This window comes from Saccharothrix sp. ST-888, from assembly GCF_000955975.1.
Taxonomy (GTDB): domain Bacteria; phylum Actinomycetota; class Actinomycetes; order Streptomycetales; family Streptomycetaceae; genus Kitasatospora.
Genome location: NZ_JYJF01000020.1, coordinates 1 through 57086, shown reverse-complemented (window position 1 = coordinate 57086; position 57086 = coordinate 1). Strand labels below are relative to the sequence as shown.

Annotated in this window: 53 protein-coding genes (1 of these 53 running past the window's edge); 23 read left to right on the top strand and 30 right to left on the bottom strand. The window is 72.1% G+C overall.

The features are described 5' to 3' along the window. From UK12_RS10215 to UK12_RS10190, 6 genes are all read left to right on the top strand, one after another. A protein-coding gene (locus UK12_RS10215) for a glycoside hydrolase 5 family protein (protein WP_045302004.1) crosses the window boundary here: on the top strand, window positions 1-448 show its 3' end. It extends 827 nt beyond the left edge of the window; only the last 448 of its 1275 coding nucleotides appear in the window; its start codon lies beyond the left edge, outside the window; its stop codon occupies window positions 446-448. A gap of 160 nt (window positions 449-608) precedes the next feature. Next, window positions 609-3083: an endo-beta-N-acetylglucosaminidase gene (locus UK12_RS10210; protein WP_045302001.1), complete on the top strand. Its 2475-nt coding sequence runs from the start codon at window positions 609-611 to the stop codon at window positions 3081-3083. A gap of 123 nt (window positions 3084-3206) precedes the next feature. Next, window positions 3207-7418, top strand: coding sequence for an NEW3 domain-containing protein (locus UK12_RS10205; RefSeq protein ID WP_045301999.1), 4212 nt, complete (start codon window positions 3207-3209; stop codon window positions 7416-7418). After that, window positions 7415-8278 (top strand): DUF7158 domain-containing protein, encoded by an 864-nt coding sequence (locus UK12_RS10200; protein ID WP_197084720.1) that lies wholly within the window; start codon window positions 7415-7417, stop codon window positions 8276-8278. The genes UK12_RS10205 and UK12_RS10200 overlap by 4 nt, the downstream gene beginning before the upstream one ends. Window positions 8279-8340: 62 nt before the next feature. Then, entirely contained in the window at window positions 8341-8577 is a 237-nt protein-coding gene (locus UK12_RS10195) for a DUF6296 family protein (protein WP_045301996.1), read from the top strand. Between the two features lie 175 nt (window positions 8578-8752). Beyond that, window positions 8753-9367: a GNAT family N-acetyltransferase gene (locus UK12_RS10190; RefSeq protein ID WP_045301994.1), complete on the top strand. Its 615-nt coding sequence runs from the start codon at window positions 8753-8755 to the stop codon at window positions 9365-9367. Window positions 9368-9478: 111 nt separating this feature from the next. Here UK12_RS10190 and UK12_RS10185 read toward each other — a convergent pair whose 3' ends face one another. After that, complete coding sequence (locus UK12_RS10185) at window positions 9479-9988, bottom strand: F0F1 ATP synthase subunit B family protein (RefSeq protein ID WP_045301991.1); 510 nt, start codon at window positions 9986-9988, stop codon at window positions 9479-9481. Window positions 9989-10222: 234 nt separating this feature from the next. On the opposite strand from UK12_RS10185, the gene UK12_RS10180 reads away from it, so the two are divergent. Continuing rightward, window positions 10223-10765, top strand: a complete 543-nt coding sequence (locus tag UK12_RS10180) for a GNAT family N-acetyltransferase (RefSeq protein WP_197084719.1) — start codon at window positions 10223-10225, stop codon at window positions 10763-10765. A 60-nt stretch (window positions 10766-10825) separates the two neighbouring features. On the opposite strand, the gene efeU is transcribed toward UK12_RS10180, so the two are convergent. From efeU to efeO, 3 genes are read right to left on the bottom strand one after another with little or no spacing between them, the layout of a single operon-like run. Further along, the gene (efeU, locus tag UK12_RS10175) at window positions 10826-11683 is read right to left on the bottom strand and encodes an iron uptake transporter permease EfeU (protein ID WP_045301989.1); all 858 of its coding nucleotides are present in this window, start codon (window positions 11681-11683) and stop codon (window positions 10826-10828) included. A 34-nt stretch (window positions 11684-11717) separates the two neighbouring features. After that, a complete protein-coding gene (gene efeB / locus UK12_RS10170; protein WP_082119476.1) occupies window positions 11718-13049 on the bottom strand; it encodes an iron uptake transporter deferrochelatase/peroxidase subunit in 1332 nt (443 codons plus the stop codon). 52 nt (window positions 13050-13101) lie between these two features. Further along, window positions 13102-14241: an iron uptake system protein EfeO gene (gene efeO, locus UK12_RS10165; protein ID WP_045301988.1), complete on the bottom strand. Its 1140-nt coding sequence runs from the start codon at window positions 14239-14241 to the stop codon at window positions 13102-13104. A 240-nt stretch (window positions 14242-14481) separates the two neighbouring features. Here efeO and UK12_RS10160 point away from each other — a divergent pair, with 240 nt between their 5' ends. Next, complete coding sequence (locus tag UK12_RS10160) at window positions 14482-15474, top strand: NAD-dependent epimerase/dehydratase family protein (protein WP_052681779.1); 993 nt, start codon at window positions 14482-14484, stop codon at window positions 15472-15474. Between the two features lie 118 nt (window positions 15475-15592). Here UK12_RS10160 and UK12_RS10155 read toward each other — a convergent pair whose 3' ends face one another. Further along, a complete protein-coding gene (locus UK12_RS10155) occupies window positions 15593-15913 on the bottom strand; it encodes a hypothetical protein (protein ID WP_052681778.1) in 321 nt (106 codons plus the stop codon). Between UK12_RS10155 and UK12_RS10150 the strand changes: the two genes are divergently transcribed. From UK12_RS10150 to UK12_RS10135, 4 genes are all read left to right on the top strand, one after another. After that, window positions 15890-16165, top strand: a complete 276-nt coding sequence (locus UK12_RS10150; protein ID WP_331386645.1) for a winged helix-turn-helix transcriptional regulator — start codon at window positions 15890-15892, stop codon at window positions 16163-16165. The genes UK12_RS10155 and UK12_RS10150 overlap by 24 nt on opposite strands. 62 nt (window positions 16166-16227) lie before the next feature. Further along, window positions 16228-16722, top strand: coding sequence for a hypothetical protein (locus tag UK12_RS10145; protein WP_045301984.1), 495 nt, complete (start codon window positions 16228-16230; stop codon window positions 16720-16722). 81 nt (window positions 16723-16803) lie between these two features. Further along, the gene (locus tag UK12_RS10140; protein WP_045301982.1) at window positions 16804-17079 is read left to right on the top strand and encodes a hypothetical protein; all 276 of its coding nucleotides are present in this window, start codon (window positions 16804-16806) and stop codon (window positions 17077-17079) included. 420 nt (window positions 17080-17499) lie between these two features. Beyond that, entirely contained in the window at window positions 17500-18690 is a 1191-nt protein-coding gene (locus UK12_RS10135) for an alpha/beta hydrolase (protein WP_045301980.1), read from the top strand. A gap of 16 nt (window positions 18691-18706) precedes the next feature. Here UK12_RS10135 and UK12_RS43145 read toward each other — a convergent pair whose 3' ends face one another. Together UK12_RS43145 and UK12_RS10125 are read right to left on the bottom strand one after the other, a co-directional pair. Next, window positions 18707-19432 carry a PadR family transcriptional regulator gene (locus tag UK12_RS43145; RefSeq protein WP_045301978.1) on the bottom strand — a complete coding sequence of 242 codons (726 nt, stop codon included), beginning with the start codon at window positions 19430-19432 and terminating at the stop codon, window positions 18707-18709. A gap of 60 nt (window positions 19433-19492) precedes the next feature. Further along, the gene (locus UK12_RS10125) at window positions 19493-21514 is read right to left on the bottom strand and encodes an NADPH-dependent 2,4-dienoyl-CoA reductase (protein WP_045301976.1); all 2022 of its coding nucleotides are present in this window, start codon (window positions 21512-21514) and stop codon (window positions 19493-19495) included. A 208-nt stretch (window positions 21515-21722) separates the two neighbouring features. Between UK12_RS10125 and UK12_RS10120 the strand changes: the two genes are divergently transcribed. Next, the gene (locus UK12_RS10120) at window positions 21723-22886 is read left to right on the top strand and encodes a heparan-alpha-glucosaminide N-acetyltransferase domain-containing protein (protein WP_045301974.1); all 1164 of its coding nucleotides are present in this window, start codon (window positions 21723-21725) and stop codon (window positions 22884-22886) included. A 37-nt stretch (window positions 22887-22923) separates the two neighbouring features. Here UK12_RS10120 and UK12_RS10115 read toward each other — a convergent pair whose 3' ends face one another. The 16 genes from UK12_RS10115 to UK12_RS10040 all read right to left on the bottom strand — a co-directional run bounded on the left by UK12_RS10115 (window position 22924) and on the right by UK12_RS10040 (window position 38493). Beyond that, complete coding sequence (locus UK12_RS10115; RefSeq protein WP_045301972.1) at window positions 22924-23772, bottom strand: SDR family oxidoreductase; 849 nt, start codon at window positions 23770-23772, stop codon at window positions 22924-22926. A 180-nt stretch (window positions 23773-23952) separates the two neighbouring features. Beyond that, complete coding sequence (locus tag UK12_RS10110; RefSeq protein ID WP_045301970.1) at window positions 23953-24684, bottom strand: hypothetical protein; 732 nt, start codon at window positions 24682-24684, stop codon at window positions 23953-23955. A gap of 53 nt (window positions 24685-24737) precedes the next feature. Next, on the bottom strand, window positions 24738-25280 hold the full coding sequence (locus tag UK12_RS10105) for a nuclear transport factor 2 family protein (RefSeq protein ID WP_045302035.1): 543 nt from the start codon (window positions 25278-25280) through the stop codon (window positions 24738-24740). A gap of 22 nt (window positions 25281-25302) precedes the next feature. After that, window positions 25303-25917, bottom strand: a complete 615-nt coding sequence (locus UK12_RS10100) for a nuclear transport factor 2 family protein (protein WP_052681776.1) — start codon at window positions 25915-25917, stop codon at window positions 25303-25305. A gap of 18 nt (window positions 25918-25935) precedes the next feature. Continuing rightward, entirely contained in the window at window positions 25936-26448 is a 513-nt protein-coding gene (locus UK12_RS10095; RefSeq protein ID WP_045301968.1) for a hypothetical protein, read from the bottom strand. Further along, a complete protein-coding gene (locus UK12_RS10090) occupies window positions 26445-27728 on the bottom strand; it encodes an MlaD family protein (protein WP_045301966.1) in 1284 nt (427 codons plus the stop codon). The genes UK12_RS10095 and UK12_RS10090 overlap by 4 nt, the downstream gene beginning before the upstream one ends. Beyond that, window positions 27728-28930, bottom strand: coding sequence for an MCE family protein (locus UK12_RS10085; protein WP_045301965.1), 1203 nt, complete (start codon window positions 28928-28930; stop codon window positions 27728-27730). Before UK12_RS10085 ends, UK12_RS10090 begins: the two co-directional genes overlap by 1 nt. Beyond that, complete coding sequence (locus UK12_RS10080; RefSeq protein ID WP_052681775.1) at window positions 28927-29997, bottom strand: MCE family protein; 1071 nt, start codon at window positions 29995-29997, stop codon at window positions 28927-28929. The genes UK12_RS10085 and UK12_RS10080 overlap by 4 nt, the downstream gene beginning before the upstream one ends. Then, complete coding sequence (locus UK12_RS10075; protein WP_045301964.1) at window positions 29997-31025, bottom strand: MCE family protein; 1029 nt, start codon at window positions 31023-31025, stop codon at window positions 29997-29999. The genes UK12_RS10080 and UK12_RS10075 overlap by 1 nt, the downstream gene beginning before the upstream one ends. Beyond that, the gene (locus UK12_RS10070; protein WP_045301962.1) at window positions 31022-32053 is read right to left on the bottom strand and encodes an MCE family protein; all 1032 of its coding nucleotides are present in this window, start codon (window positions 32051-32053) and stop codon (window positions 31022-31024) included. Before UK12_RS10070 ends, UK12_RS10075 begins: the two co-directional genes overlap by 4 nt. Then, window positions 32050-33291 carry an MCE family protein gene (locus tag UK12_RS10065; RefSeq protein ID WP_045301960.1) on the bottom strand — a complete coding sequence of 414 codons (1242 nt, stop codon included), beginning with the start codon at window positions 33289-33291 and terminating at the stop codon, window positions 32050-32052. The genes UK12_RS10070 and UK12_RS10065 overlap by 4 nt, the downstream gene beginning before the upstream one ends. Beyond that, the gene (locus UK12_RS10060; RefSeq protein ID WP_045301958.1) at window positions 33288-34130 is read right to left on the bottom strand and encodes an MlaE family ABC transporter permease; all 843 of its coding nucleotides are present in this window, start codon (window positions 34128-34130) and stop codon (window positions 33288-33290) included. The genes UK12_RS10065 and UK12_RS10060 overlap by 4 nt, the downstream gene beginning before the upstream one ends. A gap of 4 nt (window positions 34131-34134) precedes the next feature. Then, window positions 34135-34917 (bottom strand): MlaE family ABC transporter permease, encoded by a 783-nt coding sequence (locus UK12_RS10055; protein ID WP_045301956.1) that lies wholly within the window; start codon window positions 34915-34917, stop codon window positions 34135-34137. After that, on the bottom strand, window positions 34914-35876 hold the full coding sequence (locus UK12_RS10050) for an ABC transporter ATP-binding protein (RefSeq protein ID WP_045301954.1): 963 nt from the start codon (window positions 35874-35876) through the stop codon (window positions 34914-34916). Before UK12_RS10050 ends, UK12_RS10055 begins: the two co-directional genes overlap by 4 nt. Before the next feature lie 13 nt (window positions 35877-35889). After that, complete coding sequence (locus tag UK12_RS10045; RefSeq protein WP_045301952.1) at window positions 35890-37485, bottom strand: DUF6801 domain-containing protein; 1596 nt, start codon at window positions 37483-37485, stop codon at window positions 35890-35892. Window positions 37486-37869: 384 nt separating this feature from the next. Then, a complete protein-coding gene (locus tag UK12_RS10040; protein WP_045301949.1) occupies window positions 37870-38493 on the bottom strand; it encodes a hypothetical protein in 624 nt (207 codons plus the stop codon). Window positions 38494-38985: 492 nt separating this feature from the next. On the opposite strand from UK12_RS10040, the gene UK12_RS10035 reads away from it, so the two are divergent. Further along, window positions 38986-40191: a helix-turn-helix domain-containing protein gene (locus UK12_RS10035; RefSeq protein WP_045301947.1), complete on the top strand. Its 1206-nt coding sequence runs from the start codon at window positions 38986-38988 to the stop codon at window positions 40189-40191. Between the two features lie 121 nt (window positions 40192-40312). Here UK12_RS10035 and UK12_RS10030 read toward each other — a convergent pair whose 3' ends face one another. Then, complete coding sequence (locus UK12_RS10030) at window positions 40313-41488, bottom strand: amidohydrolase (protein WP_269432005.1); 1176 nt, start codon at window positions 41486-41488, stop codon at window positions 40313-40315. Between the two features lie 58 nt (window positions 41489-41546). Here UK12_RS10030 and UK12_RS10025 point away from each other — a divergent pair, with 58 nt between their 5' ends. Further along, complete coding sequence (locus UK12_RS10025; protein ID WP_045301945.1) at window positions 41547-42473, top strand: 1-phosphofructokinase family hexose kinase; 927 nt, start codon at window positions 41547-41549, stop codon at window positions 42471-42473. 71 nt (window positions 42474-42544) lie between these two features. On the opposite strand, the gene UK12_RS10020 is transcribed toward UK12_RS10025, so the two are convergent. Together UK12_RS10020 and UK12_RS10015 are read right to left on the bottom strand one after the other, a co-directional pair. Next, entirely contained in the window at window positions 42545-43261 is a 717-nt protein-coding gene (locus tag UK12_RS10020; RefSeq protein WP_045301943.1) for a 4'-phosphopantetheinyl transferase family protein, read from the bottom strand. Between the two features lie 388 nt (window positions 43262-43649). Further along, window positions 43650-44054 carry a VOC family protein gene (locus UK12_RS10015; protein ID WP_045301941.1) on the bottom strand — a complete coding sequence of 135 codons (405 nt, stop codon included), beginning with the start codon at window positions 44052-44054 and terminating at the stop codon, window positions 43650-43652. Window positions 44055-44129: 75 nt separating this feature from the next. Between UK12_RS10015 and UK12_RS10010 the strand changes: the two genes are divergently transcribed. Next, entirely contained in the window at window positions 44130-44567 is a 438-nt protein-coding gene (locus UK12_RS10010; protein WP_231591128.1) for a MarR family winged helix-turn-helix transcriptional regulator, read from the top strand. An 85-nt stretch (window positions 44568-44652) separates the two neighbouring features. Here the strand turns inward: UK12_RS10010 and UK12_RS10005 are convergent, their stop codons facing one another. Then, window positions 44653-45219 carry a type 1 glutamine amidotransferase domain-containing protein gene (locus UK12_RS10005; protein ID WP_045301937.1) on the bottom strand — a complete coding sequence of 189 codons (567 nt, stop codon included), beginning with the start codon at window positions 45217-45219 and terminating at the stop codon, window positions 44653-44655. 314 nt (window positions 45220-45533) lie between these two features. Here UK12_RS10005 and UK12_RS10000 point away from each other — a divergent pair, with 314 nt between their 5' ends. Beyond that, window positions 45534-46160 carry a ferritin-like domain-containing protein gene (locus UK12_RS10000; RefSeq protein WP_063838230.1) on the top strand — a complete coding sequence of 209 codons (627 nt, stop codon included), beginning with the start codon at window positions 45534-45536 and terminating at the stop codon, window positions 46158-46160. A 121-nt stretch (window positions 46161-46281) separates the two neighbouring features. Here UK12_RS10000 and qcrB read toward each other — a convergent pair whose 3' ends face one another. Further along, the gene (gene qcrB / locus UK12_RS09995) at window positions 46282-47982 is read right to left on the bottom strand and encodes a cytochrome bc1 complex cytochrome b subunit (protein WP_045301934.1); all 1701 of its coding nucleotides are present in this window, start codon (window positions 47980-47982) and stop codon (window positions 46282-46284) included. Between the two features lie 679 nt (window positions 47983-48661). On the opposite strand from qcrB, the gene UK12_RS09990 reads away from it, so the two are divergent. The 5 genes from UK12_RS09990 to UK12_RS09970 all read left to right on the top strand — a co-directional run bounded on the left by UK12_RS09990 (window position 48662) and on the right by UK12_RS09970 (window position 54978). Beyond that, window positions 48662-49852: a carboxylate-amine ligase gene (locus tag UK12_RS09990; protein ID WP_082119474.1), complete on the top strand. Its 1191-nt coding sequence runs from the start codon at window positions 48662-48664 to the stop codon at window positions 49850-49852. Between the two features lie 486 nt (window positions 49853-50338). Continuing rightward, window positions 50339-51109: a polysaccharide deacetylase family protein gene (locus UK12_RS09985; RefSeq protein ID WP_197084718.1), complete on the top strand. Its 771-nt coding sequence runs from the start codon at window positions 50339-50341 to the stop codon at window positions 51107-51109. Between the two features lie 531 nt (window positions 51110-51640). Continuing rightward, complete coding sequence (locus tag UK12_RS09980; RefSeq protein ID WP_197084717.1) at window positions 51641-52669, top strand: AI-2E family transporter; 1029 nt, start codon at window positions 51641-51643, stop codon at window positions 52667-52669. 128 nt (window positions 52670-52797) lie between these two features. Next, window positions 52798-53313, top strand: a complete 516-nt coding sequence (locus UK12_RS09975; RefSeq protein WP_045301930.1) for a DinB family protein — start codon at window positions 52798-52800, stop codon at window positions 53311-53313. Between the two features lie 216 nt (window positions 53314-53529). After that, a complete protein-coding gene (locus UK12_RS09970) occupies window positions 53530-54978 on the top strand; it encodes an MFS transporter (protein WP_063838229.1) in 1449 nt (482 codons plus the stop codon). 23 nt (window positions 54979-55001) lie between these two features. Here the strand turns inward: UK12_RS09970 and UK12_RS09965 are convergent, their stop codons facing one another. Further along, window positions 55002-55667, bottom strand: a complete 666-nt coding sequence (locus tag UK12_RS09965) for an SDR family oxidoreductase (RefSeq protein ID WP_045301928.1) — start codon at window positions 55665-55667, stop codon at window positions 55002-55004. Between the two features lie 97 nt (window positions 55668-55764). After that, on the bottom strand, window positions 55765-56331 hold the full coding sequence (locus UK12_RS09960; RefSeq protein WP_045301926.1) for a DJ-1/PfpI family protein: 567 nt from the start codon (window positions 56329-56331) through the stop codon (window positions 55765-55767). 335 nt (window positions 56332-56666) lie between these two features. On the opposite strand from UK12_RS09960, the gene UK12_RS09955 reads away from it, so the two are divergent. Next, on the top strand, window positions 56667-57086 hold a 420-nt coding region (locus UK12_RS09955; RefSeq protein ID WP_045301924.1), incomplete at its 3' end, for a tyrosine-protein phosphatase.

The following is a 57086-nucleotide window of genomic DNA, read 5'->3' as shown; positions in this document are numbered from 1 at the left end:
CGTCCGCCGCACCCTCGACCAGCTCCTCCCCAATCCCGCGCTCTGGGGTGTCACCTGGTGGTGCTCGCACGACCTGGACCGCTCGCTCGCCGACTTCCCCGAGCGCGAGTACGACCTCGGCCTGTTCACCACCGACCACCGCCGCAAGCCGCTCGCCGCCGAGCTCGCCGCCGTCATCACCGAGCAGCGCGCCGACGAGCGCACCGCGCAGCACTCCGGCCGGCGGGGCACGGCCTCCGACCGCCCCGGCCTGCTCTGCCCGGTCGATCTGCGCGAGCGCCCCGACCGTCGCGCCGAGGTCGCCCCCGGCAGTGCCTTCCACACCGAGTGGGTACGGCTGCGCGCCTCGGGACCACTCGCCATCGTCCCCGCCGTCCGCGCCGCCGACCCCGAGTACCTGACCGCGCGCGGCGTCGCCAGGCTCATCGAGCCCGGCGGCCGGTCCTGACCGCCACCCCCGCCACGCAAGCCGCGCCCGCCACCCCCGCCACGGACCGCCGGCACCGGTACACCAACTGCACCCGCTGACCTGACCACCCGACGGAGCCACCGCAACCGCCGGCCCCACCGCACCCGACCACTCGCCCCGTGCTGGATCGGAGACCCTGATGGGATTCAGACAGCTGCCCCTCCTACTGTGTGCGGCCCTCGCCGCCGCCGTCCTCGGCACGGTCCCCGCGACAGCGGGCGCCCGAGCCGACCCCACCGCCGGAGCGAGGAACACGGCCGAGGCCGCCCCCGCGTCCACCGCCGACGGCAGCCAGCCGTACGCCTCGTACTGGTACCCCGACACCCTGCTCGGCTGGGACCCGGCGAGCGACCCCGATGCCAGGTTCAACCGCTCCCGGGTCCCCCTCCAGCCGCGTACCGCCGACCCGGTGCTGCGGGCCAACCCGAATGCCCGTACCGACCAGGCCCGGATCTCCTCGCTGGTCTCCTTCGGTCCGACCTCCGCCAACCCCTCGCAGGGTTCGGCCGACCCCGGCTACTACGCCTTCGGCTACTGGCAGTATGTGAACACCCTGGTGTTCTGGGGCGGTTCGGCGGGCGAAGGGCTGATCCTGGCGCCCAATGCGACGGTCATCGACGCCGCGCACCGCAACGGGGTCAAGGTCTACGGCACGGTGTTCTTCCCGCCCACCGCCTACGGCGGGCAGCTGCAGTGGGTACGCGACTTCGTGCAGAAGTCCGGTTCCCGCTACCCGGTGGCGGACAAGCTGGTGCAGGTCGCCAAGTACTACGGCTTCGACGGCTGGTTCATCAACCAGGAGACCGCCGGCGGCGACTCGGCCCTCGCCACCGAACTGCGCAGCACGATGACCTACGCGCGGGCGCAGGGGCCGGTCGAGTTCCAGTGGTACGACGCGATGACCGAGTCCGGTGACGTCGGCTGGCAGAACGCGTTGAACTCCGCCAACGACGCCTTCCTGCAACAGGGTTCGAGCCGGGTCGCCGACTCGATGTTCCTGAACTTCGACTGGACCGCCGCCGGGCTGGACTCCTCGCGCAGCGTGGCGCGGTCGCTCGGCCGCAGCGAGTACGAGCTGTACTCGGGTGTCGACACCGAGGCGGCCGGCTACCGGACCTCCGTCGCCTGGGACGCGCTCTTCCCGCCCGGCAAGCCGCAGGTCACCTCGCTCGGCCTGTACCGCCCCGAGTGGACCTGGAAGTCGGCCACCGACCGCGCCGACTTCTACGCCAAGGACTCCCGCTACTGGGTCGGCGCCAACGGCGACCCGTCCAACACCGGCACCTCGGACTCCTGGAAGGGCCTGTCGAACTACATCGGCGAGTCCTCCCCCGTCACCGCCAAGCCCTTCGTCACCTCCTTCGACACCGGCCAGGGCGACTTCTACGACTCCGCCGGGAAGCGGGTGAGCACCGGCGGCTGGAACAACCTCTCGCTCCAGGACGTCCTGCCCACCTACCGCTGGCTGGTAGCTTCGAGCGGCAACAGGCTCAGCCCGTCGATCGACTTCACCGATGCCTACGAGGGCGGTTCCTCACTGCGGCTGACCGGGCGCCTGGACGCGACCAACACCGTGCGGCTGTACGAGTCCCGGTTGCCGGTGAACACCGGCACCAGGCTGTCCGTGGTGTTCAGGACACCTTCCGCCGGGGCATCCCACCTCAGCGCGGCCGTCTCCTTCACCGACAACCCCACCGCCTTCACCACCATCGGCCTCGGTACGACCGGCGGCAGCGGCTGGGAACGCCGGACGCTGGACCTTTCGGCGTACGCGGGCCGGACCATCGCGCAGATCGGCCTCCAGGTCTCCGCACCGAGCCCGATCGCCTCCTACAATGTGAGGATCGGCCAGCTCGCGGTGTACGACGGACCGGTGGCCGCCACAGCCGCGCCCACCGGCCTCACGGTGCTCGGCGCCACCGACGTCTCGGCGAGCCGCAAGTCGCTGCGGCTGTCCTGGACCCCGCCGAAGAGCGGTGCCGTGCACCACTACGAGGTGTACCGGCGCAACCCGGACGGCAGCCGGACCTTCCTCGGCGGTACGCCCAACGACGCGTACTACGTCCCGCAGCTGGACCGGGTGGGGCAGGAGAGCGCGACCGCCATCGAGGTCGACGCGGTATCGACGACCTACGGGCGTTCCAAAGCCGCCACGGCCGAGGTGAGTTGGTCCGACACCCCGCCTGCCGCAACCAATCTGGCACTGAACCGTCCGGCCACCGCCTCCGGGCAGTGCGACGCCGACGAGGGGCCGGCGAAGGCCGTCAACGGCAGCGTCCTCGGCGGGACCGGCGACAAGTGGTGCACGCTGACCGGTACCAAGTGGCTGGAGGTGGACCTGGGTTCGGCACATCCGCTCACCCGGTTCGTGGTCAGGCACGCCGAGGCGGGCAAGGAGAACCCGGCCTGGAACACCCGTGACTTCACCATCCAGGTCCGCTCCTCCACCGCCGACCCGTGGACCACCGCCGTCACCGTCACCGGCAACACCGCAGGCACCACCACCCATCCGGTGGACGTCACGGCCAGGTACGTCCGCCTGAACATCACCAGACCCACCCAGAACTCCGATCCCGCCGCCCGGATCTACGAGTTCGAGGCCTGGGGCTCGTAGCAGCAGCACCAGGACCGACAGTCGGCAACCAACAGTCGGCAACCGAGAGCCAACCACCAGCAAGGCAGCAACCAGCAGGCAGCACCACCGCGAAACACCCTCCCACCAGGAAGGACCCACCCCGTGCCGGTCGCCATCACCGCCGTGGAGAACACCGACCTGTTCGTCGGCACCGAGGACGCCCCCCGCCAGGTGCTACGCGTCACCCTGGACGGCCCCGCGGACGGACCGGCCGTCCGGGTCACCGTCGCCGGCTCCGGTGTCAGCGGCGAGGCAACCGGCACGGGCGTGGTCGAAGTCCCGCTCACCATCGATGATCCGGTCGTCGGTGCCCGGCTGCCGGTCACGGTCGGGGCCCAGGGCGCCGAGACGGAGGCGAGCGTCGTCGTCGCCGAGCCCGGCTGGACGATGTACCTGGTCTCGCACTTCCACTACGACCCGGTCTGGTGGAACACCCAGGCCGCGTACACCTCGCCGTGGGAGCTGCTCTCCGGCGACGCCACCACCCGGCCGCTGTGGGAGCGCAACGGCTTCGCACTGGTCGACGCCCACCTGGATCTGGCGCTGCGCGACCCGGTGTACAAGTTCGTGCTCGCCGAAATCGACTACCTGAAGCCGTACTTCGACCAGCACCCGGAGCGCCGCGCCGATCTGCGGCGGCTGCTGGAGCGCGGCCAGGTCGAGCTGGTCGGCGGCACCTACAACGAGCCCAACACCAATCTGACCGGCGCCGAGACCACCATCCGCAACATCGTCTACGGCATCGGCTACCAGCGCGAGATCCTCGGCGGCGACCCGCAGACCGCCTGGCAGCTGGACGTCTTCGGCCACGACCCGCAGTTCCCCGGCTATCTGGACGCGGCCGGGCTGACCGGGAGCGCCTGGGCCCGCGGTCCGTTCCACCAGTGGGGGCCGATCCAGAAGAACTTCCGGGCGGCCAAGGACGACGCCACGGTGATGCAGTTCCCGAGCGAGTTCGAGTGGATCTCGCCCTCGGGACGCGGTGTGCTCACCCACTTCATGCCGCACCACTACTCCGCCGGCTGGTGGATGGACTCCTCCCCCGATCTGGCGACGGCCGAGCAGGCCGTCTACGAGCTGTACCGCAAGCTCAAGCCGGTCGGCGCGACCAGGAACCTGCTGCTTCCGGTCGGCACCGACTACACCCCGCCGAACAAGTGGGTCACCGAGATCCACCGCTCCTGGGCCGCCAAGTACGTCTGGCCGCGCTTCAGTTGCGGCACACCGCACGACTTCCTCACCGCGGTCCGCGCCGAACTCGCCGCCTCCGGACGGCGGCCCAGCCCGCAGACCCGCGACATGAACCCGGTCTACACCGGCAAGGACGTCTCCTACATCGACACCAAGCAGGCCCAGCGGGCCGGCGAGGTGGCCGCCGTGGACGCCGAGAAGCTCGCCACCCTCGCCGCGCTCCACGGCCTGGGCGGCTACCCCGATGCCGCACTCGACAAGGTCTGGCGCCAACTCGCCTACGGCGCACACCATGACGCGATCACCGGTTCCGAGTCCGACCAGGTGTACATCGACCTGCTCTCCGGCTGGCGCGAGGCACACGACCTGGCCGCCGCCGTCCGCGACACCGCGCTGGACGCGCTGATCGGCCGGATCGACACCACGGGCGAGGGCACCGCCCTGGTCGTCGCCAACAGCCTCTCCTTCGACCGATCGGCCCTGGTGGAGCTCCCGCTCCCGGAAGGCACCGACGGCGGCCGGGTGCTGGACGACACCGGCACCGAGGTGCCCTGTGCGGTGGACCGGGGCACGCTGCGCTTCCTGGCCACGGACGTCCCGGCGCTCGGCTGGCGGACCTGGCGCTTGGTGGACGGCGAGCCGAACGCCGCCTGGCACCCCGCCGAAGGCCGGGTCATCGCCAACGAGCGCTACCGGATCACCGCCGATCCGGCCCGGGGCGGCGGCCTGTCCAGCATCCACGACCTGCGCCACGAACGGGAGTTGATCCGGGACGGCCAGGTCGGCAACGAGCTGCGGGTCTACGAGGAGTACCCGCAGCACCCGGACTTCGGCGAGGGCCCCTGGCACCTGGTCCCGAAGGGCCCGGTGGTCGGCGCCTCCGCCGGAACCGCGACCGTCCGCCGGGAGAGCGGCCCACTCGGCGAACGCCTGGTGATCGCCGGCACGGTCGAGGGCATCAGGTACGAGCAGACGGTCACACTCTGGCACGGCATCGAGCGCCTCGACTGCCGGACCAGGGTGGTCGACTACGCCGGAGCGGACCGGTTGCTGCGGCTGCGCTTTCCGGTCGACCTGCCGGGCGCACTGCCGGTCAGCGAGGTGGCGAACGCCGTGGTCGGCCGCGGCTTCGCGCTGCCGGACGTCGATGCGGCCGAGTCGCCGTGGACCTTGGACAACCCGGCCAACACCTGGTTCGGGCTCGGCGCCACGGCCCGGGTCTGCCTCCACGACCTCACCGGAGCGGCGATCGGGGAACGGGCGCTCGGTGTCGCCGAGGTGGTGGTCCCGTCGCTGGAGGCCGCCGCCGAGGCGCGCGGACTTCTCGTCGCCCTGGCCCGGGTGGGCGTCACCGCGACCACCGCGAGCGCCGACTGGTCCCGCTACGGCTGGCTGGACGTCGACTCCAACCTCCCGGACTTCCGCATCGTGCTCGGCGGCCCCGAAGTCAACGACGCGGCCAGGGAGCTGCTGGAACGCGCGGGCGCCGAGTACTCCGCCGCACTCAGGACGCACGGCCGGGTGTGGGTGCCGGCCGACAAGCCGCTGCACGAGATGTGGCAGCCCGGCGCCGACCTGCGCGACCTGCGGGCACTGCCCGCCCTGGTGGTGACCGACCCCGCCGCACTCGCCGAGGACCTGGCAGACGCCCGGATCTCCGCCACCTGCCCCGGCCCGGCGGCCGAGGGCGAACTGCTCACCGACCACACGGTCGCCCTGCTCACCTTCGGCCTGCCCGGCTTCGCCGTGGACCCGAGCGGCGCCCTGCACCTGTCGCTGATGCGCAGTTGCACCGGCTGGCCGTCCGGGGTCTGGATCGATCCGCCGCAGCGCACCCTGCCCGACGGCGCCTCCTTCCAACTCCAGCACTGGACACACGAGTTCAGCTACTCGCTGGTGTCCGGCGACGGTGACTGGCGGGCGCTGACGCTGCCCGCCCAGGGCCAGGAGTTCAACCATCCGCTGTACACCCGGCTCGCCCCCGCACACCCCGGCCCGCTGCCGGCCGGTCTGGCCAACCTGCGGGTCCAGCCGGAGCGCGAGGTGCTGCTCGGCGCGCTCAAGCCCACCGGCAACCCGATCGCCCGGGGCTCGGCGGCCACCACCGACCCGGCCGCCGGGGTCACGCTGCGCCTGGTCGAGTCCACCGGCCTCGGCAGGACCGCACGGCTGGAGGGCGCCCTGCGGTTCACCGAACTGCGGACGGCCGATCTGCTGGAGCGGCCCGGCGAACCGCTCACGGACCACCCCGAGCTGCACGGCTCGGAGGTCGCGACCCTGGTCGGCGTACCGGAGCAGGCGAAGCAGCCGGTCGCCGGCGGGCCGGCGCTCGGGCCGGTCGCGGAGGTGGCGCAGCCCGTGCACGCCCGGTACTGGCTGCACAACCGGGGCCCGGCGCCGATGGGGTACCTGCCGGTCTCGGTCGGTGTGTCGCCGGGGCTGCTGCGCACCGACGGCAGCCCGGTGGAGGTCTCGGTGGTACTGGCCTCGCACCTGCGCGATGCGGCGGTCGAGGGCACGGTGAGCCTGCTGGCGCCGGACGGGTGGGAGGTGAGCAGCGGGCGGCGCCCGTACCGGCTGGAGGCCGGGGGTCATCTCCGCTTCCCGGTGACGCTCCGCCCGTCGGCGGGTACGGCACCCGGCCTGTACTTCGTGGCCGTGCGGGTGGAACACGCCGGGCAGTCCGTCGAGGACGTGGCCACGATCGCGGTCGGCGAGCTGCCCGCGCTGCTGCCGGTGCCCGGCGAGGTCCCCGAGGACTGGGCCGCGGCGCAGGGGACCAAGGCCGCGACCGGCCGGGACACCGGTCTGTCGGTGGACGTCACCTCGTCCTCGTTGCGGCTTTCGCCGGGCGGACGGGCCGAGTTGGGGGTGGTCCTGACCAACCGCACGCAGGGTGAGATCCGGGGCGAGCTGCAACTGGTCTCCCCCTGGGGGACGTGGGCGGCGGTCGCCGATCCGGTCCGTGGTTTCGTCCTGCCCGCCGGTGCCGAGCGGACGGTCGGGTTCGAGCTGGCCGTCCCGCGCGATGCCGAGACCGGGGCGTACTGGGCGCTGGCGAAGGTGATGTGGTTCGGCCGCTGCCAGTACGCGCCGACCGTCGAGTTGGTGATCGTCCCGTGAGCACCACGACGCCCGGACAGCACGGACAGCACGGACGGCGTGGGCGACACGGCCACCCGCACCCGCAGGGGCACGGGCAGACGCACGGTCATGGGCACGCGCACGGGCACTCGTGCGATCACCCCGCGCCCGGGATCCTCGGTCTGCTCGACGGCCGACCGCTGCCCAGGACCGAGCTCGACCGCCGCCTCGCCGCCCTGCGCGGCGGGCCCCGCTCATCGGCGCTGCCCGTCCCCGGGAGCACCGAGGACCGCCAGCTGACCCGCTGGGTCGCGCAGGTGGTGCTGACCGAGGAGCTCTGTGGCGCCGAGGCCGCCGCACGCGGGCTGGACACCGAGGGTCCCGGCCCGGGCGGCGGGCAGGCGCCGCCCGCCCGGCTCGACCAGCGCGCCGCCGTCGAGCTCGGCTCGATCGCCGCCGCCGCGTTCGAGGGCAGCGCCGCCGTGCGGGCGGTGTACCGGGCCGTGACCGCCGAGGTGGCCCTCTCCCCCGACGAGGTCGCCCGCTACCGAACCGCCGTCCAGGAGCGGCCGGCCGAGGGCGGCCCGCTCTGGCGGATCGCCACACCGGACGGCGAGTTCGACGCCCGGCCGCAGACGCTGCCGCTCGCCCTGGCGGCCGCGCTGCGCACCGCCGGGCCCGGCGTCGCGGTCACCGTCGACGGCTGGACGGCCACCCTGCTCACCGAACGCGACGATCCGCCCTCCCCGGCCGACCCGGCCCCGGAGCTGCTCGCGGCCGCCCGCCGGATCGCCTTCGTCCGCTGGCTCGACCACGCCCGCGCGCACCGTCTGCAGCTGGTGCCGGGCCTGGAACACCCCGGTGACCCGGCCCAGCCGGACAACCACCACCGGCACTGACCCGCTCCGCCGGGCCCCGCCGTCCGTACGATAGACGGTGGGGCCCGCTGAGGAGGCCGGTCATGGGTCGAGTACGACGGTACGCACTGACATTCCCCGGCGATCCGGGCAGCCACGGACCGCAGGACGTGGTCGTCGTCAAGGACACGGGCGTGGACGGTCCCGGCGGCCATCCCGTCTATGCGGACGACTCCGGCATCGTCAGAGCCGAGATCAGCGATCGCGGCGAGGTCCGGATGCTGGCGAGCGGTGGGCACCAGACACTCCGCACACCGATGCAGGCCGAGGCGCTTCCCTGAGCATTCCGCGGTGCCGTTCACCCGTTCGGGCGTATCCACCGGAGAGTGCCACGCCCTCGTCCGGACCGCTGCGAAGTCGGCGCCTCCCGAGCCCCGGCCGCAGGTGCCCGGGGCACTGCGTGCCGTCCGGCTAAACCCTTTGCGGCGGTGCGAGTGCCCTGCCCACAATCGACCCATGGACGATCATTCCGGAGCCGACTTCTCCGTCAAACCCACGCTCGTCGGCGAGAAGGTGATCCTGCGCCCGTTCCTGCTGGACGAGGACGCCGAGACCATCCGCACGTTCCTCCGGGACCCTGAGGTGGGCCGGCTGACCGGCAGTGACAGCGGACCGAGCGATCCCGAGCCCTGGGACGACAAGGCCGAGCAGTCGATGCGGGGTTGGTACGGCACCCGGAACGAGCAGCCGGACCGGCTCGACCTGGCCGTCGTCGACCGGGCGACCGGCGCCTGCGTGGGCGAGGCGGTACTGAACAGGTGGAACAGCGCCAACCGAAACTGCAACTTCCGTATCCTGCTGGCCCCTTCGGGACAGAACCGCGGGCTCGGCACCGAGGCACTGCGGCTGATCGTGGGCTACGGCTTCGAGCAACTCGGCCTGCACCGGATCTCGCTGGGGGTGTTCGCGTTCAACCCGCGCGCCCGCCGCAGCTACGAGAAGGCCGGCTTCGTGGCGGAGGGCGTCCTGCGTGACTCGCTGTCCTACGGCGGGGAGTGGGTGGACGAGGTGGTGATGTCGATCCTGGCCTCCGAGTGGCAGCGCCACCGCGGGCACCCGGAACTCATCTGACCACCCGGCACCCGACTGCCCGGCCGGGCCCGGACGGCAACCACCGGGCCCGGACGGCAGTCGACCGCCGGACCCGTCGGTCCGGCGGTCGACTGTGTCCTGCGGGCGCGGTCAGGACTTCGCGGTCGCCTTGGCGTCCAGCTCGGCGAAGAACGCGTCCGCGATGGCGCGCGTCCTCGGCAGCTCTGCCAGCGGTTCGCCGACGACCCGGCCGGCGAGCTCGGTGGCGACGGAGATGACGTCCTCGCGCAGTTCGGCCTCGGCGATGATCCGGTCGGCGGCCAGCTGCACCTTGGCCTCCGCCACGAGCTGGTCACGCTGCTGCTGGCCCTCGGCGCGGATCACCGCGATCAGCGCCGTGCCCTCCTCGGCGGCGGCCTGACGGAGCCGAGCCGCCTCGTGGCGGGCCGCCTGGAGCTCTGCCTGGTACTCCTCGTAGATGCGCTGCGCCTCGGCGCGGGCGGTCTCCGCGCGCTCCATGCCTCCGCCGATCGCGTCCTCGCGAGCTGCGAGGGTCTTCTCGATCCGCGGCAGTACGGCCTTGCCGAGAATCCCGAAGATCAGGAAGAACACGACCAGGCCGAGGACAAGTTCAGCTGCGTTCGGTTGCAATGGTCCCATGAGCGCATGATAGGCATGGCACCTTCCGCCCCCTCACTCAGGGTTGCCTGACCTTTCGTCAGGCACCGCTCCCCGGCGGGTCCGGCCGACCCGGCACTACTCCCGCCGGACCGGGTCCTGCCGGAGCGTAGGTCCCATCAGGCTTGAGCCGGGCGCGAGTTCCACCGGGAGCAGGGCTCCCGACGCCCCGAAAATCGGATGCTTCCGGGCCCGGTGGATCGGCACACTGATCCGGTGCCGCATCTCACCGAACCCGAGGCCCGGTTCCGGACTTCCTTCCTCGCCGCCATGGCGGAGTACCGCGCCCTGGGCCACGGCGGACCGGACGACGAGTCCACCGCCGGAGTGTGCCTGCGCGAGTACGGCGACAGCTGGCACGACCCCGCCGTCTTCGACGAGTTCGTCGCGCGCTTCCGCACCCCGTTCGGGCCCCGCAGCCTGCTCGGGTACGACGTGCCGTGCAGCACCTTCTGGTACGTGGACGGGGACACCTACCTCGCCCGGATCGCCGTCCGGCACCGGCTCACGTCCTACTGGCTCGAAGTCGGCGGTCACATCGGTTACGACGTCCGCCCCTCCGCCCGTCGCCGGGGCCACGCCACCGGCATGCTGCGCACGGCTCTCCCGCTCGCGGCGAAGCTCGGCATCGACCCCGCCCTGGTCACCTGCGACCGCACCAACACCCCGTCCCGCAAGGTCATCGAGGCCTGCGGCGGGCGACTGGAGGACGAACGCGACGGGGTGCTGCGCTACTGGGTTCCGACCTCGGCCGGCTGACGGCGAAGCGCCCTGCCCCGGCCGTGCAGCCGGGACAGGGCGCTCCTGGATCTGCGGAGGTCAGGCGGCCTTCGCCGCAGCCTCGGCCTCGGCCGCGACCGGCTTCGGTGCCGGGCCCGAACCTGAGGCGCGGCGCAGGAAGAGCAGCAGCGTCGGGACGAGGTACGCCGCCCAGACCACCACCTGAAGCACCGTCGGGTCGGGCTGGAAGTTGAACACGCCCTTGAGCAGGGTGCCGTACCAGCTGTCCTTGGGGATGGTGCTGCTGATGTCGAAGAGCTGGTCGTGCAGGCCGGGGATCCAGCCCGCCTCCTGCAGGTCGTGCACGCCGTAGGCGAGGACGCCGGCCGCGACCACGACCAGCATCGCGCCGGTCCAGGTGAAGAACTTGGCCAGGTTGATCCTCAGCGCGCCCCGGTAGAACAGCCAGCCGAGCACCACCGAGGTGGCCAGCCCGAACAGCGCGCCGAGCAGCGGGCGGACACCGTCGCTGGTCGCCTGCACGGCGGTCCAGATGAACAGCGCCGTCTCCAGGCCCTCCCGGCCGACCGCGAGGAAGGCGGTGACCACCAGCGCGAAGCCGCCCATGGCGAGCGCGGCGTCCAACTTGCCGTGCAGCTCGGCCTTCAGGTGCCGGGCGGTGCGACGCATCCAGAAGACCATCCAGGTGACCAGGCCGACCGCGATGATCGACAGTGAGCCGCCGAGAGCCTCCTGTGCCTCGAAGGTCAGCTGGGTGGATCCGTACTGGAGGACCGCGCCGAACGCCAGGCTGAGCAGCACGGCCGCGGCGATGCCGGCCCAGACCGGGGCGAGCCGGTCGCGGCGGCCGGTCTTCACCAGGTAGGCGATCAGGATGCAGACCACGAGGCTGGCTTCGAGGCCCTCCCGCAGGCCGATCAGGTAGTTGCCGAACACAAAAGGCTCCTGGGGTCGGTAGTGGTCGAGATCGTCAGCCGAACAGGGCCTGGCCCCACCACTCGCCCGGCTTGCGGATCCCGGGCGGGCAGGCGAAGTGGGCGGAGCCGACGTGCTGGATGTACTCGTTCAGTGCGTCGTGCGAGGCCAGGCGCTGCTGGAGCGGCACGAACGCCTTCCGGGTGTCGCGCTGGTACGCGAGGAAGAAGAGACCGGCGTCCAGGCGGCCGAGGCCGTCCGTGCCGTCGGTGAAGGAGAACCCGCGACGCAGGATCATCAGACCGTCGTTGCTGTCCGGGTGGGCGAGCCGGACGTGCGACTTCGCCGGCATGGCGGCCAGGTCCGGGGTGTCCCGCTCCTTCTGCCCGCCGTAGGGGGCGCCCTCCGCCTTGGTGCGGCCGAAGGTGTCCTCCTGGTCCTTGAGCGGGGAGCGGTCCCAGGTCTCGATGTGCATCCGGATCCGGCGGGCGACCAGGTAGGAGCCGCCGGTCATCCACTCCGGCCCCTCGCCGGGGGCGACCCAGACGTGCCGGTCCAGGGCCGCCGTGTCGGTGCCCGCGATGTTGTGGGTGCCGTCCTTGAAGCCCATCATGTTGCGCGGGGTCTGCGCCTCGGGGGTGGTGGAGGAGGTCTTGCCGAAGCCCAGCTGCGACCAGCGGATGCTCGCCGTGCCCATGGCGATCCGGGCCAGGTTGCGGATCGCGTGCACGGCGACCTGCGGGTCGTCGGCGCAGGCCTGGATGCAGAGGTCGCCGCCGCTGCGGGCCGGATCGAGGCTGTCGCCCGCGAACCTGGGAAGCTCGACCAGCGCCTCGGGGCGCCTGGCCGCCAGCCCGAAGCGGTCGACGGGCTGCCCGTCCGGGCCGGGCTTCTCGAACAGGGTGGGCCCGAAGCCGATGGTGAGCGTCAGCCGGGAGGCGGGCAGGCCGAGCGCCTCGCCGGTGTCGTCCGGCGGGGCCTCCGGCAGCGCACCGGCGGTGCCCGTACCGACCTCGCGGCCGCCGGTCATCGCGGCGGCCGCCTTGGTCCACTCCTTCAGCATCCGCACCAGGGCGTCCCGGCTGGTGGTGGTGACGTCGAAGGCGGCGAAGTGCAGCCGGTCCTGGACGGGGGTGGCGATCCCGGCCTGGTGGTCGCCGTAGAACGGGATGTCCACGGTGGAGTCGGTCAGTTGGACCGCCTTGCTCTCGCTGCGCACGGCCGCCGCGACCGAACCGGTCACCGCCGCGCCCAGCGCCACCCCGGCGCCCGCCCAGCCGATGACGGAGCGTCGGCTGGGCGCACGGCCGGGCTGCTGCTCGGCCTGCTCCTTGGCCTGCGGCCCGGGCTGCTGCTCGGCCTGCTGGGAGTCTCTCTCGGAGTCCATCGCGATCGGGGCCCTTCCGGTACTGATGCTGGTATCTGCTCGGCAGTGCTGGTTACTTGACGACCACGGCGGCGGCCAGCTTGGACAGCGGCTCGGCCAGCGCGTTCACCGCGTCCGAGAACGCCTTCTGCTCCGGCTGGCCGACCTTGTCGTACGAGGTGTAAGTCCCGTCGGCCTGCTTGTACTTGGCCAGCAGTGCCTCGATCGCGGCGAACTCGCCGTCCAGCGTCTTCGCCAGGTCCGTGTCCTTCTCGGCCGCGACCGGCTTCAGCAGCTCGTACGCCTTCCTGGCGCCCTCGACGTTGGCGACGAAGTCGGACAGGTCGGTGTGGCTGTAGCGGTCCTCCTCGCCGGTGACCTTGTTCTTGGCGACCTCGTCCAGCAGCTCCTTGGCGCCGTTGGCCATGCTGGTCGGGGTGATCTCGGCGGTGCCGACGCGCTTCTGCCAGTCCTTGAGGTCGGCGACCAGCTGGTCGGCGAGCTTCTTCTCGTCGTCGCCGATCCGGTTGTCCGCCCAGAGGGACTTCTCCAGGCGGTGCCAGCCGGTCCACTCCTGGCCCTGCTCCAGGCCGTCCTCGCGGGTGTCGGTCTTCGGGTCGATGTCACCGAAGCTCTCGGCGACCGGCTCGGTGCGCTCCCAGCCGACCCGGGACGGGGCGAACAGCGACTTGGCCTTGTCCAGCTCGCCCGCCTTGATCGCGGCGGCGAACTGCTCGACCACCGGGACGGTCTGGTCGGCCTGCTCCTGCGCGTACTTGCGGTACCCGGCGACGGCGGCGTCCAGTCGGGGGTCGCTCTTGACCGCCGCGCCGTCGCCGGTCACGGTGATCTTCTGCCGGATGCCGTCCCCGACCATGCCGGGCTTGCAGGCGACCTCGTACGAACCGGCCTTGATCTCGGCGGAGATGGTCACCTTGGTGCCGGGGCCGATGTTCTCGCGCTCGGTGACGATCCGGTCGCCGGGGGCGTAGACGTACACCTCGGTGCTCTTGGAGCCCTTGTTGTGGACCGCCAGCTGGACATGGCCGCTCGGGAAGGACGTCTTCGAGAGCTCGCAGGCGCTGTCGGAGGCGTTCACCTGGACCGCGTCGGCCGAGTCCGCGTCGTTCTTCTTCTCCGTGCAGCCGGTCAGTACGGCGGTCGCCACGGCGAGGGTGAGCAGCGCGGCTGCGGTGGATCTGCGGGCAGGCATGAGGGCTCCACGGTGGGCAGGGTCGGTGCAGGGCATGGCGAGAACTGGACTGCGGGTTCGGGTCTCCGATCCGGGCCAGCCCAGTTAGCTAAGGCATACCTTAGATTAACCAATTCTTTAACGTCCACACCGCCCTTCCCCCCACCTGCCGACGCCTGTCGGCAGCCGCCGCTGACTCCTCATCACCGGCTCTGCCCCCACGGGTGATTCACCGCGTGGCACCCTGTCCGGGTGGATGCGATGACGGTTCTGGTGGTCGGCGGTACGGGGTTCCTGGGGCGGTCCGTGGTCACGGAACTGCTCGACCGGGGGCACCGGGTCACCGCGCTCAGCCGCCGCGAGCCGCTCCAGGACGGACCGCCGGGCGCCCGGAGCGCCGTCGCGGACGCGGAGCGGCTGGACGTGACGGGCTGGGCTGGCCTGCTGGCGGGGCACGACGCGGTGGTCTTCGCGGCCGGCCGGGACGACCGGACGGTGCCGCCCGCACCCGCCGCCGCCTACTTCCACCGGGGCAACGTGGTCCCGGTCGAACGGCTGACGGCCGCGGCACGGCAGGTGGGCTGCCGCAGCGTGGTGGTGCTCGGCTCGTACTTCAGCACGCTCGACCGGGAGCGTCCGCAGCGCGAACTGGCCCGCCACCACCCCTATATCCGCAGCCGGGTCGAGCAGGCGGCCGCGGCACGCCGGGCGGGCGGTAGCGAGGTCGCGGTCGCGGTGCTGGAGATCCCGTTCGTGTTCGGCGCGCCGACGCCCGGCCGCGGCTCGCTGTGGGCGCCCGCGCTGCCGTGGCTGCGCTCGCGCTGGCCGCTGTTCGCCCCGCCGGGCGGGACGGCGGTGGTCTCGGTCACGGCCGTGGCGCAGGCTGCCGCGACCGCCGTGGAAGGTGCGCTGAGCGGCGACTTCCCGGTGGCACTGGCCAACCTCGGCTGGCCGGAGCTGCTCCGCAGGCTCGCCCCGGCGGCCGGTCGTCCCGGACCGGTCCGGGTCCTCCCCGCTCCGGCCGCGCCACTGCACCTCGCCATGCGGACCCTCGGCCTGGTGCACCGCCTGCACCACCGCCAGCCCGGCCTCGCCGCCCACCTGGCCGGCCCGCTGCTCACCTCGGGCCTCTACCTGGACACCGCCGTCTGCCGCACCCGACTCGGCGTCACCGACACCGACCTGGACCGCTCCTTCCGGGAGACCTTCACCGGCCGGCTCGCGGAGCAGCGTCCCGGGGGCCAGGTGTCCTGACCGCCAGCGCTGTCGACGGTGCGCGGGCTTGATCACGGCGAGATGATCCTCCGTCGTACGATCGCATGCACCGGAGGCTGCGGGACCCGTCCTCCGGGCAGGGCACTGCCGTCGGTGGCTACCTCGCCCGTACGGCATCCGCGATGACGTCGAGGGCGGAGCGCGGGGCCCGGCCGAGCAGGGCGGCGAGGTCGCTCGTGGTGCCGTCGAGGAAACCACTCGCCGTCGCGGAGAGCGTGCTCACCACCATGGGCTCCTGGAAGGCGGCCGCCCCGGAGGCGGCGAGGGCCGCACGGGCCTCGGCGAGACTGCCGGGCTCGTAGCGGATCGGCCGCCCGGTGCTCTCGCCGAGCACCCGGGCGAGGTCCTCGCCACCGATCGCGCGCTCCCCGACCAGTTCGTAGGTGCGTCCCTGGTGCGCGGCGGGTCCGAGCACCACCCGGAGCTCCAGCGCGCACTCCCGGGCATCTCGCAGCGGATGCTCACCCTGACAGTGCGCCGTCTGGAGCGCGACGGACTCGTCCACCGGACCGTCCACCCCGAGGTTCCGCCCCGGGTCGAGTACGAGTTGACCGCGATGGGCCACAGCCTCACGCACCTGCTCAGATCGCTCGCCGACTGGTCCGCCGACCACCGCGCGGCGATCGCCGAGTCCCGCCTCCGCTGGGATGCTGCCAACCCCCTCCCCTGAGCCGCCACCGGGCCCGGGGATAACCGGGTGCGGACCGCCGAGCGGTCGGCTAGCCTCCGCCCATGACCTGGTTGCCGGCCGATTTCGTCCACCCCGTCCGCGTCCCGCTCCCCGGCGGCCACCACCTGCGCCCGATCACGGGAGCCGACGTCGGGCTCGACTACCCGGCGGTGATGGGTTCGCAGCAACGCCTCTGGTCCATCTACGGCGCGGCCTTCGGCTGGCCCGACACCTCCATGACGTACGAGGAGGACCTGAAGGACCTGATCCGGCACGAGAAGGAGATCGCGGCCCACGAGTCCTTCAACTACGCGCTCTTCGACGACGCGGGCACGGCCCTGCTCGGCTGTGTGTACATCGACCCGCCGGCCAAGACCGGCTCCGACGCCGAGATCTCCTGGTGGGTGGTGGACGACCGGGTGGGCACCGAACTGGAGCAGGCGCTGGACGCACTCGTGCCGCAGTGGATCGCCGAGTCCTGGCCGTTCCGGCGGCCGCGCCACGTCGGACGCGACCTCTCCTGGCAGGACTGGCTGGCCCTCCCGGACGTCGCCTGACTCCGCCGGCCACCCCGCTCCCCGAACGGTCGGGACCGCGTCGAGATGCGGCCGACGGCGTCCTGGCGCACGGTCGGAGACATGAGTGGTGTGATCGTACTGCTGGAACTGGAGCCCTCCACGGAGGTCCTCGACGCCGGTGAGGTCGACGTGGGCGCCCGAATCCGCTGGGTGCACGCGGCACCGTCCGACCCGGAGGTCCCCGAGGACCCTGGCCCGGCCACCTTCTGCGGCATCGCGACCGGCGACCTGGAGCGGGAGCCGTACAGCCCGACGGAGCCGGGCGCGCCCTGGTACCCGCCGTCCCAGCGGACCCGCCGCTGCCGGAGCTGCGAGGCCGCACTCAAGGCCCTGTGACGGCGAACCGTCACGTGACGGTGACCGTGACCTTCCAGGGGATGACGACCTGCGGGCACGCGTACCCGGGATCGGGGACGCAGCGCCGGGACGCGGTGATGTCGCTCGTACCACCGGCGTCCGCCTGGAAGGTCGCGGTCGCGTCCCCGTTGGGCGAGGTGCCGCCCCGGGTCCGCCGGAGGACGCCGGGTGCGGCGAAGGTTTCGGGTGTGGGAGATTGTCCCGCCGGTCACGTCGAGTCGGCGGAGAGCGTGCTCGTCGGCAGCGTTCTCCGGCGTTCGTCAGCAGGGTTGGGACGGCCGGGCGGTCGCCCGGTCAAGGGACCACGGGCAACCGAATATGCGCTCCCGGTGGTCCCTCCATGGACGGCAGGAGCCGGGCGGTGGCCCGGTCGGCACAGGAGCTGGATACAGGAACGCGATGAAACTGACCGGTACTCCCTTCTACATCCTCACGATTGTCCTCTTCCTGGTCTCGATAGGGGTGGCCATGGCGCAGTGGGCAAGGGGAAAGGGAGAGGGAGGCAACAGCAACCGCTGGGGGCGGCGGGGAGGCTCGCGGGGCCGGGCCGCGGAGGGCGGCGGCCGTGGACCACTGCGGTTCGCCGGCTACCTGGCGACGATTCTGTTCTGCCAGTCCAGCGCGGTGCTGATGGTGTTCGTGATGGTCAACAACTCGAACCTGATCTACGACAGCTGGGACGACCTGCTGGGCACCGGCAACCACGTCCGGGCGGTGCCGGTGCCGCCGAAGGACAGCGGCCTCGCGGCGGACTCCGGTGGCTCGGCCAGGCCCAAGGTGATCCAGTCCTTCCACCCGGTGGACGACAACGCGGTCCCCAAGGACGTGAAGGAGACCGACCTCAAGGGGCAGCTCTCCGGAGTCGACGGCGAGGTCCTGGTGTGGACGCCGCCGCAGTACGACGACCCCGCCAACAAGGACAAGACCTTCCCCGTGGTCGAGTTGCTGGCCGGCTTCCCCGGTTCCTCCAGCACCTGGTTCGGCACCATGGACATCTCCAAGCAGCTCGCGCCGCTGATGAAGTCCGGTCAGGTGTCCCCGTTCATCCTGGTCTCGCCCCGGGTCACGCTGCTGGGCAAGCACACCGACACGGGGTGCGCGGACGTTGCGGGCAAGGTCAATGCGGAGACCTGGCTGTCGCGTGACGTCCCGCAGATGGTCCTGGACAACTTCCGGGTCGACGCGTCCCCCGACCAGTGGGCCCTGGCCGGCTACTCGGCGGGAGCGCACTGCGCCACCAGACTCGCGCTGGCGCACCCCAACCGCTACCGCGCCGCGATCAGCATGTCCGGCTACAACGACCCGGCGGGCGAGTCCGACTCACTGACCGCCAAGGATGCGCACCTGCGGGAGTCCTCCAACCCGCTGTACCTCCTGACCCACGCCACCACCCCGCCGAACGTGGCGCTCTACGAGACCGGCAACAAGGGCGACGGCCTGGAGGACGCGGTGGCGCTGCAGAAGGCGGCCAAGTCCCCGACCACGGTGACACCGTTCGAGACCAACGGCCCGCACCTGAGCTCGACTTGGAAGCCGCTCGTCGATCCCTCGTTCAAGTGGCTCACCGGGATCATCCCGCCCAAGCACTGAGCGACCGGGCCGCGCCTCAGGTCTCCCCCGGGTCCGCGTCCAGCTCCTCCTCGATCTCCCCGTCGGCGAGTTGGGCGAGCGCCCGGTCGAGCCAGTCGAGCCAGAAGGTCTCCAGGCCGATGCCCGCCTGCAGCACCAGGTGCTGCAGGCGGGTCCGGTCGTCCGTCATCGAGGCGAAGTCGCGCTCCTCGATCGCCCGGTACTCGGCGAGCTGACGCCGGTGCAGCTCACGGTGGCGGAAGAGCTCGGCGCCGAGCACACCGCCGAGACCGTCACCGGCACCGATAGCGGCATCGAGACCGGGGCCGAGATCGAGACCGGCGCCCGGGTCCGCACCGGGAGCGTCGTCCGGTTCCCCGCCGGACCCGCTGCCGGGCCCGCCATCCGACCCGCTGCCCGACCCGCCGCCGGTCTCCCCCGTGCCGACCACCGCCGCCGCGCGCAGCCGCAGGACCAGGGCGTCGCGGACGGGCTTGGGGTCCTGGCTCTCGCCGACCCAGGCGATCAGCGCGGCACGGCCCTCGGGCAGCACCTCGTACTCCTTGCGGCCGCCGCGTGCCGGTTGCTGCTGGGGCAGCTCGCGGATCAGTCCGGCCTCTTCCAGCCTGCCCAGCTCCCGGTAGATCTGCTGATGGGTGGCGGGCCAGAAGAAGCCGATCGACTTGTCGAACCGGCGCGTCAGCTCCAGCCCCGAGGACGGCTTCTCCAGCAGGGCGGTGAGGATGGCGTGCGGCAGCGACATAGTCGGTGGCCTCCGGCAGGTACCTACGGCGGTCAGGAGGCATCCTACGGACGCTCGGGATCAGAGCGTGGCCGCGAGCCGGGTGCCCTGGTCGATGGCGCGCTTGGCGTCGAGTTCGGCGGCCAGGTCGGCACCGCCGATCAGGTGCGGCCGGGCCCCCAGGGCGAGCAGGGCCTCGTACAGCTCGCGCCGGGGTTCCTGTCCGGTGCAGACCACCACGGTGTCGACGGGGACGGTCTCCTCACGGCCGTCCACGGTGATGTGCAGTCCGGCGTCGTCGATCCGCCGGTAGGTGACGCCGGAGAGCATGGTGACGCCACGGTGGCGCAGTTCGGTGCGGTGGATCCAGCCGGTGGTCTTGCCGAGCCCTGCGCCGACCTTGCTGGTCTTGCGCTGGAGCAGGTGGACGCTGCGCGGCGCGGCGGCCCTGGCCGGTGCCCGCAGGCCGCCGGGGGCGCGGTAGTCGGTGTCGATGCCCCACTGGCGGTGGAAGGCCGCCCGGTCGAGCGCGGCGCCGTCGCCGGGGTCGGTGAGGTACGCGGCGACGTCGAAGCCGATGCCGCCGGCACCGAGGATCGCCACCCGTTCGCCGACCTCGGCCTTGTCGCGGAGCACGTCCAGGTAGCTCACCACGCTGGGGTGGTCGATGCCGGGGATCGCGGGCGTGCGCGGCGTGACCCCGGTGGCGAGCACGATCTCGTCGTAGCCCTCGGCGGTGAGGGTGTCGGCGGTGACCAGGGTGCCGAGCCGCAGCTCGACCTGCTCGGCTTCGAGCCGGTGGCGGAAGTACCGCAGGGTCTCGTCGAACTCCTCCTTGCCGGGCACCTGGCGGGCGATGTTGAGCTGCCCGCCGATCTCGCCGGCCGCGTCGTACAGGGTGACGGCGTGGCCGCGCTCGGCGGCGCTGACCGCGAGCGCGAGACCGGCGGGTCCGGCGCCGACGACGGCGATCCGCTTGCGGCGGCGGGTGGGGCTGAGCACCAGCTCGGTCTCGTGGCAGGCGCGGGGGTTGACCAGGCAGGAGGTGATCCGGCCGCTGAAGGTGTGGTCCAGGCAGGCCTGGTTGCAGCCGATGCAGGTGTTGATGGTCTCGGCCCGGCCGCGTTCGGTCTTGGCGACGAAGTCCGGGTCGGCGAGCAGCGGACGGGCGAGGGCGACCATGTCGGCGTGGCCGTCGGCGAGCAGCTGCTCGGCGATCTCGGGGGTGTTGATCCGGTTGCTGGTGACCAGCGGGATCCGGACGGCGCCCATCACCTTCTTGGTGACCCAGGCGAACGAGCCGCGCGGCACGGACGTGGCGATGGTGGGGATGCGCGCCTCGTGCCAGCCGATGCCGGTGTTGATGATGGTCGCACCGGCCGCCTCGATCGCCTTGGCGAGGGTGATCACCTCGTCCAGGGTGGAGCCGCCGGGCACCAGGTCGAGCATGGAGAGCCGGTAGATGACGATGAAGTCCGGCCCGAGCCGCTCGCGGACCCGGCGGACGATCTCGACCGGGAAGCGCATCCGGTTCTCGTACGAGCCGCCCCAGCGGTCCTCGCGCCGGTTGGTGGCGGCGGCGATGAACTCGTTGACCAGGTAGCCCTCGGAGCCCATGATCTCGACACCGTCGTACCCGGCGTGCCGGGCGAGTCCGGCGGCGCGGACGAAGTCCTCGATGGTCCGCTCCACCTCCTCCTCGGTGAGCGCGCGCGGGGTGAACGGGCTGATCGGCGCCTGGAGCGCGCTGGGTGCCACCAGGTCGGGGTGGTGGGCGTAGCGGCCGAAGTGCAGGATCTGCATGGCGATCCGGCCGCCCTCACGGTGCACGGCGGCGGTGACGACGGCGTGCTGCGCCGTCTCCTCCTCGGTGGTCAGCTTGGCCCCGCCGCCCCACGGACGGCCCTCCTCGTTCGGGGCGATGCCGCCGGTGACGATCAGCCCGACACCGCCACGGACCCGGGCGGCGTAGAACTCGCCCATCCGCTCGAAACCGCCGGGCGCCTCCTCCAGGCCGACGTGCATCGATCCCATCAGCACCCGGTTGGGCAGTGTGGTGAACCCCAGGTCGAGCGGGCTCAGCAGGTGGGGGTACGCGGTCATCCAGCGCCTCCTCGCGCGAAGTGTCACCTCACGGTAGGGCGGGCGAGCGCGCTTATGCAACTAGTTGCACATGTCCTTGGCGGCACATGTCTCGGCGGCACACGCCTCGACGGCGCACGCCGCCACGCCGCACGCCCCGTCGATCGACAGGGGCACTTCCCCTCCTTGCGGCGTACGTACTGGCCCGTAGAGGCCCAAGACTTGGTTCATGTCCGCTGACACCGTCACCAACCACCCGACCGGTCAGCCGAGTTCGGCCTCCCCGGGACGTCTGCTCGGCCTCGATCTGGCGCGCGGCCTGGCCGTACTCGGCATGTTCGCCGCCCACGTCGGGCCGGCCCAGGACGAGGACGGGCCGATCGGCCTGGCCGCACAGTTCGCGCACGGGCGCGCCTCCGCCCTGTTCGCGATGCTGGCCGGCGTCTCCCTGGCGCTGATCGCAGGGCGCAGCCCGCGAGTCGGCCGCGACGGCCGGCAGGCCGCGGCCAGGATCGCGCTGCGGGCGCTCGTCCTGCTGGCCGCCGGCAGTGCCCTGACCGCGCTGGACACCCCCGTCGCGGTGATCCTCGCCTACTACGGCGTCTACTTCCTGCTGGCCCTGCCGCTGGCCCGGCTGGCGGCCGGACCGCTGGCCGCCGCCGCGCTGGGCTGGGCCCTGATCGGACCGCAGCTCTCCTTCGTGCTCAGGACCGGGCTGGAGGCCCGGGACTGGACGGGCCCGCTCACCGCTCTCGACCCGATCGCCCACCTCAGCGGCGAGGGGCTGCTCGCCCTGCTGCTCACCGGCAGCTACCCGGCACTCACCTGGATGCCGTTCGTGCTCGCGGGCATGGCCCTCGGGCGGCTCGACCTGACCGCCCCCCGGGTACGCTCCCGGCTGGCCGCCACGGGAGCGGCACTGATCGCCGTCGGCTACGGCGGCGCCTGGCTGGCCTGCCGGCTCGTCCCGGCGAACGTGAACTGGTGGGACGGCCCCGAGGACGGCACCGTGGACACCTCCCAGCCGGCCGGGCTGCTGACCGCCGCCCCGCACAGCGGGACCACCTTCGAGATCCTCGGCGCCCTCGGCGTCGCGCTGAGCATCCTCGTCGCCTGCACCGCACTGCTGGCGCGGCGGCCCTCGGTCGGCGCCAGCCTGCCGGTGGCGTCGGTCGTTGCCGTGGGCGCGCTCTCGCTGTCCGTGTACGTCGGGCACATCGTGCTGATCGAGGCCCTGGGCGGGGAGCAGCTGCCCGACTCACCGGCGCTGCTGCTGGCAGGATTCAGCGCACTGGCCCTGGCACTGGCCTGGGGCTGGACCCGCCGGTTCCGGCGCGGCCCGCTGGAGACGGCGCTGCACCGGGCCACGCTGCTGGCCCGCTTCGTCCGCTGACGGCCGGACCGGACGGGCCGGGGTCAGGTGGGCTGGGTCAGACGGGCCGGGGGCCGGCGATGCTCTCGGCCGCCTGGACGAACTGCGGCAGCCACTCGTCGAAACCGGCCTTGCCGACGAGCTCCATCGCCATCTCGGTCTCCTGGCCGACCAGCGTGTGCAGCGGCGTGCCGGGGTTCTCCACGGCCGCGACGATGGCGTCCGCGACCACGCCGGGCTCCCCGGCCCCCTCGCCGATGCGCGCCAGGAACCGGGCCAGCCAGGCCTCGTCCGCCGCGTACGGGTCGCCCTCGGACACCTCCCGGGTGGCCGCGTTCGAGTGGACGTCCGTGACGAAGCTGCCCGGCTCGATGGAGACCACGCGGACGCCGAACTGCGCCACCTCTCCGGCGAGGGCCTCGCTGATGGAGCCGAGCCCGGACTTGCTGGCCGCGTAGAACCCGCCGTAGGGCACTGCCCAGATCCGGCCCGCCAGCGAGCTGACGTTGACGATGACCCCGCCACCGTTGGCCCGCATGGCCGGGAGGGCAGCGCGGATGGTGCGCAGCGGCCCCCAGAAGTTGGTCTCCAGCACCGCCCTGGCCTGCTCGATGGGGGCGGCCTCGACGGCGCCGTTGTAGTCGATCCCGGCGTTGTTCACCAGGACGTCGATCGCCCCGTGCCGCTCCTCCACGGTCCGTACCGCCGCTGCCACGGAGGCGTCGTCGGTGACGTCCAGGGCCAGCACCTCGATGTCGAGGCCCGCCGCGCGGGCGCGCTCCCCGAGCCGGTCGGCCTTGGCCGGGTTCCGCATCGTGGCGTAGGTACGGTCCCCTCGTCGGGCGAATGCGAGTGCCGTCTCCAGACCGATCCCGCTGCTGCAACCGGTGATGAGTACCGCTGCCACGCGGACCTCCCTGTTCGTGGATCCCGAGAGTGAGCTGCGGCCGGGTCGTACCGGTGGACACACGGCCGACCAGGCCGGATGGCTCGCAGACTACGACAGGGGCCGGGCCGGCCGATCCCCCTAACTCCCCCTACCATCGGCCCTGTTGCACTGTCTGAGGAGCGAGGGGCAGCCGGTCGCTCAGCGGCCGAAGGTGTCGATGTCGGAGATCTTCCAGGTGCCGTCCCGGTGAACCACGTCCACCGCGAACATCGCGGGCGAGTAGGCGGTGCCGGTGTCGGACTTCGACGGGTCGGCAGCGGCCGCAGCGGACTTGGCCGGTTGAGCGGTGCCGGTGTTGCGCTGGTCCGCGTAGATCAGCAGCCGCGCCCGGTCCCCGTCGATCGCGACCACCCCGGCATTGGTGACGGTCGTGGTCAGGACCATCTTCTGCTGCGGCCCCTGCTTGCGGACCTCGGCGAGCATGGTCGCGTACTGCTGTACGGCCTGGCCGATCAGCAGCCGCTTTGCCGCGTCGTCGGTACGCGCGGTGTCGGCGTAGTTGTACGAGAAGAGGGTGTTGACCGCCTGCGAGACGGTGCCTTTGACCTCGCTGGTCCGGGCGGCGTCGGCGAGCGCCGCGTTCTTGGCCGGCGAGCCGTCGCGCAGGTCGGCCGCACGGGCGGCCGACCAGGCGGCGAAACCACCCAGCAGCAGGGTGAGCACGGCGAGTACGGCCGGCCAGCGCACCCGGCCGCGACGCCCGGGAGCATCGGCCACCTCCGCCACCGTGCCGGGCTCGGCCACCACATCGGGCTCGGGGTCGACGCCCGCACGACGCTCGGGCGCCCCGGGCGTACGGACGGGACGGGACGGCGCGGCGGAGGCTGCCAGGCGACGCTGACGGTTGATCAGGTGACGGGTGGTGGACATCTGCACTGGTCCTCTCGCATGCGGCGGCGCGCACCGGAACTTCTCGACGGGGGCTACGGGTTGGCGGCGCTGTCGCCCATCGGCGCCTGGCCGAGGGCGCTGAGCTTCCAGCCGTCGCCGGTGCGGGTGAGTTCGGCGAGCATCCTGGCCTCCTTGGTGGCCGGGGTGTTCTTCGGTGCCGCGACGGCGATCCGCAGCGCCACCATCACGCTCGCCCGGCCCGCCCGGTCATCCAGCTCGGTCACCGCGCCCGACAGCACCTTGGCGGTGGTCACCGTCTGCGCCTGCTGCACCTGCTTGGTGAACTCGGCCCGGCCCTGCACCAGTTGGCTGTGCAGATCGCCGGTGGTCGAGCTCTCCCAGATGTCCAGGCCGTGCGAGAGGTCGGCGTGGTCGAGGGTGTTCATGTTCTGCACGGCCTGCTCGCCCACCGCGAGCACCCGGTCCCGGTCCTGCGCGAAGGCGGCGGTGCCGTCGTGCGCCGCCGCATACCAGGACCAGCCCGACCAGGCCGCCAGGACCGCCGCCAGCGCGGCCAGCCCGGTGGCCACCGCCGACAGCGGACTCCTCGGCGCGCCCGGCCTGCGTACTGCCATCATTCGTCTCCCCACACCGGAATCAACGGGACTTGAGCTCGGTGATCCGCCAGTGGCCGTCCTTGCGGTGGGCCGTCACCGAGAGCTGGGCGGCCACCATGGTGGCCTGCCGTTCCTTGCGCTGCGCGGTCTGGTCGAGGAACACCAGCAACTGCGCCTGATCGCCTTCCAGTTGCACCACCCCGACCCGTACCACCCGGGTGCTGAGGATCAGCTGCTGCTCCGGCGCCCGCTGCTGCACCTGCGCGAACAGCTGCTGGTACTGGGTGGCGGCCGGCCCGTCCAGCAACGCGCGGGCCGCCTGCGCGGTGGCTGCGGTGTCCCCGGTGCTGTACGAGAGGACCTTGGCGAGCGCACTGCCCACCTCCGCGATCACGGCATCGGTGGCGGCGGAGTCGGTGAGCGCCCGGTTGGCGGCCGCCGGGGCGTCCCGGGCCTCGACGCCTGCGTACAGGAAGCCTCCGCCGCCGAGCAGCAGGGCGCCGATCGCCCCCCAGGCGAGCCGGCGGCGCCACCGGACGGCGGCGGGCACCTCGTGGGAAGGCACCTCGTCGACGGACGCCTCGTCGGCAGGCGACAGTTCGGGGTCCGGGGCCTCGGCAGCCGGGGCCTCGTCGGCCGGAACTTCGGTGGTCATCTGCGGGGTCCTCCCGGGTCAGCTCGCGCCGACGGGTACGGCGGTGAGCGAGGTGACCTTCCAGCCGTCGGGGGTGCGGGCCAGGCCCGCCTCGAAGCGCTTGCGATCGGTACCGGTGGTGCCGGTCGCCGTCCCGCCCGACAACGGCGTCAACTCGACCTGCACGGTGGCGATCAGGCGTGCCGTCCCCGCGCGGGTGTCGAGCTCGGTGACGGCGGCGTCCGTGACGGTCCCCCGGGCGGAGGTGCCGGCCTTGGCCACCGCTGCGCCGTCCGCGCCGCTGCTGCTCCGCAGCTGGTCGTGGAGCACGCCGGTGGTCGCGTCCAGCCACTGCCGCAGGCCGGCGGCGGAGTCCTTGGCGTCGATGCTGTTCAGCCGGGCCAGCTCTGCCCGGCCGTCGGCCAGCGCGGAGTCCCGTGCCTCGGCGCGGCGGAGCCGGGGGTCGTCCCCGGTCTGCGCGTACCACCAGCCGGAGGCGGCGCAGAACAGGACGGCGACGATCGCGGTCGCCCACCGGATGCGGTGGCTCATCGGGCGGTGTCCTCCAGTCCGAGCAGTCCGGCGAGGCCGTTCGGCGCAGCGCCCGGCAGCGCGGGCAGTGCCAGTGCGCCGGGCAGCGCGGCAGCGGGCGTCCGGTCCGAGCCGCCCGTACCGGCGGTGCCTGCGGCCGCCGCGGTGCCCGGCCTAGCCGGTGTCGGCACGCCGCCGGTGGGCGCGTTGGCGGAGCCGCGTACGTCGATCCCGGTACCGGGCGGACTGGTGCAGCGGGCAGCGGTGTTGAGGGCCGGTCCGGTACCGGTGTCGAGGCCGTTGCGGTAGCCGGTGCCGCCGTATCCGGCGGTGCAGGGCAGCGGGGAGAAGAAGGTCAGCGCCATCCCGACGTGGGCGCCGCCGTCGTCCACGGCGGTCGCTCCGGCGGCGGCCACCTGCGGCAGCCGGACCAGGAGTTCCTCGATGCCGTGCTGCCGGGTGACGGCGAGGTCGGAGGTGGTGAGCAGATTGGCGAGCACCACGCTGAGGCTCGGGTCGAGGTCCTTGACCAGGGCGGTGACCTGTCCGGCGGCGAGCGGTGCGTTGGCGATCACGCGGCGCAGGTCGGTGTCGGACTTGCCGAGCTGGGCGGCGAGTTGGCTCGCCCCGTCGGCGAAGGAGCGGATCGCGTCGGCCTCGTCGGCCTGGGTGTGCAGCACGGTACGCCCGTCGTTGATCAGGACGGTGTTGCCGGGCAGCGCCTGGTCGGCGGCCTTCAGGAAGCTGTTGCTGTTGTCCAGCAGCGTCTGGAGGTTGGCGCCCTGCCCGGCGAAGGTCTTGCCGAGTTCGTCCACCACCGTGCGCAGCGACTGGAGCGGGACCGAGGTGGTCAGGGTGTCCAGGCTGGTCAGCAGGTTGGTGACGGGCGCGGGGGTGCTGGTGTCCTGGCGCGCGACGATCGAACCGTTCTCCAGGTAGGGCCCGGCGTCGCTGCTCGGCCGCAGGTCGATGTACTGCTCGCCGACGGCGGAGAGGTCGGCCACCACCGCCTGGAGCCGGGCCGGGATGCGTGGCGCGGAGTCGGAGATCCGCAGCTCGGCCTCGACGCCGTCGGGGGTGAGCCGGATCGGCCCGACCCGGCCGACCGAGACCCCCCGGTAGGTGACGTTGGCGTGCTCGAACAGGCCGCCGGTCTGGGCGAGTCGGACCTGGACGGAGTAGTAGCCGCGCAGGCCCGCGTACCGTCCGAGGTCGGCGTAGCGGACCGCGATGAAGCCCAGCACGAGCACCGCGATGAGCAGGAAGGCGAGGTTCTTCAGCCGGGTGGCGAGGGTGAGCATCACTGCCCCCTTCCGGCGGACGTACCGCCTGGGCTCGGCTGTACCGTCGGCTGGCCCGTCGGTGTACCGCTCGGCTGTTCCGTGGGCGCACCGCTCGGCCCTCCGGCGGCGAGCGGGGGCAGCGGCAGCGGCAGGTGGGCCAGGCCGTCGGCGGGCGGCGGCGGGGCGGGCGGGTCGGCGTTGTCGTCGGGGTCGAGGGCCGGGATGATCTGCGTCCCGGGTGCGGCGGTCATCGAGAGGTAGACGTTGAGGTAGTCGCCCTTGACCCCGCGCAGCACCTCGTCGGTGAAGGGGTAGGTGGCCAGTACCTGCAGTGAGTCCGGCAGCGCCTTTCCGGCGGCGGCGAGCCGTTGCAGGGTCGGCGCGAGTGCCTTGAGGCCGGCCACCATGTCGTCCTTGCTGCGGTTGACGGTGTCGACGGCGACTCCGGAGAGGGTGTCCAGCGACCGGAGCATGGTGACCAGCGAACTGCGCTGCTGTTCGAGCACCTTGAGCCCGGGACTCAGATCGGTGAGCACGGTGCCGATCTGCCGGTTGCGGCCGGCCAGGGTGGCGGAGAGCCGGTCGATGCCGTCGAGGGCGTCGGTGATGTCCTTGCGGTGCGCGTCGAGTTGGCCGGCCAGGGTGTCGAGCTGCCCGAGCATCGAGCGCAGCTGCGGCTCGTTTCCGGTCAGTGCCTTGTTCAACTCGACGTTGATGGTGTGCAGTTGCTGGATGCCGCCGCCGTTGAGGAGCATCGACAGCGCCCCGAAGACCTCCTCGACCTCGGCGTTGCGGTTGGTCCGGTCGAGCGGGATGACCGCACCGCTGCGCAGCTCGCCCTGCGCGCTCTCGCCGCGCGGGGGCGTGGAGAGCTGGACGTACTTCTCGCCCAGCAGGCTGGACTGTTCCAGCTGGGCGTAGGCGTTGGCGGGCAGCCGGACCGAGCCGTTGATCCGCATGGTGACCACGGCGGTCCAGTCGTCGGCTGCGAGCGTGATCCCGGTGACCCGGCCCACCGCGACGTCGTTGACCTTGACCGAGGCCTGCGGCACCAGGCTGAGGACGTCGGCGAACTGCGCCTTGACCTCGTACGGGTGGCTGCCGAGGTCGGCGCCGCCGGGCAGCGGCAGGTCCTGGATGCCGCCGCTGAAACCTGTCGAACAGCCGGTCAGGACCGCTCCCAGGACGAGCGCGGTGGCTGCGACGACTGCTGTTCTCATCGGCCGGCCTCCTGCGGGCTGGTACCGGTCGTGGTTCCGGTCGCGGCGCCGCCGGGCGTGCTCCCCGTCGTCGTGCTCCCGGTCGCCGGGAACGGCAGCGGCAGCGGCAGTCCCATGCTGAGCTCGTTGAGGTTCGCCCGGCCGTCGATGGTGCCGTGCGCCGGGTCATAGGCGTTCAGGACGTTGCCGGCGGCGAGCGGCACGGTGTCGAGGAGTTCGGCGAGGGAGGCCCGCTGGTCGACCAGGGTCTGGGTGATCGGTGCGAGCCGGTCCACACTCGTCCTGAGCCTGCTGCGGTTGTCCTGGATGAAGGTCTTCACCTGACCCAGCGCGGTGGCGAGTTGCTGGAGCGCGGCGCCGAGGTTCTCCTTGTCGTCGGCCAGGAAGCCGCTGACGGTGGCGAGTCGGTCGGTGGCCGAGCGCACCTTGTCGTCGTTGTTCTTCAGCATGGTGGTGAAGGACTGGAGTTCGGTCAGCATGGCGAACAGGTCGTCGCGGTGGTCGGACAGCGTGCGGGTGGCCTGGCCGAGTTGACCGATCGCCTGTCCCATCGCCGGTCCGTTGCCGTCGAGGTTCCGCGCGCCGACGTCGAGCAGCCGGGAGAGCGCCCCGGTGGCGTTGGCTCCGTTCGGACCGAGGGCGTCGGAGAGCCGGGTGATGCTCTGGTAGAGCTGGTCGATCTCGACCGGGGTCCCGGTCCGGTCGGCGGGGATCTCGGCGTGGTCACTGATCTGCGGTCCGCCGGTCCAGGCGGGAGTGAGCTGGATGTAGCGGTCGGAGACCACGCTCGGCGCCACCACCAGGGCGTGCGCGTCGGCGGGGACGGGCACGCCCCGGTCGAGGGTCATGGTGACCCTGACCCGCGTGCCCTGTGGCCGGATGGAGTCCACCGTGCCGACCTTCACTCCGAGCACCCGCAGGTCGGACCCGGCGTAGACGCCGACGGTGTGGTCGAAGTACGCGGTGAGGTGCTTGCCGTCGTCGCCGGGCAGGACGAGGACCACGGCGCCGACGGCGACCACGGCCGCGGCCCCGGCGGCGGTCAGGCGCTGCCGTACGGTGAGCACTAGTTGCCCCCTTGCGGCTTGGGCGGCATGCAGCCGGTGGCGGGCTGGGACCCGGTGGGCAGGTAGTTCCTGGGGACGACCCCGCAGAGGTAGCCGTCGAACCAGCGGCCACTGCCGACCGTGTTGCCCACCAGCCGGTAGTACGGCCCGACCAGGGCGAGTGCCTGGTCGAGGCCGTCCCGGTTGGCGAGCAGCACGGTGGTGACCCGGTCGAGCGCGGTCAGGGTGGGCGCCAGCTCTCGCTCGTTGTCGGCGACCAGCCCGCTGAGCTGGGTGCTCAGGCTCTGGGTGCCGAGCAGCAGTTGGTGGATGGCGTCGCGGCGGCGCTGGAGTTCGCCGAGCAGCTGGTCGCCGTCGGCGAGCAGCTGCTCGAAGCGCCCGTTCTGGCCGGCCAGGGTGGTGGTCAGCTTCCGGCTGCCGGAGAGCAGTTCGGCGAGCCGGCTGTCGCGGCTCGCGATGGTCCTGGACAGGGCGGAGAGGCCGTCGGCGGCGCTGCGCACGGAGGCGGGGGTGTCCTTGAAGGTGTCGGCGATGGTCTGGAAGCTCTGCGCGAGCTGCTTGGTGTCCAGGGCGCCGAGGGTCTGCCCGAGGCCGTCGAAGGCCTTGTTGACGTCGTAGGGCGAGGTGGTGCGGCTGGCCGGGATCCGGCTGGCGGGGTTCTGTCTGCCGGATCCGAGCGGGTCGACGGCCAGGTACTTCTCGCCGAGCAGGGTCTTGATGCCGATCGCGGCGGTGCTGGCGTCGCCGATCCAGGCGTTCTCGACCCGGAAGCCGACCTCGACCTTGGCGCCGTCCAGGGCGACGGTGGTCACCTTGCCGACCTTGACCCCGGCGATCCGCACCTCGTTGCCGGGGCGCAGCCCGGCCGCCTCGGTGAAGTCGGCGCGGTAGTCGGTGCCGCCGCCGATCAGCGGCAGGTCGTCGGCGTAGGTGACCCCGGCCCCGAGCAGTGCGATCAGCAGCAGTCCGACGGCGCCGACGGCGACGGGGTTGCGGTGGCGCAGCGGGGTGAACAGCGGGCCCTTCATCCTCGGCACCTCGGCTCGGTGACGGTGATGCCGGTGGGTGCCTTGCTGCCGTCCGAGGTGGTGACGCCGGACACCGTGGCCTCGCAGAGGTAGAGGTTGAGCCAGGAGCCGTAGGAGGCGATCCTGCCGACCGCGCGCAGCTTCCGGGGGGTCTTCTGCAGGAAGTCCTCCAGCTGCGGTGTGCCGTCGGCGAGGTTGGCGGACAGCGCGCCGAGCTGGGCGATGGAGTCCTTCAGCGGTGCGCGGCCGTCCTGGAGCAGTCCGGCGGTGCTGGTGGTGAGCTCGGCGATGGCGCTGATGGACCGGCCGATCGGCTGCCGGTCGGCGTTGAAGCCGGTGACCAGCTGCTGCAGGGCGGTCACCAGGTCGGTGAGGCCGGACTCGTGCGAGTTCACGGTGCTCAGCACGGAGTTGAGGTTGTCGATGACCTGTCCGATCACCTGGTCCTTGCCGGCCAGGGTGGTGGTCAGCGAGCCGACGCTGCGCAGCAGGCTCTGCACGGTGCCGCCCTCGCCCTGGAGGACCTGGACGATCTCCCCGGCCAGCTGGTTGACCTCGTTCGGGGACAGGCCCTGGAACAGCGGCTGGAAGCCGTTGAACAGCTGGGTGAGGTCGAGCGCCGGGGTGGTGCGGTCCAGCGGGATGGTGGTGCCGGGCTTCAGGGTCGCACCGAGCGGTCCGGGGCCCTGCTGGAGGTCGATGTAGCGCTGGCCCACCAGGTTGAGGTACTTGACCGAGGCGGTGACCGAGGCGGGCAGCGGCCGGTCCCGGCGGACCGAGAAGTGCACCTCGGCGATCCGGCGGTCGACCACACCGATGCGGTCCACCTGGCCGACCTTGACCCCGGCGATGCGGATGCTGTCACCGGTGGCGAGTCCGGTGGTGTCGGTGAACCTGGCGTCGTAGCCGACGGTGTCGCCGATCGCGGTGTTGGCGATGCCCAGGGCCAGCACGGCGGTGGAGAGGGTGGTGACCAGGACGAAGGCCAGCGACTTGGCGAGCGGCCCGGCGAGGCTGCGGCGTTTCACTTCAGGGTCACCTCCGCGCCGCGCAGCACGGGCCCGAGCAGCAGGCTGCTCCAGTCGGGCAGGTCCGCTGCCTTCGCGTTCATCCCGGGGGCCAGGAGCTCGTTCACCAGCTGGTTCTCCTGCGGGGAGTTGGGCAGTCCGAGGGTCTGGTCGGCCGCCGGGGTGGGTGCGACGGTGCGCCCGGTGTAGGGCAGGGCGTAGCAGTGCGGTCCGCCGGTCGCCCGGTACACGGGGGTATCCCGGCCGGCCTGGTAGGCGCCGCGCGAGGCGACGGTGCTGACGGTGACGTGCAGTCCCGGCTCGTCGGTGCCCTTGCCGAGGGCCTTGTCCATGACGGGGACGAAGTCGGCGAGGGTCTGCAGGGTGCAGGGGAAGGACGGCGCGTACTTCGCCAGGAGTTGGAGCGTGGCCCTGCTGTCGGTGGTCAGGCGGATCAGGTTGTCCTTGTTGCGTTGCAGGAAGGAGGTCAACTCCTGTGCGGTGCCCGTGGTCCGGCCGTACAGGGTGTCGAGGTTCGCCTGCTGTTCCGCGATGGTGCCGCTGGTGCGGGTGAGGTCGGTGAGTGCCTGGACGATCTCGGGCGCGGCGTCGCCGTAGACCTGGCTGACCTTGACCAGCTGCTGGATGTCGTCGGTGAGGGCGGGCAGTTCGGGGTTGAGCTTCTGCAGGTAGGAGTCCAACTGCCTCAGGGTTTCGCCCAGTTGGCTGCCCCGGCCGTCGAGTGCGGTGGCGACGGCGTTCAGCGTGGCGGCCAGCTTCTGCGGCTGGACGGCGGTGAGCAGCGGCAGCAGGTGGTCGAGCACCTGCTGGAGTTCGACGGCGTCGGAGGAGCGGTCCTGCCCGATGGTGGCGCCCGCCGCGAGCGCGCGGCCGCCGGAGGTCCCGCCCGGGACGAGCGCGACGAAGCGCTCGCCGAACAGGGTGGTGGGCAGCATCTGGGCGCTGACGTCGGCGGGTATCCGCCCGATCCTGGCGGGGTCGATGGCGAGGGTGAGCCGTGCGCCGTCGCCGTCCGCGCTGATCTTCCGGACCTGGCCGACCACGACGCCGCGCAGCTTCACGTCGGCGCCCAGGTGCATCTCGTTGCCGATGCTGCCGGTCTCCACCACGACGGTGTCGCTGTCGGTGAAGTCCTTGTCGTAGACGGCGACGGCCAGCCAGGCCAGCAGGACGGGTGCCATCAGGAACGCCACCCCGGCCGTTCTGCGGCGTGCGACGCCGCCCCGGGGCGCGTTCATCCGGCCACCCGCACGGTGGTGGTGGCACCCCAGATGGCCAGGCTGAGCAGGAAGTCGGTGATGCTGATGATCACGATCGCGTTCCGCACGGACCGCCCGACGGCGACGCCGACCCCGGCCGGGCCGCCCTTGGCGTGGTAGCCGTAGTAGCAGTGCGCAAGGATCACGATCACGCTGAAGATCAGCACCTTGAGGGTGGAGAGCAGCACGTCGGACGGGGAGAGGAAGAGGTTGAAGTAGTGGTCGTAGGTGCCCTGCGACTGGCCGTTGACGAAGACGGTGACGAAGCGCGAGGCGACGTACGAACTCAGCAGCCCCACCCCGTACAGCGGCACGAGCGCGACCACGCCCGCGATGATCCTGGTGCTGACCAGGTACGGCAGGCTGCGGATACCCATTCCCTCCAGGGCGTCCACCTCCTCGTTGATCCGCATCGCGCCGAGCTGCGCGGTGAAGCCCGCGCCGACGGTGGCGGAGAGGGCGAGGCCGGCGACCAGCGGGGCGATCTCACGGGTGTTGAAGTAGGCGGAGATGAAGCCGGTGAACGCGGTGGTGCCGAGCTGGTTCATCGCCGCATAGCCCTGGAGGCCGACCACGGTGCCGGTGGCGGCGGTCATCCCGATCATCACGCCGACGGTGCCGCCGATGACGCCGAGGCCGCCGCTGCCGAACGCGACCTCGGCGAGCAGGCGTTGCACCTCCCTGAGGTACCGGTGCAGGGTGCGCGGAATCCAGAGCACCGCGGCGAGGTGGAAGAGCAGGTGGTCACCGGTCTCGTCCAGCCAGGCCAGTGGCCGGCGCACCCGGGCCGCGGGCTTGTCGCGGTCGAGCAGGCTCATCGGCTCAGGCCCCCTTCTGCGGGACGAGTTGCAGGTAGAGGGCGGTCAGTACGGTGTTCACCAGGAAGAGCAGCAGGAAGGTGATCACCACCGACTGGTTGACCGCGTCCCCGACCCCCTTCGGGCCGCCCTTGGGGTTGAGGCCCCGGTAGGCGGCGACCACACCCGCGATGAAGCCGAAGACCAGGGCCTTGAACTCGCTGATGTACAGGTCGGGCAGCTGGGCGAGGGCGGAGAAGCTGGACAGGTACGCGCCCGGGGTGCCGTGCTGGAGGATCACGTTGAAGAAGTAGCCGCCGAGCGTGCCGACCACCGAGACCAGGCCGTTGAGCAGGACGGCCACCAGCATGGTCGCCAGCACCCGCGGCACGATGAGCCGCTGGATCGGCGAGACGCCCATCACCTCCATCGCGTCCAGCTCCTCGCGGATCTTCCGGGAGCCGAGGTCGGCACAGATCGCCGAGCCGCCCGCGCCCGCGATCAGCAGGGCCACGATCAGCGGGCTGGCCTGCTGGATCACCGCCAGCACACTGGCGCCGCCGGTGAACGACTGCGCCCCCAACTGCTGTGCCAGGGAGCCGACCTGGAGGGCGATCACGGCACCGAACGGGATCGACACCAGCGCGGCCGGCAGGATGGTCACGCTGGCGACGAACCAGAACTGCTCGATCAGCTCGCGCACCTGGAACGGCCGCCGGAAGGTGTCCCGGACGGTGGTCGCGGAGAGCGCGAACAGCCGTCCGGTCTCGCGCAGCGCGCCGGTCAGCGGGATCCCGGGCAGGCTCATACCGGCTCCCCCTGTGCCTGGACCGCGCGCCGGGCGGCGGGGGTGAGCTGGTCCCACATCGCCAGGACGCGCTGCCGCCGCTGCTGCACCGCACGGCGCTCGGGCAGTCCCGGCGAGGGCTGCAACTGGGCGGCGACCGGGCGGGCCTCGATCGCGGGCTCCCCGCTGCGCCGCTCCAGCGCGAGCGTCGCCTGGTCCTTCTCCTCCGACATCCCGATCGGTCCGGCCCGGCGTCCGCTGAGGAACTGCTGCACCACCGGCTCCTCGCTGGTCAGCAGCAGCTCCCGGGGCCCGAAGCCGACCAGGTTCCGCCGGAACAGCATGCCCAGGTTGTCGGGCACGGTGGCGGCGATGTCCAGGTTGTGGGTGACGATCAGCATGGTGGCGTCGGTCTGCGCGTTCAGGTCGATCAGCAGCTGCGACAGGTACGAGGTGCGCACCGGGTCGAGCCCCGAGTCCGGCTCGTCGCACAGCACGATCTGCGGATCGAGCACCAGCGCCCGTGCCAGCCCCGCGCGTTTGCGCATCCCGCCGGAGATCTCCCCGGGCAGTTTGGCCTCCGCGCCGACCAGGCCGACCATCTCCATCCGCTCCATCACGATCCGGCGGATCTCCGTCTCCTTCTTGCGGGTGTGCTCCCGCAGCGGGAAGGCGACGTTGTCGAAGAGGTTCATCGACCCGAACAGCGCGCCGTCCTGGAACATCAGCCCGAACAGCTTGCGGGCCTCGAAGATGTCCTGCTCGGGACTGCGCACCATGTCCACCCCGTTGACCAGCACCCGGCCCCGCTCGGGCTTGAGCAGGCCGATCACCGACTTCAGGAACACGGTCTTGCCGGTGCCCGAGGGGCCGAGCATCACGCTGACCTCACCGGGCGGCAGGGTGAGCGTCACGTCCTGCCAGACGGTCTGTCCGCCGAAGGACTTCGTCAGGCCCTCGACGACGACTTCGATTCCCATGGCACCTCCCTGGTCACCGGCGATGGGGCAGCGACGGCATCACGACCGGCGCGCACTTGGGGTCCGACGGGTCATCGGTCGAGGGGAAGCAGAGCGGGCCCTGCTCCAGGTTCAGCGAGTTGTCCGGCCCCGAAACCGCCGCCGTGAACAGGGCATCGAGGTTGTCACCGCCGGTGCCGCAACCGGTGAAGGGCGGAATGTAGAGGTCCTTCTGGGAGATCGGGCCGCCGCCCTGCAGCGAGTAGTCCGGCTTGCCGTCCCCGCCGCCCGGCAGGAAGCTGTCCTGCCGTCCGCGCAGGGCCAGCTTGACCGGCTGGGCCGTCGTGCAGTCGGGACCCACGTCCAGCGGCGTCCCGTTGATCTTCACATCGGAGATCCGCATCGACTGGTAGCCGTAGATGGCGAACTCGATCGGCTCGTTCCAGAAGGCGTTCCCGATCGCGACGATGGTCAGCCCGCCGACCGGTTTCAACTCCAGCTTCGCGGTGGTCGGCATGAAGCCGTAGGTCAGGAACGTCGCCCGGGCCGCGGGCAGTTGCAGCGACCCGACCGAGTCGACCTCCATGTAGTGCGGGTAGTCGTCCAGGTTCTGGAACGCCAGCCGGCGGCTCGCGTTGACCCGGACCAGCGCCGGGGAGGCCGCCGGATCGTTGATGAGCGAAGCCTGGCCGAGCTTGGTGATGTTGGCGTAGCCGACCGCATAGCCGCAGGCCGCGTTCTCGGGCATCGGCGGGGACCCCGGCGCCGGGAAGACCTTGTCGTGCTCGGGATCGGGCAGCGGCGGCAGGAACTCCGGGTCCAGCGCGGCGGTCGGCACCGGCTGGCAGTCCTCCGGTGTCGCATCCGCCGGCCGGACCGGGACTGCCCCGCGCGCCGCACCCGGGGCCGGCGCCGGACCGGACGGCGCGGTCACTCCCGGACTCGAACTCAGCCCCGGGCTCGGGCTCCGGCTCGGGCTCCGGCCGGTCGCCCCGCTCGCCCCCGCCGACGGGCCGGACGAGGGATCGGCCGACGACGAGCCCACCGGTACCGTCCCGAGCACGGCCGCCGCACCCGCAGGCGGTGCACAGGTGACCGGGATCCCGCTTCCGGCCGCCTGCCCGGCCCGCAGCTCCAGCCGGAGCTCGCCCGCCGCGAAACCCACCGACCCCGCGCCGTCCGCCGCCGTCACCGAGGGCACCGGACCGCTCAGGGTGAACGTCAGCTCCCCCGTGCCCGCCACCGGCACCTCGGCCGCCGTCAGTTCGCCCCAGGACACCTCCCGGACCGAACTCCCCTGCGAGATCAGCGCGGTGAGCGCACCCGAAGCCGCCACCGCCGAGGCCCCGGCGGGTAGCAGCGCCGCCACCGCCTCCCGGGGGAGGCTCACCGTGACCGTCAACTTCCCCGGCTGTACCTGCCGTTGGCCGAAAGCCGCCGCCGGATACGCCTGGCTGAACCCGACCGTGACCCGCTGCGCCCCCGAAGGCAGGGAGCAGCTGTACGACGCGGACACCTTCCCGTCCTGCTCCCCCACCGCGACCTGCGCCAGCACAAGCCCCGCCGCCAGCATGGCCGCTGCGACCACTGCGGGCCGCGCGGTGCGGCGCCGGCCGACTGCATGCCTCATGTGCCGTACTCCTCGGACAGGTTCGACGTACGAGCGCGGGAAATCGCCGCACCGTACGGCGGGATAAAGGAATCGGGGGCGAACTCGTTCGGGAGGCCGGACACTACGTCCGGGTAACAAGCGGCGGCAAGTGATCTCACACCGGAATGTTCGGCGGGTTCGCCGGGACCGCTGTTCTTTGTCAACCGATGACAAATCAGCTGCGGAGGATTGTCCTCCGCTGAGCATTCCGACAGGGCCCTGCGGCCCGGCGATCCGGACCGCAGAGCCCCACGGTCGAGCTCTCACTTCTCGGCCGGCCTTCCGGCCGGGCTCACGACTCGGTAACGACTCGCGTCACAAGTCGCGTCACAAGCCGTGTGCCGAGCCGTGTGCCGACTCGCGTCACGGCGAGGTGATGGTCTGAGCCGAGTTGAGGACGTACTTGGCGGTGTAGGTGGCCGCGTCGCCGCTGTTCAGCAGACCGAGGCAGCTGCCGGAGACGTTGTAGGCGTGCAGGTTGCCGCCGCTGACGGCCAGCGTCCTGGTGGAGTTGGTGTAGGTGGCGTTGAGGGTGGCCGTGCTGCCCGCCGTCGCACCGCCGAAGTCCGCAGTGCAGCCGGCGCCGCTGATGTGGGCCTTCACGCCGGTGATCGTTCCCGTGGTGACACCGGTGGTGGCGTTGTAGCTGACGGCGTTGAGCGCCCACGGCGTGCCCTGGGAGGTGACGCTGAAGGTGATGCCGATCGGACCGGTGCAGCTGGCCCAGGCCACCGAGGTGATGGAGGATATCCCGGTGCCGGAGAGGCCCGAACCGCTCTGCAGAGTGCCCGCAGCGCTGGAGGAGGAACAGTTCAGCTGGGTGCCGGTGGAGTTGTCGGTCAGCACCGGGGAGGTCGCCTTCGCCGTCCACGCACCGCCCGGGGTCGCGGTCCACGTCCCGGCCGCCGCGGCCGGGCTCGCCGCGAATCCGACCGCCGCGACGAGCGCGCCTGCCACTGCGATGGTGGTCTTGCCGATCCTGTGCACGGGCCGTTCCCTTCTTGGAGTTGACGTGCTCAAGTTGACCCGCTTGCCAAATCTCGATCGGTGGTTTACCCGAAGAAAACCTGCTGCGGGTCAGGAAATCGTTCTTCCCGGAACGCGGCGGCGATTCCGTCGGCCGCACTCGCTGATGGGGGACGCTACGCACGGGTAACCCGGCCTGCAACAGTCCCGGCAGAGATTCTCGGCCAGTCCTTACTGCCCGGTATTTCCTTGTCTCCGCAGCAACAAGGAACCGGAGCAACGTTGTCCGCAGGTGAGTACGCGCCATCCGGGTGCGAGCCGCCGGACGAACCGCGTCCGGTCCACATCGCGCACCATCTTTCCGTGTCGCAGGTACTGCGCTTGCGGGCCGCTGTGGTCTATGTTTCAACGAACCACCCCACGTTGTCAGCACGCGCCCGATCAGGTCCGCGCTCCCCACCCCCGGACCGGCCGATGCCCCGCACGTGGACCCGAACAGTCAGGGGGACATCCATGGCCGGAGTGCGGCAGACCTCTCGGCTGGCCGAGCCGCTGGGACCGGTGCCGCGCGAGCTGGCCGCCATCATGCGACCCGAACTGCCGAGCCTGCTCAAGGAGATGGCCTCCGAGATCGTCGCCGCCATCCCGGAGTACGCCGAGCTCCTCAGCGGCCCCAGCGCCAAGGTGATCCGGGTCGGCATCGAACAGAACATCGCCACCTTCGTCGACCAGATCGCCGCCCCCACCGCCACCACCTCGCTGCGCGACGAGATGTGCCGCCGCTTCGGCCGCTACGAGGCGTACGAGGGACGCAGCCTGGACATGCTCCAGGACGCCTACCGGATCGGCTGCCAGGTCGCGCTGCGCCGGGCCCGCAGCGTCGGAAAGCGCTACAACCTCTCCGCCACCGTGCTGATGGCCTTCGCCGACGCGCTCTTCGCCTACATGGGCGACATCGCCGAACTCTCCCGCGAGGGCTACCTGCAGGCGATGGCCGAACTCGGCGAGGAGCCCGACAACCGGCGGCGACGGCTGCTACGCCGGATCCTCACCGGCTCCTCGGTCGCCCGCAGCGCGCTCGCCGAACTCGCCGAGCACGCCGCCTGGCCGTTACCCGAGGAGGTCACCATGATCGCGCTCAGCCCGGGTGCCAAACCCGCCCGTGCGGCGCTCGACCGGGACATCCTGCTGGACCTCGCCGACCCGGAGCCGCACCTGCTGGTCCCCGGCCCGCTGGACGAGGACCGGGTCGCCTCGCTGACCGCGGCCCTCGCCGGCTGCCGGGCGGCGGTCGGGCTCACCACCCCGCTCAGCGACGCCGCCGACTCGCTGCGCTGGGCCCGCCAGACGCTGGCGCTGGCCGAGGCCGGCATCATCCCGCCCCAGTCGCTCGCCCGCGGCGAGGACCATCTACTCCCGCTCTGGCTGCTGGGCGACACCGGACTGGTCCGCCAGCTGGCGAAGAAGTACCTCAGCCCGCTCGCCGGGCTCACCCCCACCCAGCGCACCCGCCTGATCGATACCCTGCGGACCTGGCTCACCACCCGGGGCACCGCAAGCCAGGTGGCCGAGATCCTCGGTGTCCACCCCCAGACCGTCCGCTACCGGATGCGCCTGATCGACCGCGCCTTCGGCGACCAACTCGCCGACCCGGACAACCGCTTCGCGACCGAGGTGGCCCTCCGCGCCCTCCACCTCCACAACGGCGGCTCGGTCTGAAGCCCGACCACGCACCGCCTCCAGGAGCGGGGAACCGCGCCGCTCCGCACGTCCTTGAAAAGCCCGCCGCGCGGCTCCCCGCGCTCCTGTCCCGTCCCCCAGCACAGCCCGCCGTCCGGCCCTACTCCCCGCCCCGGTGCACCACCCGTCCGCCGACCATCGTCAACCGCACCTCCGCCTCGGCGAACTCGTCCGCGGGAGCCAGCACCGGATCGAGCCCGAACGCGGTGAGGTCGGCCCGGCAGCCGGGCGCGATCCGTCCCGCGACCGCCTCCTCACCCGCCGCCCGCGCCGCGTGCGAGGTGTAACCCTCCAACGCCATCAGCCCGGTGAGCGCCTGACCGGGCTGGACCGGCGCGGCACCGGTCTCCCCCGGCAGCCGCCGCAGCCGCGCCGCGCCGATCACCTGCCGGGGGTCGTAGTGCGCGATCGGCCAGTCCGAGCCGAGCGCCAGGGTCGCACCGGCCTCCCGCAGATCCCGGCAGCGCCAGGCCCGTTCGGCCCGCTCCGGGCCGAGCCTGCGCGACCACTCGTCGCCGTGGTCCGCCCTGGTGTAGGCGGTGTGGCTGGGCTGCATCGACGCGGCGACGCCGAGCGCGGCGAAGCGGCCGAGCTGGCCGTCCGGCACGGTCTCGATGTGCTCGACCCGGTGCCGCATCCAGGCCGTTCCGAGCGCCTCGACCGTGTCCAGGACGTGTCGTACGCCCGCGTCACCGATCGCATGGGTGGCCGTCTGCACACCGGCCCGGTCAAGGTGGCCGACGGCTCGGCCGAATTCGGCGGTGTCCGGCCAGAAGGCGGCCGTTCCCTGGCCGTGGCAGTCCGGGTGCTCCAGCCAGGCGGTGCCGCCCTCCACCGTGCCGTCGATGAAGAACTTCACCCCGCCCACGGCCCGGTGGCGCCCGTCCCGGCGCTGGAGTTCGACCAGGTGGTCCAGACCATCCATGTCGATCCCGGGCATGCACCAGGGCGCGATCCGCAGCCGCAGCGGTAGATCGCCAGCACCCCGTCGGCGTGTCCATCGGTCATCGGAGTGATCACGAAATCGGCCACGGGCCACCCCTCGCACGGATCGACAACCACGGATCAACTCGCCCGCCCACGCTACCTTTTCCCACCGCCCTCGCCCTCCCCCAGTCGAGCTCCCTCTCGCGCGGGAGACAAGTCCCCTCCGTAGCGGGATGTGCCCACCGGGGCCCCACCGGTTGACTGATGACCACCAACGGAGCACCCACCCACCAAGCTGCCACCACACGGATGTTGCGCAAAACTGACCGTAACAACTACCAATGAGCATCATCAAGCATGGCCAGTCACCATTCACCAGCCCTCCGGCCGAGAGTGGAGCAACGCCCGTGATCCTCACCGTCACGCTCAACACCGCTGTCGATGTCACCTACCACCTGCCCACCGTGCGCCGCAACGCCAGCAACCGGGTCCGCGACGTCGCCCAGCGGGCCGGCGGCAAGGGGGTGAACGTGGCTCGTGTGCTCGCGGCCCTCGGGCACGAAGCCGTGCTCACCGGGCTGGCAGGCGGCGCCAACGGGCAACTGCTCCGCGCCGACCTCGCCACAGCCGGGCTGAACGACCAACTGGTCCCGATCGCCGGGGAGACCCGCCGCACGGTGGCACTCGTCGAGCAGGACACCGACCGGACCACCATGCTGCTCGAACCCGGCCCGGTGGTCACCGCTGCCGAGTGGTCCCGATTCCTCGCCCGCTACGAGCAGTTGCTCACCGGCTCGGCGGCCGTCGTACTCTCCGGGAGTCTCCCCGGCGGGCTGCCACCGGATGCGTACGGGGTCCTGATCGCCCTGGCAACCACCCATCAGGTGCCGGCGGTTCTGGACACCGACGGCCCGGCGCTGCTCGCCGCCCTCCCCGCCGGCCCGGCCCTGATCAAACCGAACGCCGACGAGCTGGCGACGGCCACCGGCAGCCCGGACCCGTCCGCTGGAGCCGAGGCGCTGCGCACCGCCGGGGCCGGGGCCGTGGTCGCCTCACTCGGCCCGGAGGGCCTCATAGCCACGACTTCACAAGGGAGTTGGCGAGCCCGTCCACCACGGACGGTGACCGGCAACCCCACCGGAGCAGGGGACGCCGTGGTGGCCGCCCTCACGATCGGCCTGGTCGCCGGCGCGCCCTGGCCCGACCGACTGGCCCAGGCCGTCGCACTGTCTGCGGCAACCGTCCTGGCCCCGCTGGCGGGAAGCTTCGACGCCGGGGCCTACCACCGGATGCTCCCCCTGGTCGAGGCCGAGCGGATACCACCCCGGAGCTGAGCCTCCGAGGCCGCCTCAGCTCCGCACCGCCCAGCGAGCCTCGCCTTGCACCCACCCCGCCCGCCTGGGCCTTACCCCAGGTCTGCCAGATCGACCACCCGAGGCCCGTCCGGGCTGACCACGGCAGCCGTCGCTTCGTGCTTCTCCTCGTCCCAGTCGAGCACATGCAGATCCTCGAAACGGCTGCTCAGCGGCACGCCGTCGACAGTCTCCAGCGGCAGGGCGGAGAGGTCGACCGCACCCATGCTGTCCAGCGTGATCCGCCCGACCTTGATCAGCGCCTCCTTGCGCACCCACTGCCGCAGGAACGCCCGCTGCGGGTCCGCATGCTTCTCGACCAGCCTCAACTCGGCCTCGGTCAGCACCCGCTCCATCACCTCGGGGTGCGGACCGGTCCGTTCCGCCCGCTCCACGTCGACGCCGACCGCACGGTAGCCCGCAGCTGCGGCGACCACGCCCTTGGTGTGCGAGAGGCTGACGTGGACCCCGGGGTGGTCCGGCAGGTACGGCTTGCCATGGCCGGCCTTCCCGCAGCCGGGGCAGGACTGAGCCAACGTCACACCGCCCGCAGTCATCCCGATCAACTGCGCGGCACAGAGCCGCACCAGGATGTGCGCCGCGACGAAGTCCTCCCGGGTGGACTCCTGTCGAAAGCGCGCTGCGCGCTCCCGCTCACCGTCGGTGAGCAGGCGCTCATCCACCCCGGGGAGTCGCAGCACCTCCGCACTGGCCGCAACCACAGCCAGCGGGCCGCCTCCCCTGCGGTCCGCATCCCTGTCGTCGTGCATCCCCGCCGCCTTTCCCCGTCTGCCCCTGCCCTCTGCCGAGGGGCCGAGGGACCAACCTACGAGGCACCGAAGGCGCGGATCAATCCACGACCGCCCCCACCCGCCACCAAGTCGACCGAACCAGCGCCAATTCTGCAGCAACACATCAGCAACCACCCTGAGAGGACATCCTCAACATCCTCACCACCACCGTCAGGAGACCGACGGATGCCAGTCCCGACCGTTCGCCCAAGAACTCAGCCTGACGCGCTTCGCGCCGTACGCCATCGGCTTCGGCGCGCCGGTCGGCTTCCGCCCGGCCACCCGCCGCCCGCGGCCCGGAGCGGATCACTGGGCTGGCCGCATCCCAGCCTCCTCCGGTCGACGACAGATCTTCGCTCAAGTCACCTCAGTACGACTGCAGTTCAATCAGGTTCCCGTCCGGGTCGCGCAGGTGCGCGGTCCGCATGCCGGGGCCCCACTCGGGCCGACTGGTGGGCGGGGCAGCCGGCCGGCCGCCGTGCCGCAGGCAGAGCTCGAACCCGGCATCGACATCGGCGACCCGGCTGACCAGCATCGCGCGGTCCTGCACCGGCGCATCGGCGGGCAGCTCAGCGGTGCCGACCACGGCGGCCAGCGCGCCCCGGTCGAAGAGCCGCAGCACGCCCTCCTCACCGACATCCCAACCGGCGTACGGCCCGGCCTCGGTACCGCCGGTCCGGACCGCGCCGGCCAACTGCGGCAGGACGGCGTCGTAGAACCGGAAGCACTCGGCAAAGCGGCTCACCAGCAGGCGCGAATGCAGGACATCCATCTTCGGCTCCCCGTCGTCCAGTGGACAGATTCAGTAGGTCGACACCCACCATTGGGTCGAGCCTACAATATGTCCGTGAGCGAGAACGAGACACCGCCGAGCCTGACCGCGCTGACGACCTACCTGCTCTCCAAGGTCGGCAAGAGCGCCCGCACCCGTCTCGCCGAACGGCTGGCCGACCACGGCGTACGCCTGTGGCACATGGCGGTGCTCGCCGCCCTCGCCGACTTCGGCCCGCACGCGCAGCGCGATCTCGCCGCCCGGCTGGGCATCGACCCGAGCGACGTGGTCAAGGTCATCGACGAGCTGGCCCGCGCCGGACAGGTCGAGCGGAACCGCGACACCGCCGACCGCCGCCGCGTCTCGGTGACGCTCACCCCTGCCGGGCGCGCCGCACTGACCGCCCTCACCGCCGAGGCCACGGCCGTTCAGGACGCCGTCCTGGCACCGCTCACCGAGCAGGAGCGCGTACAGCTGCACACTCTGCTGACCCGCATCCACCGGGGCGGCTGAGCAGGGCAGGTAAACGGAGCAGGTGAACAGAGCAGCAGCTGAGCGGGGCGGCTGAGCGACACCCGACCGCTTCCGGACACACACCTCAGCCGGATCGGCGGCCCTTCGCGAACTCGGTCACCAGGGCGTCCTCGAACAACGGCAGGTCGGCCGGTTTCCGGCTGGTGATCAGGGTGTTCGGCCCCTCGGCACAGCTCCGGAGTTCCTCGTCCACCCAGTTGGCCCCGGCGTTGACCAGGTCGGTCCGCAGGCTGGGCCAGGAGGTGAGCGTACGGCCCCGCACCACGTCCGCCTCCACCAGCAGCCACGGAGCGTGGCAGATCGCCGCGATCGGCTTGCCCCGGTCGACGAACTCCCGCACCAGGTCGACGGCGGCACGGTCCAGACGGAGGAAGTCCGGGTTGGCGACGCCGCCGGGCAGCACCAGTCCGGCATAGCGCTCGACATCGGCCTCGCCGACGGTCTCGTCCACCGCGAAGGTGTCGGCCCGGTCCAGGTGCCTGAAGGCCTGGATCCGTCCCGGCCCGGTCGAGATCAGCCGTGGCGTACCGCCCGCCTCCCGGACGGCCTGCCAGGGGCCGGTCAGCTCGACCTGCTCCACCCCCTGCCGGGCGGCCAGGAAGGCGACGGTGAGTCCTTGCAGCGTGACCATGGCGACCCAGTCCTTTCCGTACCCCTGCTCCGTCGCAAGGGGTGCCTGTACCAAGAGTGCGTACGCACCCCCGCGCCGACGGCGGCCCCGCCGACGGGCCCACCCATCCGGCGTCGTCCGGTTTCGGCGGCGAACGCCCGGACATACCTTCTGCCATGACCAGGACGGCCGACGGCCCGACACGGCCTCGCGACACCCGCCCCGAACAGGCACGCCCTGACCACGCGCCCCCCGAACACGAACACGCACCTCCCGAACACGCAGGCCCTGAGCACGCACGCCCCGAGCACGCATCCCCCGAAGGAAGGACGCCCATGACCGGCAGCCTGGCCCTGGACGTGGACCGGATCCGCCGAGAAGCCCAGCGGACCATCGACGCCGGACCGGTGCGGAGCGCATACGGGCCGGACATCGAACGGGTGATCAGCGTCCTCAACAACGTGGTGGCCGCCGAGGTGGTCGGCTGGCTCCGCTGCACCCGGCAGGCGATCCTGGCGCACGGCGCCGCCCCGACCCCCACGAGCGAGCTGTTCCAGGCGCAGGCCGACCGGAAGATGCGGCACGCCGTGGCGGTGGCCGATCGCATCGTCCAGCTCGGCGGACAGCCGAACTTCGACCCGGCGACCCTCGCCCAGCGCGCCCGTACCGACTACTCCACCGCCGACGACGCCGCGCTGCGGGCGATGCTGGAACAGAACCTGCTGGCCACTCGCATCGTCGTCCCCACCTACCAGCAGATCGCCCGCTGGCTCGGCGACCGCGACCCGGCCAGCCGGCACCTGATCGAGTCCGTCCTCGCCGACGAGAAGCAGAACGCCCACGACCTGACGGCCCTGCTCAACACCTCAGCGGACGCACCCGCCCTACCGACCCCACCCACCCCACCGCACTCGACTCCTGCGGCCGGGCGTCTCCTGCACCAGGGAACGCCCAGCCGCTGACCGTCACGCAACCACCCCGCCCTCCCGCACCGACACGCGTAACACGCACCGGCACACACCAGCACGCAGCAACACGAGGGCCCGCCGCGAACGGCGGGCCCTCGATCGTGCTTGCTGACCGTCAGTGGTGTCCGTGGCCGCTGGTGACCTCTTCGTGCTCCTCGGTGGTCGGCTTGGGGATCTGGCTGTACCGACCGAAGTAGAACTCCGAGAGCTTGGCCCGCAGCCGGTTCGTCCGGCTCAGCTTGCGGGCGACACCGTTCTCGTCCACCTCGGGGGGCAGCTCGACCGGTTCGTACTGCTCGTGCGCGGTGTACGTGTACAACTGAGCGGGCGTCAGCGGCTCGTGCACCTCGATGAACTCGCCGTGCGGCTTCCGCCTGATGATGCCGCTCTCGCGGCCGTGCAGGACCTTGTCCCGGTCCCGGCGCTGCAGGCCCAGGCACCAGCGCTTGGTGATGAAGAAGGCCACGACCGGGACCACGAAGAAGCCGACCCGGCAGAACCAGGTGATCGCGTTGAGCGACCAGTGGAAGTGCGTGGCGATCAGGTCGTTGCCGCCGCCGGCCAGCAGCACCAGGTACAGCCCGATCCAGGCGGCGCCGAACGCGGTCCGGACCGGGGCGTTGCGCGGCTTGTCCAGGATGTGGTGCTCGCGCTTGTCACCGGTCACCCAGTTCTCGACGAACGGGTACAGCCAGATGGCCAGCAGAACGAGCGGGAAGACCACCAGCGGGACGAACACCCCGAGGTTCAGCGTGTGTCCCCAGAGCCGGATCTCCGAGCCCGGCATGATCCGGACCAGGCCCTCGGAGTACCCCATGTACCAGTCCGGCTGGGCATCTGTGGACACCTGGTCGGGGCGGTACGGGCCGTACGCCCAGATGGGGTTGACCGTGGCGATCGCCGCCATGGCCGAGACCACGCCGAAGACCAGGAAGAAGAAACCGCCGGCCTTGGCCATGTAGACCGGCATCAGCGGCATGCCGACCACGTTCTTCTCGGTCCGTCCGGGCCCGGCCCACTGGGTGTGCTTGTGGTAGAAGACCAGGATCAGATGGGCCACCAGCAGGCCCAGCATGATGCCCGGGATCAGCAGGATGTGGACGGTGAACAGCCGGGGGATGATCGCGAACCCCGGGAACTGCCCGCCGAACATGAAGAACATCAGGTACGTACCCACGATCGGCACGGACAGGATCGCACCCTCCATGAACCGGATACCGGTGCCGGAGAGCAGGTCGTCGGGCAGCGAGTAGCCCATGAAGCCGTCGAACATCCCGAGGATCAGCAGCCCGGCGCCGAACAGCCAGTTGAGCTCGCGCGGCTTGCGGAACGCCCCGGTGAAGAAGACCCGCATCATGTGGACGAACATCGACGCGACGAAGACGATCGCCGCCCAGTGGTGGATCTGACGGATCAGCAGGCCGCCCCGGATGTCGAAGCTGATGTCCAGCGTCGAGGAGTACGCCTCCGACATCCGGATGCCGTTCAGCGGCGCGAACCTCCCGTGGTAGACGACCTCGGTCATGCTCGGGACGAAGAAGAGCGTCAGCCATACGCCCGTGATGATGATGATGACGAAGGTGTAGAGCGCGATCTCGCCGAGCATGAAGGACCAGTGGTCCGGAAAGATCTTGCGCAGATTGGCCTTACCGAGTGAGTAGATGCCGACCCGGCCGTCGGCCCAGTCGGCGAGCGTCTCCGCCTTGTTGGCGGGTCTGGCCCTCGAACTGCTCGGCGCGTCCGCACTCGTACTCGCACGCGGACCCGCGCCGGCCGTCGTGCGCGCGCTCGGCGAGGAGCTGGTGTCGGCGCTCATACCCTGCACCCCCGGACGGCTGCGGCCGGGATTCGGGGGACGAGGCGGAGGACTGGCACAGGGATCATCGGGGCTCTCCCGGTATTGGGCGGTCAGGTGCGCAAGGGCCGGCGAGAGTGAACCGACTGGCTCGGCGGCCGGGTCGTGGTGGAAGGCGGCCTTCGACCGCCGGACGGGGCGGGTGCGGGGTCGCGGTGGTGCCCTCGATCCCGAATTCTCGATGCGGACCGCGCTGCCCGCCCTTCCACCGAGACGAGCCTCCACCGAGACGGACCTCCGCAGAGACGGACCTCCGCAGGGACGGGCTTTACGGAGACGGACCTCCCGGACCGGCTTCGGGCACGGCGCTGCTGGACCATGCTGCCGGGCGGTCAGCCGCCATGCACGTCCATCCGGCCTGCGAGGACGTGTCGTTAGGCCGATGGAGGCACCCCGCCGCCACCGGGCGGACCGGACGGCCACCCGGGCAGCGGCACCCCGGCCGCAGGACGCGGGTGCCGTGGGCCGCAGCCACAGCTGCCGTCGGCCAGGAGTGCGGGCGCCGCCGACTGCCGGGGCACCTGCCCTGGGCCAGCGGGTGCGGATGCCGTGGGACCTGCCTAGCTTGGTCCCGTGACTGAGCAGCCAGCCGAAACCAACCAGGCGCCGGTTCGACTCCCCACCCGGTCGGGGTGCGGCGATGAGTGACAGCTTCGAGCAGGCCCGAGGCCCCGCCGGACCCTCGGTCGGCGAGGTCCCGCCGGTCGGCAGGACGCCCGCGCCCGGCAGCGTCCCGTCGGTCGGTGTCGAGGAGGAGTACCTGCTCGTCGACCCCGGCAGCCGTGAGGTCCGTCCGTGCGCGGCCGCCGTGGTCAAGCGCGCGGCCGTGGAACTCGGGGACCAGGTGTCGCCGGAGCTCGCCCAGTTCCAGGTCGAGGCGAAGACCCTGCCGTGCGTCGGTCTCGACGACCTCCACCGCCAGTTGCGGAGGATGCGGGAGGTCGTCACGGCCGCCGCCGAGGCGGAGGGCGTCCGGGCGATCGCCACCGGCTCGGCCGTCCTGGGCGACGCCGTCCCGATGCAGGTCTCGGAGCAGCCCCGCTACCAGGCCCAGCTGGATACCTACCGGGGGCTGGTCAGCGAGCACGCGATCTGTGCCTGCCAGGTGCACGTCTGCGTGCCCGACCGCGAGCAGGCGCTACTGACGGGAAACCATCTCCGGCCCTGGATGTCGGTCCTGGTCGCGCTCATGGCGAACTCCCCGTTCTGGGCGGGGCACGACACGGGCTACGCGAGCTGGCGGCGGCTGATGTGGGATCGCTGGCCCGTCGCCGGACCGCCGCCGTACTTCTCCGACCTCGCCGACCACGACCGCTGTCTCGAGTCTGTGGGAGCCACCGGTGCGCTGCTCGACCAGCGGGCCGTCTACTGGGACATCCGGCTCTCCACGCGCTATCCGACGCTGGAGATCCGGGTGGCCGACATGCCGGTGACCGCAGAGGAGAGCGCTCTGCTCGCCGGGCTCGTCCGGGCCCTGGTGGTGACGGCGCTGACGGCGGTGGAGCGCGGCGATCCGGGGCCGCCGGTCTCGACGGACCGACTGCGGGCAGCCTGCTGGCGGGCGGCCCGTGACGGGCTGTCGGGCTCCGGCATCGATCCCCGCTCGGGGCGCCTGGTCCCGGCCGAGCAGACCCTCGACTCGCTCCTGGACCACATCCGGCCGGCCCTGGAGGAACTGGGCGATCTCCCGGCGGTGACCGAGGGGCTGCGACGGCTCGTTGCCGCCGGCACGGGCGCCGAGCGGCAGCGCGCCGTCCACGCCCGCAGGGAGAGCCTGACCGATGTGGTGGACTTCCTGGCCGCGCAGACCCCGACCGGGACCCTCGACTGAGACCCGGCAGATCCCGGGCCGACCAACGTCCGCCCCGCCGTCCGCTCCGCCATCCACCCCGGCGGCGGCGCTGTGCCCCGGCCACCACCACCGGGCCGACCGGCGAGGCCCTCGGGTACGCCGCGCCCGGAGTTCCCGGACCGTTCTCGGCAGGCCCCGCCGTGGCTCCGTCACAGCTTCGGAGTGGGCCCGGCCGGATGAAGCGGGGCGGGCGGATGGGTGTGGCCGGGCGAATCGCGGATGGCGATGGTCTCATCGGACTCGTGGCGACGTGTCAGGGGCCTGCCCCTGCGTCGGCCACGTCCCGTTCGGGGCTCGTTCGGAGGCTGGGAGGACCGGATGCCGATGGCTCGCCGACGGCTGCTGGCCGCCGTGACAGGCGGTGTGCTGGCAGGCTGCGCCGCCCCGCCACGGACGACCGGCGCACCGGGCGGACCGGGCGGACCAGGTACGCCAGGAGCATCTGGGCCGTCCGGAGCGGGCGCCGTGCCGTCGGCCGCCGACCACGGCCGGGCCGGGGTGAGCGCACAGGCGTCCCGGCCGCCCGCGACGGCGACCCGCGCGGAGGTGGTCGCCCGGTACGGCACGGCCACCCCGACCAGTTGGGGGTTCGAGGCCCCCGGTGTGGTCAGTCGGCTGCCTTCCACCGATCGAGTCGTCGCGCTGACCTTCGACGCCTGCGGCGGACCGGGCGGCAGTGGCTACGATCAGGCGCTGATCGGGTTCCTCCGGGAGCGTTCGGTGCCCGCGACACTGTTCCTGAACTCGCGCTGGATCGACGCCAACCTCGCAACCTTCCACCAACTGGCCGCCGATCCGCTGTTCGAGATCGCCAACCACGGGACCCGGCACCTGCCGCTGTCCGTGTCCGGGCGCTCCGCCTACGGCATCCCCGGCACCCGGGACGCGGGAGAGGTCTTCGACGAGATCGCGGGCAACCGGGACAAACTCACCGCGCTGCTCGGCCGTCCGCCGCGCTTCTTCCGGCCCGGCACCGCCTACTGCGACGACGTCGCCGCCCGGATCGTGGCCGACCTCGGCGAACGCATCGCTGGATTCACCGTCAACGGCGACGCGGGGGCGACCTTCACGGCAGCCCAGGTCCGGCAGGAGGTCTCCGCTGTCCAGCCGGGATCGATCATCATCTGCCACATGAACCGGCCCACCGGCGGGACGGCAGCCGGAATCGCCGCCGCCGTGCCGCAACTGCTCGACGCGGGCCACCGCTTCGTCCGTCTCTCCGACCTCGTGGGGTGAGTGTCCGATGACCGTCCGGGCAGCAGAGCCGACAGACCCCGGTACGAACCCGGCCCGGTACCGGCGCACCGTTCCCTCGCAGGTGTCCCGGAACCGGTACCTCCGGAAGCTGCCCGGCCCTCGCCGCCCTCCCCTGGCGGCCGGTCGTCCTCCGCACCACATCCAGGCGCGACGGCCCACCTGTCGGCAGCCGGAACCTCGCCGGGCGGTGGGCACGGTGCCCGGGCCCGGAGTGACGGAGCCGCAGATCGGACCGAGCGCTGCCCCGGGGAGCGACCGTCCCCAGCACGGCGCGACACGGTGAGCACGGACCACGGCCCCCCAGCCGAACCACCGCCGGACCACCACCGAGCCACCGAGGCAGGGGCCACCGAAGCAGGCGCCGCCGGGACGAGGGACGCCAGCGCGAGGGCCTCCGGAACACGGCCTGCCCGGCCGCGCCGTCGTACACCGCCCGTCAGCCGGGGACGGCAGGCCGCGACCGGGCGGATCCGCCGGGCCGCGCCGGGCCCGTACATCCGAGGCGAAGGGGTGGTCTCCCCCGGGCTGCGCCGGGCCTCCGGATACGCGTGGCGGCTGCTGGTGCTCGGAGTGGCCGGGTACGCCGCGTTCACCGTGCTGGAACGGTTGCAGCTTCCGGCCGTCGCGATCTTCCTGGCCCTGGTGGTGACCTCGGTCCTGCGGCCGGTGGCCGACCTGCTGGACCGGGTGATGCCTCGGCCGCTGGCGGTCCTGATCACCCTGCTGAGTGCCGTCCTGCTGCTGGCCGGTCTGTTCACGCTGGTCGGTGAGGTGGTGGCGAGCGGGTCGGCGCAGCTCGGCATGGAGTTCCACGGCGGCCTCGGGCGGATCGAGAAGTGGCTGGAGGGTCCGCCGTTCCATGTCCCTCCCGATACCGTCGCCGGTCTGCAGGGGAAGATCGCCAGTTTTCTCGCCAGCCACCGGTCCATGCTGATCAGTACTGCGGTGACCGGCGCGAGCCGCGTGGTGGAGGCGGCCACGGTGGCCGCGCTGGCGCTGTTCCTGTCGGTCTTCTTCATCCACTCCGGGGACCGGATGTGGCACTGGGGCCTGCACCAGCTGCCCACCGGCAGCCGCTCGACCTGTGACCGGGCCGGCCGGGTGGCCTGGCGGACCTTCGCCGGCTACATCCGGGGGATCGTCATCGTGGCCGCCAGCAACGCGGTCCTGGTCGGGCTGGCGCTGTGGCTGCTCCAGGTGCCGCTGGCGCTGCCGCTGACGCTGCTGGAGTTCTTCGCCACCCTGATCCCGCTGGTCGGGTCGCCGATCGCGATGGCGATCGCCTCGGTGGTGGCGCTGGCGACCCGGGGGCCGGTCACGGCGCTGATCGTCCTGGGACTGATCGTGGTGATCGGCCAGATCGAGGGGCACCTGCTGCATCCGCTGGTGATGAGCTGGGCGGTGCGGATCCACCCGGTCGCCGTGGCCCTCTCGGTGACCGCCGGCGCGGTCCTGGCGGGCGTGATCGGCGCGGTCGTGGCGGTCCCCCTGATCTCGGTGGCCTGGGCGGTGATCAGCGCACTCCGCAACCGCGACTGACCGGGGCGCCCGGCCCGCCGCACCGGTGCAGGGCTTCTCGCGTGCGTACCCCGGCAGGGCAGCTCCTCGGCCTGCGGCGGGCCGGAAACGGGTCGCGCGGTGGGCCCGGGGAGCGGGATGATCGGCGGATGACCTGGACCGCTCCCGAAGTTGCCCGCACCGGAGGCTCGCTCGTCGCTGGTGAGCGCGAGATGCTCGAAGGCTTCCTCGCCTGGCAGCGCAGCACCCTGCTGCACAAGTGCGCCGGACTGACGGGCGAACAGCTCGCCGAACGCACCGTACCGCCGTCGGGCCTCTCCCTCCTGGGGCTGCTGCGGCACCTGGCCAAGGTCGAACGGATCTGGTTCCGCGAGCGGTTCGCCGGTGAGCAGGTGGAGCGGCTGCACGACACCGCGGACTCGAAGGCCGCCGACTTCGCCGAGCTCGATCCGGCCCGCGCCGCCGAGGACTACGCCCTCCTGGTCGAGGAGTGCCGCCTCTCCGATGCCGCCGTCGCGAACGCAGCGCTGGACGACACCTTCAGCCACGACGGCGAGGTCCACTCGCTCCGCCTGGTCTACTTCCACATGATCACCGAGTACGCCCGCCACCTCGGGCACGCCGATCTGCTGCGCGAGCAGGTCGACGGCGTCACCGGCGGCTGACCCCGCCCGGGCCGTCCTGACCGGATCTCGAGCAGCTCAAGGACCGCCACCGCGCTGTCCCGGGGCCGCCTCACCGATCGGGGATACCCTCTCGGACATGAGAGTTCCCGCGAGAGTCGACGCCCCGCCGACGGGCCGGCCCGCCGAGTCGGGCACCGAGCCGGTGCGGTACGCGATAGCGGCGGTGCTGCCGTGAACACCGCCCGCAGGAGGGTGTTGGCGGTCTGTCTGGCCGGTGGGCTCACCACCATGCTCGACAACTCGGTGCTCAACATCGCGGTACCGGCCCTGCGGAGCTCTCTGCACGCCGGTGCGACCCAGGTGCAGTGGCTGGTCGCGGGCTACTCTCTGGCCTTCGGACTGGCCCTGATACCCGGCGGCCGGCTCGGCGACGAGCGCGGCCGCAAGCCCTTCTTCGTCGCCGGTATCGCGGTGTTCTTCGCGGCGGGCCTGCTGGCGAGCACCGTACGGATAGCCGAACTGCTGGTTCTGCTGAGGCTGTTGCAGGGTGCCGGGGCGGGACTGGTCAACTCGCAGATGATCGGGACCATCCAGGACGTCTTCACCGGCCCGGAACGCACCCGGGCACTCGGCCTGTACCAGGTGACCTGCGCGGTGGGGATCGCCCTCGGGCCACCGATCGGCGGTGCCCTGATCGCGGCCGCCGGGCCCGACTGGGGCTGGCGGCTGGCGTTCCTGGTGAGCGCGCCCTCGGGCCTGGTCACGCTGGTCCTGGCGGTGCGCCACCTGCCACCGCCCAGGCGCTCGGCGGGCCGGGCCGACCTCGACCCGGTCGGCCTGCTGCTGGTGGGCGCGATGACACTGGCGGTGATGCTCCCGTTCATCCAACCGTCCAGTGGCACCGGCAAGTTGCTGTGGGCCCTGGCGGCCTGCGCGCTCGCCGGACTGTTCCTGCTCTGGCAGCGCCGGTACGCGGCCACGGGCCACCGGCCGCTGCTGCACCCCGCGTTGGCCCGCTCGGCGCCGTACACACTGGGCACGGTGGTGGCAATGGGCCAGTTCGGTGCCTCGCTCGCCTCCGGGCTGGTACTGGTGATGTTCCTGCAGGACGGGCTCGGGCTGTCACCGCTCGCCGCGGCGGCCGTCACGCTGCCCTCGGCCCTGGCGATGGCCGGGGTCTCGGCGGTGGCCTGGCGGGTGGTGCAGCGGATCGGACGGCACGTGGTGGCGCTCGGCCTGGCACTCGCCGTCCTCGCGCTGCTGCTGAGCGGACTGGCCGGGCGGTACGCCCCGGTCGGCTGGCTGCCGCTGGTGCTGGCGGCGGGGCAGCTCTGCTCGGGTGCGGCCTCCGGGCTGTCCGTCTCACCGAACCAGGCGGCGGTGCTGCGGCACGCACCCGCGGAGGCGGCCGGCGTCGCGGGCGGGATCCTGCAGATGTCGCAGCGGATAGCGGGTGCGGTGGCGGTCTCCGCCGTCTCCGGCATCTACCTGCACGGCGCAGCCGGGCCGGGGGCCGACCCCCGGAGCGCGTACTGGCACGCCGTACTCGCCTGCACGGCCCTGGTCACCCTCTCCCTCACGCTCGCCGTCCTCACCGGTCGCCGCACGCAACCGCCGGCCGGATCGCACCTCCCGTCCGCACGGACCAGCCCGCGTACCGCCCCGGGTGCCGCCCGCGCCGCCTCGGAAGGGGCCGAGGTCTGAGCGGGCCCCCGGGGCCGGAGCACTCAGGGTGCGGACAGTACGGCCCGGAGCGCGTCGGCCACCGACTCGCCACCCGAGGTGAGTTCGAGCGTGCGCCCGGTGGCGGCCGGGGTGTCGAGGAGGGCGAGCAGGACCTGGGCGACGTCGTCGCGCGGTACGGAGCCCATGGGCAGCGATGGTGCGCCCAGCCTGATCAGTCCACTGCCCTGGTCGTCCGTCAGGCGGCCGGGGCGCAGGATCGTCCAGGCCAGGTCGCGGTGGCGCAGCTCGTCCTCGGCGACGGCCTTGGCCCGGAGGTAGGCGGCGAACTCCGGGTCCATACCGGGGTCGTCCGCGCGGTCCAGGCCCATGGTGCTGATCATCAGATAGCGGCCGACCCCGGCCAGCCCGGCGGCGTCGGCCAGCAGGACGGCGGCGGCCCGGTCGACGCTCTCCTTGCGCGCGCTGCCGCTGGCGGGGCCCGCGCCTGCGGCGAAGACCACCGCGTCGGCGCCGCGCAGGTGCTCGGCGAGTTCGGCCGCCGGGGTCCATTCCAGGTCGCAGACGACCGCCCGGGCGCCGCGCGATTCCAGGTCGTGGGCCTGTTCGGGTCTGCGGATCAGCCCGGTGGCGGTGTCCCCGCGCTCGGCGAGCAGCCGTTCCAGGCGAAGGGCGATCTGACCGTGTCCACCGGCGATGACGACATGCATAGCGGCGACGGTACCGCCGCGCGCGGGGTGCTCCGCTGACCGACACCGCCCGGATCGACCACCCGGGGCGGCACCCCGAGCAGCCGGCCACGACTGGTCAGTCGACCGGCGCCTTGTCGCGCAGGACCTCGACGAAGGAGCGCATCCAGCCCGGGTGGTCCGGCCAGGCGCGGGCGGAGACCACGACACCGTCCACGACCGCGTCACCGTCCTGGTAGTCGGCCCCGCCCGCCGTCACGTCCGGCTCCAGCGCGGGGTAGGCGGCGCTGCGACGGCCCGTCAGCGAACCGGTGGCCAGGCTGATCAGCGGTCCGTGGCAGATCTGCGCGACCGGCTTGTCGGCGTCGAAGAAGTGGCCGACGATCCGCTTGACCTCGGCGTCGTTGCGCAGGTACTCGGGCGCCCGGCCGCCGGGCAGCACCAGGGCGACGTACTCCGCCGGGTCGACGTCCGCGAAGGCGAGGTCGGCCGGCCAGGTGTAGCCGGGCTTCTCGGTGTAGGTGTCGAAGCCGTCGACGAAGTCGTGCACCACGAACTGCAGCTTCTTGCGCGTCGGCGCGGCCACGTGGACCTCGTAGCCCTCCTCCAGCAGCCGCTGATAGGGGTAGAAGACCTCCAGCGACTCCGCCGCGTCGCCGGTGACGATCAGGATCTTGGGTGCCATAACGGGTTGCTTCCCCTCCGTCCGCCCACCTGCTGTGGGGCCATGCACACCCTGCCGCCTGACAGGTTGTCCGGGCAATCCACCACCGCACTCGCGCCGGTTGTGCGCCCCCACCGTGCCACTGTGCGCCGGTGTGCTCCCCCACCCGTCCGCCGGGGTACCCGGATCAGGCCGACCGGGCGAACTCCGCGAGCGTCCGCGCCACGGTCGGCCTACGGTGCTGAAGAGGCTCATCGCCGCCGCGCCGGGCACCACCCCGGACCGGCGCCACCCCCTCACCGATCAGTTGCCCCACCTATCGTGCGCATCGAAACCATCGCGCACAGGAGGTTGTCATGCCGAACTCCCAGGTCGTCGAGTCCGCCACCGTCGCCAGCCTTCGGGACCTCGGCGGTATATCCCTGCCCGACGGCGCCCGGGTGCGCCCCGGCACCGCTTTCCGCTCCGGTCAGCTGGACCGGCTCGACCTGCGGAGCGACCCGGCGGTCGCGGCCCTCGGCATCCGCACCGTGGTGGACCTCCGCACCGCCTTCGAACGCACCTCCCGGCCCGACCGCGTCCCCGGCGGCGCCACCCTGCTGGTCGCGGACGTGATGGCCGACACCTCCTGCGCGGGAGCCGCCAACCGGCTCGGCGCCGCCATGGCCGACCCCGCCAAGGCCAACCGGACCCTCGGCGGCGGCCGGGCCCGGCAGGCGCTGGAGAAGGACTACCGCGCCTTCGTCACCTCCGCCTCCGCCCGCGCCGCCTACAAG

Coding starts and splice junctions, on each gene's coding strand:
- UK12_RS10210 (WP_045302001.1), top strand. CDS start 609: ATGGGATTCAGACAGCTGCCCCTCCTACTGTGTGCGGCCCTCGCCGCC.
- UK12_RS10195 (WP_045301996.1), top strand. CDS start 8,341: ATGGGTCGAGTACGACGGTACGCACTGACATTCCCCGGCGATCCGGGC.
- UK12_RS10190 (WP_045301994.1), top strand. CDS start 8,753: ATGGACGATCATTCCGGAGCCGACTTCTCCGTCAAACCCACGCTCGTC.
- UK12_RS10185 (WP_045301991.1), bottom strand. CDS start 9,988: ATGGGACCATTGCAACCGAACGCAGCTGAACTTGTCCTCGGCCTGGTC.
- efeB (WP_082119476.1), bottom strand. CDS start 13,049: ATGGACTCCGAGAGAGACTCCCAGCAGGCCGAGCAGCAGCCCGGGCCG.
- efeO (WP_045301988.1), bottom strand. CDS start 14,241: ATGCCTGCCCGCAGATCCACCGCAGCCGCGCTGCTCACCCTCGCCGTG.
- UK12_RS10160 (WP_052681779.1), top strand. CDS start 14,482: ATGACGGTTCTGGTGGTCGGCGGTACGGGGTTCCTGGGGCGGTCCGTG.
- UK12_RS10145 (WP_045301984.1), top strand. CDS start 16,228: ATGACCTGGTTGCCGGCCGATTTCGTCCACCCCGTCCGCGTCCCGCTC.
- UK12_RS10140 (WP_045301982.1), top strand. CDS start 16,804: ATGAGTGGTGTGATCGTACTGCTGGAACTGGAGCCCTCCACGGAGGTC.
- UK12_RS10135 (WP_045301980.1), top strand. CDS start 17,500: ATGAAACTGACCGGTACTCCCTTCTACATCCTCACGATTGTCCTCTTC.
- UK12_RS43145 (WP_045301978.1), bottom strand. CDS start 19,432: ATGTCGCTGCCGCACGCCATCCTCACCGCCCTGCTGGAGAAGCCGTCC.
- UK12_RS10125 (WP_045301976.1), bottom strand. CDS start 21,514: ATGACCGCGTACCCCCACCTGCTGAGCCCGCTCGACCTGGGGTTCACC.
- UK12_RS10120 (WP_045301974.1), top strand. CDS start 21,723: ATGTCCGCTGACACCGTCACCAACCACCCGACCGGTCAGCCGAGTTCG.
- UK12_RS10110 (WP_045301970.1), bottom strand. CDS start 24,684: ATGTCCACCACCCGTCACCTGATCAACCGTCAGCGTCGCCTGGCAGCC.
- UK12_RS10105 (WP_045302035.1), bottom strand. CDS start 25,280: ATGGCAGTACGCAGGCCGGGCGCGCCGAGGAGTCCGCTGTCGGCGGTG.
- UK12_RS10100 (WP_052681776.1), bottom strand. CDS start 25,917: ATGACCACCGAAGTTCCGGCCGACGAGGCCCCGGCTGCCGAGGCCCCG.
- UK12_RS10095 (WP_045301968.1), bottom strand. CDS start 26,448: ATGAGCCACCGCATCCGGTGGGCGACCGCGATCGTCGCCGTCCTGTTC.
- UK12_RS10090 (WP_045301966.1), bottom strand. CDS start 27,728: ATGCTCACCCTCGCCACCCGGCTGAAGAACCTCGCCTTCCTGCTCATC.
- UK12_RS10085 (WP_045301965.1), bottom strand. CDS start 28,930: ATGAGAACAGCAGTCGTCGCAGCCACCGCGCTCGTCCTGGGAGCGGTC.
- UK12_RS10075 (WP_045301964.1), bottom strand. CDS start 31,025: ATGAAGGGCCCGCTGTTCACCCCGCTGCGCCACCGCAACCCCGTCGCC.
- UK12_RS10065 (WP_045301960.1), bottom strand. CDS start 33,291: ATGAACGCGCCCCGGGGCGGCGTCGCACGCCGCAGAACGGCCGGGGTG.
- UK12_RS10060 (WP_045301958.1), bottom strand. CDS start 34,130: ATGAGCCTGCTCGACCGCGACAAGCCCGCGGCCCGGGTGCGCCGGCCA.
- UK12_RS10055 (WP_045301956.1), bottom strand. CDS start 34,917: ATGAGCCTGCCCGGGATCCCGCTGACCGGCGCGCTGCGCGAGACCGGA.
- UK12_RS10050 (WP_045301954.1), bottom strand. CDS start 35,876: ATGGGAATCGAAGTCGTCGTCGAGGGCCTGACGAAGTCCTTCGGCGGA.
- UK12_RS10045 (WP_045301952.1), bottom strand. CDS start 37,485: ATGAGGCATGCAGTCGGCCGGCGCCGCACCGCGCGGCCCGCAGTGGTC.
- UK12_RS10035 (WP_045301947.1), top strand. CDS start 38,986: ATGGCCGGAGTGCGGCAGACCTCTCGGCTGGCCGAGCCGCTGGGACCG.
- UK12_RS10030 (WP_269432005.1), bottom strand. CDS start 41,488: ATGCTCATTGGTAGTTGTTACGGTCAGTTTTGCGCAACATCCGTGTGG.
- UK12_RS10020 (WP_045301943.1), bottom strand. CDS start 43,261: ATGCACGACGACAGGGATGCGGACCGCAGGGGAGGCGGCCCGCTGGCT.
- UK12_RS10015 (WP_045301941.1), bottom strand. CDS start 44,054: ATGGATGTCCTGCATTCGCGCCTGCTGGTGAGCCGCTTTGCCGAGTGC.
- UK12_RS10005 (WP_045301937.1), bottom strand. CDS start 45,219: ATGGTCACGCTGCAAGGACTCACCGTCGCCTTCCTGGCCGCCCGGCAG.
- UK12_RS10000 (WP_063838230.1), top strand. CDS start 45,534: ATGACCGGCAGCCTGGCCCTGGACGTGGACCGGATCCGCCGAGAAGCC.
- qcrB (WP_045301934.1), bottom strand. CDS start 47,982: ATGAGCGCCGACACCAGCTCCTCGCCGAGCGCGCGCACGACGGCCGGC.
- UK12_RS09990 (WP_082119474.1), top strand. CDS start 48,662: ATGAGTGACAGCTTCGAGCAGGCCCGAGGCCCCGCCGGACCCTCGGTC.
- UK12_RS09975 (WP_045301930.1), top strand. CDS start 52,798: ATGACCTGGACCGCTCCCGAAGTTGCCCGCACCGGAGGCTCGCTCGTC.
- UK12_RS09965 (WP_045301928.1), bottom strand. CDS start 55,667: ATGCATGTCGTCATCGCCGGTGGACACGGTCAGATCGCCCTTCGCCTG.
- UK12_RS09960 (WP_045301926.1), bottom strand. CDS start 56,331: ATGGCACCCAAGATCCTGATCGTCACCGGCGACGCGGCGGAGTCGCTG.